Annotated in this window: 50 protein-coding genes and 6 pseudogenes (1 of these 56 running past the window's edge); 44 read left to right on the top strand and 12 right to left on the bottom strand. The window is 57.6% G+C overall.

Translation table 11 applies throughout. The features are described 5' to 3' along the window. The 4 genes from L1889_RS15850 to L1889_RS15835 all read left to right on the top strand — a co-directional run. A protein-coding gene (locus L1889_RS15850) for a tyrosine-type recombinase/integrase (protein ID WP_238666013.1) crosses the window boundary here: on the top strand, window positions 1–1,144 show its 3' portion. The gene continues 185 nt to the left of window position 1, outside the view; 1,144 of the gene's 1,329 nt are visible here — the last part of the coding sequence; the start codon falls outside the window, past its left edge; its stop codon occupies window positions 1,142–1,144. A gap of 5 nt (window positions 1,145–1,149) precedes the next feature. After that, a complete protein-coding gene (locus L1889_RS15845; protein ID WP_238666012.1) occupies window positions 1,150–1,362 on the top strand; it encodes a DNA-binding protein in 213 nt (70 codons plus the stop codon). Window positions 1,363–1,584: 222 nt separating this feature from the next. Continuing rightward, complete coding sequence (locus L1889_RS15840) at window positions 1,585–1,977, top strand: hypothetical protein (RefSeq protein ID WP_238666011.1); 393 nt, start codon at window positions 1,585–1,587, stop codon at window positions 1,975–1,977. 98 nt (window positions 1,978–2,075) lie between these two features. After that, entirely contained in the window at window positions 2,076–5,267 is a 3,192-nt protein-coding gene (locus L1889_RS15835) for a hypothetical protein (RefSeq protein ID WP_238666010.1), read from the top strand. 253 nt (window positions 5,268–5,520) lie between these two features. On the opposite strand, the gene L1889_RS15830 is transcribed toward L1889_RS15835, so the two are convergent. Beyond that, the gene (locus L1889_RS15830) at window positions 5,521–5,856 is read right to left on the bottom strand and encodes a hypothetical protein (protein ID WP_238666009.1); all 336 of its coding nucleotides are present in this window, start codon (window positions 5,854–5,856) and stop codon (window positions 5,521–5,523) included. 213 nt (window positions 5,857–6,069) lie between these two features. Between L1889_RS15830 and L1889_RS15825 the strand changes: the two genes are divergently transcribed. From L1889_RS15825 to L1889_RS15810, 4 genes are all read left to right on the top strand, one after another. Beyond that, on the top strand, window positions 6,070–8,082 hold the full coding sequence (locus tag L1889_RS15825) for a UvrD-helicase domain-containing protein (protein WP_238666008.1): 2,013 nt from the start codon (window positions 6,070–6,072) through the stop codon (window positions 8,080–8,082). Continuing rightward, window positions 8,083–11,205: a helicase-related protein gene (locus L1889_RS15820; RefSeq protein WP_238666007.1), complete on the top strand. Its 3,123-nt coding sequence runs from the start codon at window positions 8,083–8,085 to the stop codon at window positions 11,203–11,205. Window positions 11,206–11,322: 117 nt separating this feature from the next. Beyond that, window positions 11,323–13,035, top strand: coding sequence for an MrfA Zn-binding domain-containing protein (gene drmB / locus L1889_RS15815; protein ID WP_238666006.1), 1,713 nt, complete (start codon window positions 11,323–11,325; stop codon window positions 13,033–13,035). Further along, window positions 13,032–14,657 (top strand): nuclease-related domain-containing DEAD/DEAH box helicase, encoded by a 1,626-nt coding sequence (locus tag L1889_RS15810; RefSeq protein WP_238666005.1) that lies wholly within the window; start codon window positions 13,032–13,034, stop codon window positions 14,655–14,657. The genes drmB and L1889_RS15810 overlap by 4 nt, the downstream gene beginning before the upstream one ends. Here the strand turns inward: L1889_RS15810 and L1889_RS15805 are convergent. Continuing rightward, entirely contained in the window at window positions 14,654–15,685 is a 1,032-nt protein-coding gene (locus L1889_RS15805) for an HNH endonuclease (RefSeq protein WP_238666004.1), read from the bottom strand. The two genes, L1889_RS15810 and L1889_RS15805, sit on opposite strands and share 4 nt — an antisense overlap. Continuing rightward, the gene (locus L1889_RS15800; RefSeq protein ID WP_238666003.1) at window positions 15,685–16,806 is read right to left on the bottom strand and encodes a hypothetical protein; all 1,122 of its coding nucleotides are present in this window, start codon (window positions 16,804–16,806) and stop codon (window positions 15,685–15,687) included. The genes L1889_RS15805 and L1889_RS15800 overlap by 1 nt, the downstream gene beginning before the upstream one ends. Window positions 16,807–16,827: 21 nt before the next feature. Between L1889_RS15800 and L1889_RS15795 the strand changes: the two genes are divergently transcribed. The 9 genes from L1889_RS15795 (at window position 16,828) to L1889_RS18945 (ending at window position 29,701) form a co-directional block, all read left to right on the top strand. After that, window positions 16,828–17,163 (top strand): hypothetical protein, encoded by a 336-nt coding sequence (locus L1889_RS15795; protein WP_238666002.1) that lies wholly within the window; start codon window positions 16,828–16,830, stop codon window positions 17,161–17,163. Then, on the top strand, window positions 17,156–18,661 hold the full coding sequence (locus L1889_RS15790) for a DNA cytosine methyltransferase (protein ID WP_238666001.1): 1,506 nt from the start codon (window positions 17,156–17,158) through the stop codon (window positions 18,659–18,661). Before L1889_RS15795 ends, L1889_RS15790 begins: the two co-directional genes overlap by 8 nt. Continuing rightward, entirely contained in the window at window positions 18,627–20,297 is a 1,671-nt protein-coding gene (locus L1889_RS15785; protein WP_238666000.1) for an McrB family protein, read from the top strand. The genes L1889_RS15790 and L1889_RS15785 overlap by 35 nt, the downstream gene beginning before the upstream one ends. Window positions 20,298–20,978: 681 nt before the next feature. Next, a complete protein-coding gene (locus L1889_RS18580; protein ID WP_257794018.1) occupies window positions 20,979–21,950 on the top strand; it encodes a DUF2357 domain-containing protein in 972 nt (323 codons plus the stop codon). A gap of 8 nt (window positions 21,951–21,958) precedes the next feature. Beyond that, on the top strand, window positions 21,959–22,435 hold the full coding sequence (locus tag L1889_RS15770; RefSeq protein ID WP_238665999.1) for a very short patch repair endonuclease: 477 nt from the start codon (window positions 21,959–21,961) through the stop codon (window positions 22,433–22,435). Between the two features lie 138 nt (window positions 22,436–22,573). Next, window positions 22,574–24,415: an ATP-dependent nuclease gene (locus L1889_RS15765; protein WP_238665998.1), complete on the top strand. Its 1,842-nt coding sequence runs from the start codon at window positions 22,574–22,576 to the stop codon at window positions 24,413–24,415. Beyond that, on the top strand, window positions 24,412–26,175 hold the full coding sequence (locus L1889_RS15760; RefSeq protein WP_238665997.1) for an ATP-dependent helicase: 1,764 nt from the start codon (window positions 24,412–24,414) through the stop codon (window positions 26,173–26,175). Before L1889_RS15765 ends, L1889_RS15760 begins: the two co-directional genes overlap by 4 nt. A 60-nt stretch (window positions 26,176–26,235) precedes the next feature. After that, on the top strand, window positions 26,236–28,203 hold the full coding sequence (locus tag L1889_RS15755; protein WP_238665996.1) for a Piwi domain-containing protein: 1,968 nt from the start codon (window positions 26,236–26,238) through the stop codon (window positions 28,201–28,203). Between the two features lie 232 nt (window positions 28,204–28,435). Continuing rightward, entirely contained in the window at window positions 28,436–29,701 is a 1,266-nt protein-coding gene (locus tag L1889_RS18945) for a PD-(D/E)XK nuclease domain-containing protein (protein WP_238665995.1), read from the top strand. Between the two features lie 38 nt (window positions 29,702–29,739). Here the strand turns inward: L1889_RS18945 and L1889_RS15745 are convergent, their stop codons facing one another. From L1889_RS15745 to L1889_RS15735, 3 genes are read right to left on the bottom strand one after another with little or no spacing between them, the layout of a single operon-like run. Continuing rightward, window positions 29,740–29,913 carry a hypothetical protein gene (locus L1889_RS15745; RefSeq protein WP_238665994.1) on the bottom strand — a complete coding sequence of 58 codons (174 nt, stop codon included), beginning with the start codon at window positions 29,911–29,913 and terminating at the stop codon, window positions 29,740–29,742. Window positions 29,914–29,967: 54 nt separating this feature from the next. Then, window positions 29,968–30,441 (bottom strand): hypothetical protein, encoded by a 474-nt coding sequence (locus L1889_RS15740; RefSeq protein ID WP_238665993.1) that lies wholly within the window; start codon window positions 30,439–30,441, stop codon window positions 29,968–29,970. Beyond that, window positions 30,425–31,348 (bottom strand): hypothetical protein, encoded by a 924-nt coding sequence (locus L1889_RS15735; protein WP_238665992.1) that lies wholly within the window; start codon window positions 31,346–31,348, stop codon window positions 30,425–30,427. Before L1889_RS15735 ends, L1889_RS15740 begins: the two co-directional genes overlap by 17 nt. 139 nt (window positions 31,349–31,487) lie before the next feature. On the opposite strand from L1889_RS15735, the gene L1889_RS15730 reads away from it, so the two are divergent. Then, window positions 31,488–31,706, top strand: a complete 219-nt coding sequence (locus L1889_RS15730; protein ID WP_238665991.1) for a hypothetical protein — start codon at window positions 31,488–31,490, stop codon at window positions 31,704–31,706. A gap of 104 nt (window positions 31,707–31,810) precedes the next feature. Continuing rightward, window positions 31,811–32,338, top strand: coding sequence for a JAB domain-containing protein (locus L1889_RS15725; protein ID WP_238665990.1), 528 nt, complete (start codon window positions 31,811–31,813; stop codon window positions 32,336–32,338). Window positions 32,339–32,405: 67 nt separating this feature from the next. On the opposite strand, the gene L1889_RS15720 is transcribed toward L1889_RS15725, so the two are convergent. Further along, a complete protein-coding gene (locus L1889_RS15720; RefSeq protein WP_238665989.1) occupies window positions 32,406–33,869 on the bottom strand; it encodes an RES family NAD+ phosphorylase in 1,464 nt (487 codons plus the stop codon). Between the two features lie 35 nt (window positions 33,870–33,904). Here L1889_RS15720 and L1889_RS15715 point away from each other — a divergent pair. After that, window positions 33,905–34,147, top strand: a pseudogene (locus L1889_RS15715) (DUF736 domain-containing protein); the annotation flags it as partial. A gap of 70 nt (window positions 34,148–34,217) precedes the next feature. Here the strand turns inward: L1889_RS15715 and L1889_RS15710 are convergent. Then, the gene (locus L1889_RS15710) at window positions 34,218–34,511 is read right to left on the bottom strand and encodes a helix-turn-helix domain-containing protein (protein ID WP_238665988.1); all 294 of its coding nucleotides are present in this window, start codon (window positions 34,509–34,511) and stop codon (window positions 34,218–34,220) included. Window positions 34,512–34,827: 316 nt separating this feature from the next. Between L1889_RS15710 and L1889_RS15705 the strand changes: the two genes are divergently transcribed. Continuing rightward, the gene (locus L1889_RS15705; RefSeq protein WP_257794017.1) at window positions 34,828–35,178 is read left to right on the top strand and encodes a DUF2958 domain-containing protein; all 351 of its coding nucleotides are present in this window, start codon (window positions 34,828–34,830) and stop codon (window positions 35,176–35,178) included. A 52-nt stretch (window positions 35,179–35,230) separates the two neighbouring features. On the opposite strand, the gene L1889_RS15700 is transcribed toward L1889_RS15705, so the two are convergent. Next, entirely contained in the window at window positions 35,231–35,521 is a 291-nt protein-coding gene (locus L1889_RS15700) for a hypothetical protein (protein WP_238665986.1), read from the bottom strand. Here L1889_RS15700 and L1889_RS15695 point away from each other — a divergent pair. The 3 genes and pseudogenes from L1889_RS15695 (at window position 35,520) to L1889_RS15685 (ending at window position 37,544) form a co-directional block, all read left to right on the top strand. Continuing rightward, complete coding sequence (locus L1889_RS15695; RefSeq protein WP_238665985.1) at window positions 35,520–36,308, top strand: DUF2285 domain-containing protein; 789 nt, start codon at window positions 35,520–35,522, stop codon at window positions 36,306–36,308. The genes L1889_RS15700 and L1889_RS15695 overlap by 2 nt on opposite strands. Before the next feature lie 83 nt (window positions 36,309–36,391). Then, on the top strand, window positions 36,392–36,673 hold the full coding sequence (locus tag L1889_RS15690) for a helix-turn-helix transcriptional regulator (RefSeq protein WP_238665984.1): 282 nt from the start codon (window positions 36,392–36,394) through the stop codon (window positions 36,671–36,673). A 26-nt stretch (window positions 36,674–36,699) separates the two neighbouring features. After that, a pseudogene (locus tag L1889_RS15685) lies at window positions 36,700–37,544 on the top strand (replication initiator protein A). A 154-nt stretch (window positions 37,545–37,698) separates the two neighbouring features. Here the strand turns inward: L1889_RS15685 and L1889_RS15680 are convergent. Further along, entirely contained in the window at window positions 37,699–37,854 is a 156-nt protein-coding gene (locus L1889_RS15680; protein WP_238665983.1) for a hypothetical protein, read from the bottom strand. On the opposite strand from L1889_RS15680, the pseudogene parA reads away from it, so the two are divergent. From parA to L1889_RS15650, 6 genes and pseudogenes are all read left to right on the top strand, one after another. After that, window positions 37,853–38,490 (top strand): annotated as a pseudogene (gene parA / locus L1889_RS15675) (ParA family partition ATPase). The gene L1889_RS15680 and the pseudogene parA overlap by 2 nt on opposite strands. Further along, complete coding sequence (locus tag L1889_RS15670; RefSeq protein WP_238665982.1) at window positions 38,487–38,762, top strand: chromosome partitioning protein ParB; 276 nt, start codon at window positions 38,487–38,489, stop codon at window positions 38,760–38,762. The pseudogene parA and the gene L1889_RS15670 overlap by 4 nt, the downstream one beginning before the upstream one ends. Beyond that, the gene (locus L1889_RS15665) at window positions 38,759–39,292 is read left to right on the top strand and encodes a DUF2840 domain-containing protein (RefSeq protein WP_238665981.1); all 534 of its coding nucleotides are present in this window, start codon (window positions 38,759–38,761) and stop codon (window positions 39,290–39,292) included. The genes L1889_RS15670 and L1889_RS15665 overlap by 4 nt, the downstream gene beginning before the upstream one ends. Then, a complete protein-coding gene (locus tag L1889_RS15660) occupies window positions 39,289–39,888 on the top strand; it encodes a S26 family signal peptidase (RefSeq protein ID WP_238665980.1) in 600 nt (199 codons plus the stop codon). The genes L1889_RS15665 and L1889_RS15660 overlap by 4 nt, the downstream gene beginning before the upstream one ends. Continuing rightward, complete coding sequence (locus L1889_RS15655) at window positions 39,885–40,340, top strand: hypothetical protein (protein WP_238665979.1); 456 nt, start codon at window positions 39,885–39,887, stop codon at window positions 40,338–40,340. The genes L1889_RS15660 and L1889_RS15655 overlap by 4 nt, the downstream gene beginning before the upstream one ends. Then, window positions 40,324–42,269: pseudogene (locus L1889_RS15650) on the top strand (DUF3363 domain-containing protein). Before L1889_RS15655 ends, L1889_RS15650 begins: the two are co-directional and overlap by 17 nt. 33 nt (window positions 42,270–42,302) lie before the next feature. On the opposite strand, the gene L1889_RS15645 reads toward L1889_RS15650, so the two are convergent. Next, a complete protein-coding gene (locus L1889_RS15645; RefSeq protein ID WP_238665978.1) occupies window positions 42,303–42,671 on the bottom strand; it encodes a hypothetical protein in 369 nt (122 codons plus the stop codon). Between the two features lie 25 nt (window positions 42,672–42,696). After that, the gene (locus L1889_RS15640) at window positions 42,697–43,344 is read right to left on the bottom strand and encodes a TetR/AcrR family transcriptional regulator C-terminal domain-containing protein (RefSeq protein WP_238665977.1); all 648 of its coding nucleotides are present in this window, start codon (window positions 43,342–43,344) and stop codon (window positions 42,697–42,699) included. Between the two features lie 80 nt (window positions 43,345–43,424). On the opposite strand from L1889_RS15640, the gene L1889_RS15635 reads away from it, so the two are divergent. The 14 genes and pseudogenes from L1889_RS15635 to trbL all read left to right on the top strand — a co-directional run. Next, the gene (locus L1889_RS15635; RefSeq protein ID WP_238665976.1) at window positions 43,425–44,867 is read left to right on the top strand and encodes an efflux transporter outer membrane subunit; all 1,443 of its coding nucleotides are present in this window, start codon (window positions 43,425–43,427) and stop codon (window positions 44,865–44,867) included. After that, window positions 44,867–46,006 (top strand): HlyD family secretion protein, encoded by a 1,140-nt coding sequence (locus L1889_RS15630; protein ID WP_238665975.1) that lies wholly within the window; start codon window positions 44,867–44,869, stop codon window positions 46,004–46,006. The genes L1889_RS15635 and L1889_RS15630 overlap by 1 nt, the downstream gene beginning before the upstream one ends. 2 nt (window positions 46,007–46,008) lie before the next feature. Further along, the gene (locus L1889_RS15625; RefSeq protein ID WP_238665974.1) at window positions 46,009–47,544 is read left to right on the top strand and encodes an MFS transporter; all 1,536 of its coding nucleotides are present in this window, start codon (window positions 46,009–46,011) and stop codon (window positions 47,542–47,544) included. Between the two features lie 46 nt (window positions 47,545–47,590). Further along, complete coding sequence (locus L1889_RS15620; protein WP_238665973.1) at window positions 47,591–47,986, top strand: DUF4148 domain-containing protein; 396 nt, start codon at window positions 47,591–47,593, stop codon at window positions 47,984–47,986. Between the two features lie 112 nt (window positions 47,987–48,098). Next, window positions 48,099–49,042 (top strand): annotated as a pseudogene (locus tag L1889_RS15615) (LysR family transcriptional regulator). Further along, on the top strand, window positions 49,039–49,293 hold the full coding sequence (locus L1889_RS15610) for an entry exclusion lipoprotein TrbK (RefSeq protein WP_238665972.1): 255 nt from the start codon (window positions 49,039–49,041) through the stop codon (window positions 49,291–49,293). The pseudogene L1889_RS15615 and the gene L1889_RS15610 overlap by 4 nt, the downstream one beginning before the upstream one ends. A 233-nt stretch (window positions 49,294–49,526) precedes the next feature. After that, on the top strand, window positions 49,527–51,524 hold the full coding sequence (locus L1889_RS15605; protein WP_238665971.1) for a conjugal transfer protein TraG: 1,998 nt from the start codon (window positions 49,527–49,529) through the stop codon (window positions 51,522–51,524). After that, complete coding sequence (locus L1889_RS15600; protein ID WP_238665970.1) at window positions 51,521–51,985, top strand: CopG family transcriptional regulator; 465 nt, start codon at window positions 51,521–51,523, stop codon at window positions 51,983–51,985. Before L1889_RS15605 ends, L1889_RS15600 begins: the two co-directional genes overlap by 4 nt. Continuing rightward, entirely contained in the window at window positions 51,982–53,028 is a 1,047-nt protein-coding gene (gene trbB / locus L1889_RS15595) for a P-type conjugative transfer ATPase TrbB (protein ID WP_238665969.1), read from the top strand. Before L1889_RS15600 ends, trbB begins: the two co-directional genes overlap by 4 nt. After that, window positions 53,025–53,402 (top strand): TrbC/VirB2 family type IV secretion system protein, encoded by a 378-nt coding sequence (locus tag L1889_RS15590; RefSeq protein ID WP_238665968.1) that lies wholly within the window; start codon window positions 53,025–53,027, stop codon window positions 53,400–53,402. The genes trbB and L1889_RS15590 overlap by 4 nt, the downstream gene beginning before the upstream one ends. Beyond that, complete coding sequence (locus L1889_RS15585; RefSeq protein ID WP_238665967.1) at window positions 53,399–53,671, top strand: VirB3 family type IV secretion system protein; 273 nt, start codon at window positions 53,399–53,401, stop codon at window positions 53,669–53,671. Before L1889_RS15590 ends, L1889_RS15585 begins: the two co-directional genes overlap by 4 nt. A 10-nt stretch (window positions 53,672–53,681) precedes the next feature. Further along, window positions 53,682–56,144 (top strand): conjugal transfer protein TrbE, encoded by a 2,463-nt coding sequence (gene trbE / locus L1889_RS15580; RefSeq protein ID WP_238665966.1) that lies wholly within the window; start codon window positions 53,682–53,684, stop codon window positions 56,142–56,144. After that, window positions 56,141–56,884 carry a P-type conjugative transfer protein TrbJ gene (trbJ, locus tag L1889_RS15575; RefSeq protein ID WP_238665965.1) on the top strand — a complete coding sequence of 248 codons (744 nt, stop codon included), beginning with the start codon at window positions 56,141–56,143 and terminating at the stop codon, window positions 56,882–56,884. Before trbE ends, trbJ begins: the two co-directional genes overlap by 4 nt. 12 nt (window positions 56,885–56,896) lie before the next feature. Further along, window positions 56,897–57,671 (top strand): annotated as a pseudogene (trbL, locus tag L1889_RS15570) (P-type conjugative transfer protein TrbL); the annotation flags it as partial.

The raw sequence follows: 57,671 nt of genomic DNA, 5'->3' as shown, positions 1-57,671 counted from the left end.
CGGTGAGTTGACCGTCGAACAGGCTCGCGACATCGCGCGAGACTGGTTTGCTGATATTCGCAAAGGACATGATCCGAGTGCGGAGAAGGCGGCGGCACGGCAAGCGCTTACCATCCAAGAGCTATGCAAAAAATTCATCGAAGAATACTCAACGCCGCGCAATAAACCGAGCACCGTTGTCACCTATCAGGACCATATCAACCGCTACATCATACCGACCCTGGGTCGCATCAAGGTGCCGGATCTGACACGGGCCGACGTGAGTGACATGATGCAGCGACACTCGCATATCCCCTCTACGATAAATCGGGGGTTCGCCTGCTTACGCAAAATGCTGAACATGGCAGAGGTATGGGGTTATCGTCCGGACGGTTCCAACCCCTGCCGTCATGTTCCGATGTACCCCGAAAAAGGCACAACGCGATTTATCACCGATGATGAGCTGGTGCGCGTCTACGAGTATCTGGATCGAGCTGACGCAGAAGGCCTGGAACATCCCTTGTTGACATTAGGCATCCGCCTGCAGTTTTCATTTGCCGCTCGCATGTCGGAGATTCGGCTGTTGGAATGGGCCTGGGTGGATTTTGAGAATCGCCGCATCGCGTGGCCGGACAGTAAGACGGGGAAGATGTCTAAGCCCATGGGTGAAGATGCTTATCAGCTTCTTTCGTCGGCCCCACGCATTGAAGGGTCGCCCTACGTATGCCCGAGCGTCTTCGACGGCGACCAACCAATGTCAGAGGGAACCTATAAGAACGGCTGGACGCGCATTCTGGAGCGTGCCGAGGTTCCCCATGTCGGCACGCACGGTATTCGACATCGAGCGGCGACAGACATTGCCAATTCCGGGGTTTCGGTCAAGATCGGTATGGCGTTGACGGCGCATAAAACGGCAACCATGTTCATGCGGTATGTTCACGCCGAGGATAACCCGGTGCGGGAAGCTGCCGAGAGAGTAGCGAGTTTGCGCAAGGAACTCGTTGGAGGAGGCCAAGAGCAAAGAGATCTGCAGGATACCCCAAGTGCCGCCGAAAAGACGGGCGGGAGGGCTAGCCTGGGGAAGTATCAACCATATCGGCATCGCCGGGTGCTGGCGCGTGCCATCCCACCTGGAACGAAACGCGCCGATTCGTCGCAGGAGTAGCAGCCATGACAGTTGACGGAATGACGACGGAAGTACGACTCATTGAGCGCTACGGCATCCTCTTATCTCTGGATGATCTAGCAGAGGTTCTCAAACGTAGCCGGGACGGATTGCGCATAGCGTTGCATGGTGATTCTGAGTTTGCGCGAACGTGGTGCCCGGCTAAGAAAAAATCGGTCGGCGTGTTTATTTTCGCGCAAGCGATGTTGCTCGGTTAATTGACGAACGCTGGCAATGCTGAGCTGGTCAAGCTCTCAATGTAATGATGTTGTCGGGTGTCAGCCTGTATTGTAGGAATGAAGACGGCTTGCTCATAGGCAGAATACTTAATTTGGACGAGAGAGCAGGTTCGGCGAAATGCGCCCTGCGCGGAAATCAGTTACAAACACGGCAAAGCAATTGCAAGGAAAGCGTGGCCCCTGACCGGGCCGGGGAGAAACATGCAACTTTGCCGTTTTGAGATTCTCAACATCAAGTGTATAGAGAACGCGTACGTGGAGTGGGAAGAGCTGATCGTTCGTATCGGTGAGAGCAATGTGGGGAGGTTGTCCGTGCTGTTAGCCATTGTAGTCATTCTCAATGGCAGTTCCATCAAGGACGCCTCGCTGCTTCGTCGGCACCAGATCGATGAGGCGAACGCCATTGGGCTGATTGGGCATTTCGATGGCCTGACTGATGACGAGAGAAACCAAGCGGCTGCGCATGGCCATATGGATGGTGGCCGTTGGGTGGAGAAGCTGCATAATCAGGGGCAATTGCTGGCTGAGCTCCTGCAGGCCGTGTATATGCTCTACTTTGCTCTGATAGTCGAACCGCGAACAGCTCTCGTGTGATGCATGCGCCTTGAGGTTTTTTTATGAACAACGATATCACGAGTCCGAGTTACAGAGAGTTTATGCGAGCTAGACGCCCGCATCTGTACTCAGACACCTTGCACGTCGAAATCGGTGAGATGGACAGGCGGCAGTTCGAATTTCACCTCCATTCACTCACAAGCCGTAAGGAGGAGATCGCGTTCGAGAACTTCGCGAGGGTGCTAGCTGAAAAGGAGCTATGCCCTAATCTGATACCGCAAACCGGGCCTACAGGCGGTGGAGATAGCAAGGTTGACACCGAGACGTATCCTGTCGCCCCAGCGATTGCGACGCTCTGGTACGAGGGCAATCCGGCCGCGGCCGACCAGCGTTGGGGCTTCGCGGTGAGTGCCAAGGCCGACTGGAAGCCAAAGGTTCGTTCTGACGTAGTGAAAATCGTAGCGACCGGCCGTCCGTACACGCTCGTCTACTTCATATCGAACCAAGCCATTAGGGACAAGGACCGCGCAGAAATGGAGGATGCGCTCACGACCAAGCATGGAGTGCAGGTGCGTATTCTTGACCGTAGTTGGATTGTCGGGAACGTTATTCGGAACCGGCGGTGGGACATTGTGGCCGAGACTCTCCAGTTTGAGCTCACGCGCAAGATTGTCGCTACTCCGGGCCCGCTCGACGCTGGTAGACTACGTGACCTGGAGGAGCTGGACAAGAAAGTCAACGCGGCATCTGGCTCCGCGTTCACGCTTGAACTGGTCGAAGCGAGCTTACAGTCTGCACTTCTCGCACGAAGCCTCGACAGGCCGCGATATGAAGTTGATGGCCGCTTCGACCGCGCAGAACGTCTCGCGCGAACTATCGGTAGCAGTCAACTACAGCGCATTTGGTACCAAAAGGCGTGGACCGCTCTGTGGTGGTTTGATGATCCGGAAGAAGCTGGGCGAATCTACGAGCAGCTGGCACCCGAAGTGTTGCCCTCGGACTGGATCTGGGACATTGATAACCTCGTCAACCTGTGGCTTGCTCTTCAAGCATGGAACCCTCCGGGCGAAGTCCGCACCAGTGCTCTACGCGTTGCACTTCAGCGCCATGCCAATGACAGGTCAAAAGAGACGAGCTCGCTCTGGGCGCAGATCCAATTGCTGCAGATGGACCTCGTCGCCGCCATGCGAGTTAAACTCGACCTTCAGCCTACCTTGGTCGCCATGCGACAGGTCTTAGGCAAGGTGCGCCGGCATATTGAGTTCCCAATTGAGCCCGTCGTTCGTATCGTGCGAGAGCTGGCGAGCTTTATCGGCGACTCACCGGGGTACGACGAACTGCTGGATGCGGTAATCGAAATAGAGCGCGACAGAAACGGCGACCGCGCCGCTGGAGAGTTGCAACTGCAACGTGGCCTGCAAAAGCTTGAGCGGAAGAGGCCATATGAAGCGATTGACGACCTGGCTCGCGCGCAGATACTTCTTGCGCAAGAGGACAGCCGCGACGAGTTCATCGCTGCCCTGTGCGGTACGGGTTTGGCGTACGAATCGGCAGGTTTACTTTACGCGGCAAGGGCGAACCTAGTATCCGCACTGGACCGCTGCTTGTACTCGTGGTTCAAAGAGCGAGCCATCGACCGCCGCGCCTTGCCACTTCTGAAAAAGCTGGCATGGTTGGAACTACAACTTGGTCGCGTTCCCTACGTGCTCGCATGGGTGAAGTGGTTTGGGCCTATCCAAGTCGCGCTGAGCCTGAATGAGGAAGACTCAAAGGACCTCGGGCAGGAGGTACAAGCCATCGACCGAGTCCTGGGGATTTTGATTCTGCGTACTGCCCATGAAGATTGGGTATCGCTGACGCGGCTTCCGGACCTTTTGTCCACGGAGGGGCTCGAGATGTCACGCGCCGCCGCCCTCTTCATGCTCGGGCATGAGGACAAAGTACGAGCCGAATATGGTGCGGTAGATGAAGACCTGAATCAGTTTGCAAGCGACTGGCTTGCTGCTCCGGCCGCGCAAGACCTTCCGAAGCGGCCGTCATGGCACTTCGGCACTGCGAGCATGACGACGATCATTCTGGGTTGCCAGGTCGAGGTCGTCGCGCGGGGCGGAATCATATCAGCACTACTCGGCGAGAGCATCATCGGATTTCTGGAAGCTTTCTACTCCACGGCAGTGAGAACTCGGAGGCTGCTGTCGCCTAGGGAGCGACTGGTCATAGAGGTGCGGCAGTCCGAGGCTGCAAAGCCGCCCTTTGCTTATCGCCATGTTGAGGACGACTGCGGCGAGACAATGCTCATCGTGACCCATCCCGTTTCCGCAGCCGCAGGTTTGGTTGGCGAAGGCTTCGAAACGCAAATGATTGAGCTGTTTGCGCGCGTGACCTTCGAGCTGCAGCTCGATGTAGAGCGACAGGGTTTAGAGGAGATGTTCGCGAAGTATCGTGCTCAAGACCGTGCTTATCATGTGGCGTGTTCAATCATTCCTGTTACGAACATTCTTGGAGAATCGCCTGCAGGGCGCGCGGAAGATTGGGTGCAGGACGACACACTTGCCGCATTCCCGTTCATCCGCGAAAAGGCGTGGGTACCGGCTGTGGTGGCGACTGCGTCCGTCGCTCAATCCTCTGAGCGCGATTCCACTTTCTCGGCGACTCCACCACCAGAGCATCTCTTCGGTGTGGACGCTGTGCTGCATCGCGACTTGCGTGTCATGTCTCCCATCATTCTGCCGCTCTGGGATAGGGCCAAGTGGAAGGGGACTGGTGTGGCGCTTCCGCAAGTCTCAGGAGAAGTGGTGCCACCGGTGATGGCTCTAGCATTCGAAAACTTCGATGCGGGGCAGAAGATTTTTCGCGGGTGGCGCAAGAAGGTTGGCACCGACAACCGGGACGGATGGCTGAGTGTGACCGTCATCACCGAAATTCGACGCGACAGCCCGCTGGACTACCGAGTGGTGGTTGGCATCAGCGAGTCTTACATGAAGACTGCAACGGCTGGCAATCGCCTAGCCACCATGGTCTATCGGATGCATGACATGACACCCTCGTCCAGTCGGAACTTGGACGTCTTGAAAGACCATTTCCGACGGACGGGTTTCGTATTTCTGTTGCCGGTGGCGTTCAGCCTTACCTCGCCGGGCATCGAAATGACTCGCGAGAACTTCGAGCTTGGCATCAAGCTTTCCCACTTGGAGTTCATTCCGGCGTGGCAGGTAGATGGTACTTCGCCACTCGTTACAGCTATGCGCGGCATAACCGATCCTTTCCTTCCGCCGGGAATGACCGAAGCGCCCTTTTTCCAAGCACTTGCCCGCCTCAGGGCGGGATAGCAGAACACTTTCATTTACCTTACTCCCTCGTTGCGTCAGGAGGAAGACTTAATCGCAATCGGCTACGAACCTGTGGATACTGTTCGATAAACTTCTTCAGGCGCTTATAGGGTTTCTTGCGCCGAATAGAACGAGCGTCGGCAATGGGTCGTTTTCTGCTTGGCTAATCGGACGGAACATGTCAGGTCAAGTCTGCATCAGTGCAGTTGTTGGCTTTGATCGATGTCTCTGTCAGTACTGCCCATGATAGTCTTTAGCCACCATGAGTGGCACAGTATCCGCCTGCCTCATGTTTGGTCTTCCAGGCGGCTGGTTCCAGTTGCGTGGCGGCGACGACAGTGTTGCGGCAGCGATCACCTTTTCGGGTCTTGGCTGAACAGTACACGCTTCCCTGGCTGGAGACCCACTCGATATAGTTGGTCCGGCTCAAGCCCACCAACTCTCCATAGATTTCGTTTTTGTCCTCCAGCAGGCGCAACGCCTGTCCAGGCGTTGCTACGGCAGTTCTGCCTCCGCCCAGTGCCGGCACATACACGGCCAGTTCGCAACCTGCATCGACCAGTGCTCTGAGAAGTTTCAACTTTTCCATGTTTATTTCCTAAAGGAGTGTTCATAGCTAAGCCGGCGGGCCATGCAGAACCAAGCGTGTGTTGTGTGGAGTGACAGCCAGAGTGTACGAGGGAACGCCCATACATTCGAAACGCGGCGCGAGGAGAACGAAAATGAGTGCAGACCGTATTCCATTCTGATACGTTTTGATTCAACTGGTATAGTTGGGATTCGAACGTTGTTTGGAGCGGCAGTGGGTGATATCGAGGTTACAGTGTTGAGGTCGGGCACAGAGATCGCCAGAATCGTGCGTCCGCTACGAACGCACGGCGGCGTGTCGGCAATCACTTATCGCCGGAAGCTGTGGCGGGTGACTGGCTCCAGCATTGATCTTGATGAAGGAGCGCTGAACGCCGATGAAATGTTGTCTGAAATTGCGGAACAACATGTGACGGAGACTTCTGCTGACTTTGGAGTATCTCAAGGTTTTATTCAGGGGGAGCCGGAAAACTCGAGAATTCTTGTTGATGCAGGCCCTGGTACGGGAAAGACGTACATGGCCTGCTCCCGGGTTGCCGCAATGATTCGCGATGGTGTACCTGCTACACGAATCTGGATTATCAGCTTTACCAGAACTGCCGTTATCGAATTACGCAATCGTATTGCCGCTGCGCTCGACGATCCTGCCGAAGCCGGTGCTATCCGTATCGCGACGTTAGACTCTCACGCTTGGGCATTGCAATCAGGGTTCTCAAGCGGGGCCATTCTTTCCGGCGGTTACGAAAAGAATATCGAATCCACACTTATGCAGGTCCGCGAGGACGCTGAAGTTGCAGAATACCTGCGGCGATTGCGCCATCTGATAATCGATGAGGGGCAAGATATCATTGGTGTGCGGGCCGAGCTCACACTGGCTATCCTTGATGCGTTAGAGCCGGAATGCGGCGTTACAGTATTCGCAGACGAGGCGCAAGCGATCTACGGATTTACAGAGGATGATCAACTAGGTTTGGAGCCAGCCGCCTCACTGCTGGACGGATTGCAAGCTCGCGGTTTTCAGAAGCGAAGCTTAAGCTACGTATATAGGACCGAAAGCCCGACTCTGAGAGAGATTTTCACCTCGGTCCGTCGGTGCGTCATTGACAAAATTGACCACACAGAAGCCAGACAGCAGAGAGTCCGTGCGGATATCGAACGCCTTGCTGATGGGGTAGTTGATACCAGCCGTTCTCTCGACGTGGCCGCACTAGACCAAAATACACTTGTACTGATGCGGCGCAGGGTAGATGTCCTTATGGCCTCCAGTTTTGCTACTGCACCACACCGTTTAAGAATGTCCGGACTTCCCGCATGTCTGGCGCCATGGCTTGCCATGCTTTTCTGGGACTGGACGGAACGGCGTATAACCAAATCTATTTTCGACGAACGCTGGTTCGCCCGTTGCACACCGACAAGACCTGGAATGCCTAGCCAGCAGGCGGCTTGGCAACTGCTTTTTGAAGTCGCGGGAGACAGTGCGACTAGTCTTGATCTGCACCGGTTACGCAATGTATTGGGGCGTCCAAACCCGCCGATGCTTTTTTGCTCTCCAGAGTTTGGATACGCGGGGCCAGTGCTAGGGACGATCCACGCAAGTAAGGGGCGGGAGGCATCTGACGTGATCCTCTATTTGCCACCAGATGGTGATAACGAAGATGGTGGTGATGGTGAGGAGGAGATCAGAGTTATGTTTGTCGGAGCAACACGTGCACGTGACAAGCTTATGGTCGGCACATCTTCCGGGCTTAGGGCAGGTTCCGTGAATGGTCGTGTGTGGCGCAGGGCAAAGGGTGGGAAAGTTCAGATTGAAATTGGGAGGGTGTCCGACCTGGAACCGGATGGCCTAGTTGGTCGTACTGTATTTGCAACCTCCGATGAAGCACAGTCGGCACAGTCCGCATGGCTCGATGTCCCGCTTCGCACTGGAATCAGCGCCCGAGCTGATCAGGATATCGACTGGAGGCTAGCTCTCGAAGCTGATGGGCAGCGCTTGGGAGCGCTTAGCCGATATGTCAGTAATGATCTGAAGCTCATAGCCAAGCAATGTGATAAGTGGCCTCCTCCGGGGTTCTTGCCCCATTTAAGATCCATTGGCTTGCGTACGCTGGCCTTTACGCCGGACAGCGTAGTGGCTGAGGAGCTACATGAGCCTTGGCGTTCCAGCGGTTTTTTGTTTGCGCCACTGTTGCTCGGATTATCTGCTGCTAAATTTCCAGGGGGTAAATGAATGGGACAAGATTTGATAGCATTTCCTGCACGAGAACAGATGGTGGAACGGTTGTGCAAGGACTTGATAGGTCCTGCATTAGGGGACGAGGTTCTGAATGCGCGCCCTTCCGATATTTATCTAACAGGAATTCTCTGGCCGAAGAACACAAAGATCGCGCCGGAGGAAGATGAGCGGCTGGCTGTTGCCCCAGGTGAGGGTGAGGAGGGTGACGACGCCGATGATCAGAGTCAGCCGGCATCTGTTCCCATGCGGCGCCCATCCACAGCAGGGCTTTCATTTGCTGCACGATCTGCAGGGGATGGAAGTCCGGAAGTCCGGGTGAGCATCACACTGGGACGTTACCTTCCCACCGAGGTTAATGGGGCAACCTGCTGGCGCCGGATAGAGGTGGTGCCAGCACCGAGGCTGCTGGCTCTCGTGGTCGGCGGGCAGGACTATGATCTCCGTATTCCCGACTTGCCAGGGTTGCGGCTGAACTTGCGATGCAGCCCTTATCAGCACGGGACACTTGCGACAGTCACGCTAGTCAATGGCTGCCAGCCTGAAGGACCCGGTCGCGATGAGATAGAGCGGGTCACGCTGTTTCAAGTGAGTCTTTCCGTTGAGGCTGCAGACAGCACCGTTCTGATTGCAAGGCCAAGCCGCCGTGCAGTTGTTGATGACGAAGATCGCAGTGCCGCTCTTCTTTATAAAGATGCACGTGAGTATGCCGCTGGCCACACATGTTCGGCGGATTGGTCTGTAAACAACAACGGAGATACGGCGCGAGTAGAGAACGTGCGTACAACGTGGATGCCCCAGGCGCTGGTTCCCGCAATCAGCGCTGACGGCCACGCTCTGTTCCGGAATCTTCGGTCAGAGGCCGGCGATGTATTTTCGGCGGCGTGGCTTTCTATGGCAACCCGTGGCGATCTGACCGCGGCACTGACGCGGTTCTGCAATGCTTATGAGCAATGGATTAACGATCTGGCCCGTTCGGCAGACGGACTATCAGGCTCTGAAGCGCTGACCGCCGACCAGCATCTGGATGATACTCGCATTGTGCTTCAGCGTATGCGCGGTGGAGTGAGCCGCCTTGGAAACGATGAGCATGCTGCCAGTGCATTCCGGTTGGCAAATTTGGCCATGGAAACACAGCGAACCTGGGGCAGAAATGGTAGCCTGTGGTGGCGCCCCTTCCAGCTGGGCTTTCTACTTCTTACTCTCGAATCTGCTATTGATGGTAGGCATGAAGATCGGGAGGTGATGGATTTGTTATGGTTTCCAACGGGCGGGGGTAAGACTGAAGCTTATCTGGCACTTATTGCCATGGTGGCCTTTCATCGACGCTTGTCCTATGCGTCGCCGGACGATGGTGCTGGTGTTGCCTGCATTATGCGCTATACGCTTCGCTTGCTGACAACGCAGCAGTTTATCCGCGCGGCAGCTATGATCTGTGCTTGTGAAGCGATCCGGCGAAAGAGCATTCCGTCCCTTGATGCGGATGGCCTTGGCGCAACTCCGTTTTCTATCGGTCTCTGGGTAGGAGAAGGAGCGACTCCGAATACCCGGAAGGGGGCCTTTGAAAGTAAGTCAGACAGTTCCAGGGCGACGCCCCAACAGCTGGTGCAATGTCCTTGCTGCCATAGCTCTTTGCACTATCAGCAACAGCATCCTGCCGACGCCGTGAGCATATTCTGCACCGACCAGAGCTGTCTGCTGGCTGGGCCAGCGTCATTACCGGTGTGGACCGTTGATGAGGATGTTTATGCGGCGCGGCCGACAATGCTTATCGGTACAGTAGACAAGTTTGCTCAGATTGTCCGGAAGCCTCAGACAGCAGATCTGTTCGGGGTCGGTGTATCTGCTCAGCCGCAGCTCATTTTGCAGGATGAGTTACATCTGATCGCCGGCCCACTTGGCACTCTGTGCGGACTTTACGAAACTGCGCTGGATCTGATCCTTTCTGCAAACGGAACACGCCCGAAGATTATCGGCTCCACAGCTACTATCCGTCGTGCCGCCGATCAGGTGCAGGCGTTGTTCGACCGCCGTACGTGTCAGTTTCCGCCTCCTGGGCTTGATGCTTCCGATTCAGGCTTCGCAGTCGTTAACCCGGATGCGCCCGGACGTCGCTACCTAGGCGTTACTACGGCCGGCCGGTCGGCCAAGTTCACCTTACAGGCTGTCGCTGCATCACTCTTGCAGGCGGCAGCGGCGGGACTGGCAGAAGCAGATCGGGATCCGTACTGGACATTGGTAGCGTACTTCAATTCGCTTCGTGAGCTGGGCGGTGCGCTTGTTCTGATGCAGGACGACGTTAACGACACTCTACGCCTGCTGGCTCAGGCACGTCGTGAGGCTCCCAGAGAGCCCGCCGCAGTGGAGGAGCTTACTTCCCGTCGTTCTCAAAAGGACGTCCGGCATATGCTGGACCTGCTGGCTACACCGGCCGGGGCAGATGGTGCGCTGGATGTGGTTCTGGCAACGAATATGCTTAGCGTCGGAGTTGATATCCCGCGCCTGGGTCTGATGCTTGTTAATGGTCAGCCAAAAACAATGGCGGAATACATCCAGGTAACCAGCCGCGTCGGACGTGGGGAGGTTCCCGGGCTTGTCATACCGATCTTGAACAATGCTAAGCCAAGGGACCGGTCTCACTATGAGACGTTTAAGACTTGGCACGCTACTCTGTATCGCGACGTTGAAGCCACAAGTGTTACTCCCTTTGCTTCACGGGCGCGCGACCGCGCCTTGCATGCGGTTCTGGTAGCTGTTATCCGTCACCTGGTGCCCGGCATGCTCAGTGCACCGGTACTCAATGATGAAGCCATCGCCGCTGCAGAAGCTTTGATCGAGCGAATCTCCGAACGTGCTGCGCGAGTTGATAAATTCGAGACGGATGTAAGAGCTGAGTTGCAAGCACGGCTTAATCGATGGATCCGGCGGGCGCCGCAACACTACTGGAGTTTTGCTTCATCAGAGTCACTGCTTCAAGGCGCGGAGCAAGCGGCTGCGCGGCGGGCCGCCGGCCGCTCCATCGGGCAAGCCTGGCCCACACCGAACAGCATGCGTGGCGTAGAGCCCGCGACACCGTACCGGCTCGCCGAAGGTCTCAGGAGGACTGCTGATAATGGCTAAAAATGATCTAGGTGAACTTCGCCGCAGCGCTGCCGCTGCAACGTTCGGGCCAGGAGCTATTATTGACTTCAGGGCAGGCGGCGCTTCTATATCGGCGGTCGCGGCCGGTCTCGAAGAGTGGGACTCGAACTTTCCACCGGGGGCATGCTGCACTCTCAAGCCATCCGCGAGGAACGGCTACAGAAGAAGCTGGGCGTCAAGGGTTTTCGGCTGCCTCCTGTGCGCGATCCATCAACGGACAAAGATGCTGAACGCTCTCTGGTTGCGGTGCGCTTTCCAAGTTGGCTTCAATGCCCGCATTGTGACAGGATAGGCCCCGAAGATTGCTGGGCTGAGGCGCCTGGCCATGCGGGACGTTGGTGTACTTCCTGTACTCAGAAAGCGCCGGGACAGGATAAGGTTTTTGCCATTCCGGTTCGCTTCGTGATGGCATGCGAAGCCGGACACCTCGATGAGTTCCCCTGGCATACATGGGTCGGACATACGGAGGTCTGCAAGAGTCGTCGAGGATTTCTTAAGCTGACTTCAGAGCGACCTGGCCTTGCCGGCCTGATGCTGAGCTGCCCCGACTGCAAGAGCAGGAGATCCATGGACGGAATTTTCTCGGCCGACACATGGCAAAGGTTTCCAGATTGCCGGGGAAAGAGACCATGGCTTGCTGCAAGCAACGAGTCATGCACACGCAAGGCGAGAGCGGTTCAGCGCGGTGCCTCTAATCTTTATTTTCCTGTTGTTGAGTCGGCCCTCAGTATTCCTCCCTGGTCCGATCGCCTGCAAGAAGCGCTTGGCGTTCAGTGGGATCCTATTGTGGAAACGCATCCTGAAGATCGGGCCGGCTTTATCAAGATGCTGGCGCGCGGTACGCTGGCACCGGCACTTAAAGAGCTTGCTCTTACGCCCGAAATGCTGGCTTTGGAAATCGAGCGCCGCCTTAGCGCTCACGATGCAATTGAAACGACTGACCTTCGCCTCGAAGAATATCGGCAGCTCACCGGTGGTGTTGCGGCTCAGGGCCTGGATCGGGAGTTTGAAATACGCCCACAGTCCGTACCCGCTTTTATCGCTTCGCTGTTCTCACGCCTAGTCAAGGTGGTTCGTCTGCGAGAGGTGCGTGCCGTCAGAGGATTCACACGGATTCAGCCCCCTGGCGATCCAGAGTCGCCCGATATAGCGCGTCTTTCAGTCCGTAAAGATCTGGATTGGCTACCTGCTATAGAGGTTCGTGGCGAAGGTATTTTTCTGGAATTTGATCCGGCTGCGGTTTCAGCATGGGAAAGTCATCCCGATGTCCGGCGCAGGGCATCAACGATCAATACACAGTGGCTGTCCGAGTGGCACGAGCGTCATGGAGCAGGTTCCTCACCTTTGCGCGCGATTACGCCGCGCTTTCTTCTCATTCATACCTTTGCACATGCTCTGATGAGGCAATTGACGCTTGAGTGTGGCTATTCTTCTACAGCTCTGCGCGAACGTCTCTATGTGGGTCAAGCCGACGCGGCGATGGCCGGTGTTCTAATTTACACGGCGACAACAGACGATGATGGGACGCTCGGTGGATTACAGAGGCAGGGAGATCCTGAGCGGATGAAGCGCACAATTATTGCTGCGCTTCATGCTCAGACTTGGTGCTCATCTGATCCGCTTTGCATTGAGGACATGATGGCGCCTGAAGACGGACTTTCGCTGGCAGCTTGTCACTCTTGTGTGATGGCGCCGGAGACTTCCTGCGAGGAATTTAACCGGTTCCTGGACCGGGCAACGCTTGTAGGAACCCCGAGTCAGCCTGAGTTAGGATTCTTCCGACCGGTTCTTGACCGAGCTGCCGAATGACTACGGGCCCAAGAATGTGGCCGCAAGTACTGCCGACCCAAGTTCGGGAAGATAGATACCGGAAAGCCGAAGTCAGAGTTTATGATCTGCTCCGTGAACAACTGGACGCTGGCTGGACGGTTTTTTACAGCAGGCCCTGGTTGGGGCTCACGCCTACAGGCGGAGAGAAGGACGGCGAGTGCGATTTTGTGATTGTTCACCCGAAGCACGGCTATCTTGCTATTGAGGTAAAGGGAGGAGGGATTACCTACGATCCGGCGACTGATTCCTGGTGGAGCACGGACCGAGATAAGTACCGCCATTCGATTAAAAATCCTGTCGATCAGGCACGACGTGCAAAATATGAGCTACTCGAACGCGCAAAGCGGCAACGCAATTGGCCAGCCGCTCGCTTTGTCCGGGCGCGACATGCAGTTATATTTCCGGACACTGAAAGCCCTCCGCGAAATCTGGGCGCAGATAAGCCTAGAGAGCTTTTCTGCTGCCGATCAGATCTTTCGAAGCTTGGTGCGTGGGTATTAACTCGCTTAAGCGGAGGACAGGAAGATGAACTGGGATCAGAAGGTGTGCAGGCATTCGAGCGTCTGCTGGCCGCGCCTTTTACTTTACGCGTTCCACTTGGCCATATGCTGACCGATGACGAGCAGCAGATTCAATGCCTTACTCCCCAACAGTTTCACATACTTGATTCAATAGCACATCTTCCCAGAGTTGCTATCGGCGGCGGCGCAGGTACAGGGAAAACTATTGTTGCCATGGAAGACGCGCTGCGTCTGGCAGAAGCAGGGAGTCGCACTCTGCTGACGTGTCTCAGCGATGAGCTGGCGGCTGATTTGCGTGGGCACTTGTGCGACAAGCCTGTCGAGGTGATGAGCTTTCCCCGGCTGTGTACGCAGATGGGGCTGCAGGCTGGCATTGCCAACGCTTCAGCCGCTTTTTCTTCAGATGGCGGTCCCGAACTGTTGCTTGATGCTGTTACGCAAGAGCCTTCTCTTCGATTTGATGCCATCGTGGTTGATGAGGCGCAAGACTTCAAGCCTCATTGGTGGGTTGCTCTGGATTCGGCATTAACAGATGCGACTAGCTCACGACTACACGCGTTTTACGATACAAATCAGCGTGTTTACGGTGAGCTAACCGGACAGCTCGCCAGCTTCGCTATGATTCCAGTACGCTTGAGTAGGAACCTGCGGAATACCCGGGCAATTCACAGTGCTACTACGCATTTCTACACGGGACTTCCTGTTATCGCCGACGGGCCGGATGGGGTTGAGGTCCAATGGGTGGAGTGTTCCACAGAAGAAGTCGCAAAAACTGTGGCAAATCTGGCTCAAGATTTATGCAGGCAAGCAATAAATCCGGGTGAGGTTGTTATTCTGTCGGAGGATTTTCGATTGCTCCAGCAGTTACAGGAGAAGATCAAGGGTCTGCTGGATCGGGGCTTAGCTGTCTCCAGTGTGCGAAACTTCAAAGGCCTCGAGCGAAAGGTGGTAATCCTTGCTGCAACTAAAGAGCTGGCAGACGAAGTCGAATTGGCCTATGTGGCTCTTTCGCGTGCGCGTGTGCTTCTGTCTGTTGTGGGCGAGCCTGTAATACTTAGCTGGTTACAAGGCAGAACTTAAGAGTACCGTTCTGTGGATGCCAAGTAAGCTTCCCATCTTCTTATGAGAGGAGCTTGCGCAGGTTTGCTACTAGTCGGAAGCTGCAGAACGTTCCTCTCAAGCGACTGATATCCTGCATTTCTGACGTGTGCTGGAAACCGCAAGGTCAGGGAGTCGGGATCGATACCCATCAGGTTCAAATCGAACAGTGTATGCAGATCTGCCCTGAGTAACAGTCCGTTCTCGGGGTGATGGTCGTTGGCGTCGCGAAACGGGTCGATATGGGCCGCCTCGACAATATCCATCAGTTCGCAGCCGGATGCCAGACAACGGGCTCCATACCGTCGGATGAGTTTGTCGCGGAACGTTTTCTGCCCCCGTCGGATCCGGATGGACCGGAGCACGCTTTCTCGGGTGTCGGTCATGGTCGCAATGAAAGCAGAGTCTGAAGTGTTGTCCGCTCCCGTCTCTGCTTCTGAATCCGCCTCCGAGGGACTGAGTACATGACGATGCAGAAAATGCTCAATCAGTGCTCGTGTTTGAGGATAACTGGAGAGAAGTGTCTGTTCGATTCTGGCGAGATCTAACTCCTCAATTGAAAGCTGATCGTTAGGACGAAGGGCTGCGGCCTTCAGCTCTCCGACGGCTACGGCTTCTGGCGTTTTAACGAAACTCCGTTCATATCTGGCCTCGTAGCCCGAGACGTTGATGACCTCCTCTCTAGGCGCCTGAAACTCATGCCCTTTTGTGCACCGCCAAGGGATCGGATTGGACTTGCGACGTTTGATACCGGTCTGCCCGCATACGGGGCACCGCCTCCGGATTTTCTCGATGGTGGAAACCGAAATGCTTTCGATTCGGGCGACTCCCAGCAGGCGCTTCGAATCCCTGACAAAAACCAAGTCTCCCGTCGCAAGCTGTTTATGGTTGGGAACACTGCTATCGTAACGGTAGACCCGTTGCGTCTCATCGAGGTAGCCGGTATTCCCACCGTACTGACGGGCTTCAGGCTCCAGGGAGATAAGAGACCAGGTACGGGGCGTCGCCATCAGTCTGTGTCCTCGCCATACGAGCTTGCGAGAATAATCTCGTCCGTATCGAAGTCCAGGAAAGCAGGCCGGACGGAAATGCCGTCCGCCGTTACGCCCGAGGGAAGAGCACTCAGCTGGTCCAGAATCCCACGCAGTTTGGGACCAATGTCGCGCGCAATCCGCATCTTTGCGGTCTCTTCAGTCACTTCATACAGGCGGTAGATGTCATAAAGTTCCGGGCCGTGAACAGCCCGATACACTTCTCCGAGTGAAAGATGGAGCGGATTGGTAAACGTTCCGCTGGTGCTTTTGGCGTCAATGACACGGGTATCGCCAGGTGTTGTGGTCACCCGGAAGTCAAAAGGTGCGACGGCATTGATGCTGGCCGTCCATTCGAATTCACTGATCCGGCTTTGCGAGTGCTCATAGTCCAGATAGGCGTTCAGAAGATTTTCACCTGTCACACCCGTTTGCTCTGCGGCCTGCCGGGAACGGATGAAATCTTCAGGGCTGATACCTCGGCCTGCGGATCGACTGTTGATGGTTGCCGCTCCGGTGGCTCCTCCCAGCGCGGCATCCTCGAGAGCGTCGCTTTCAATCCAGCTATAAAGCGGATGTCCTGGCGGGGGAGATGCGGCCGTCAGTACGTCCGCGACAGACGTTTCCTGGAGTACCCACATAGAACCTGAGGGGTATCTGCGGGCAAGCTCCCGGTGTATACCTGAGTCAGCCGGGATCCCGCTTGCAACGAAGTTGATCTTTACCGCTTCCGGCCTGTCGTTGCCAGAGAACTCAAACAATGCGAAGTCACCCGGTGCGAGGATGTTGTAGCGCTCAGGATCGTCGTCCGGATTGTCAATCTGTTCACCGTTCAGGCGCCAGTTTTTCTGTTGTTTCAGTATCTTTCGAGCCAGCGTGTATGGCTGTACCAGGCCCGGTCCGAACAGATGAACCGCGAGCAGATAGACCGGGGTCCGTTGTGTGGAGGGCTTGCCCAGTTCTGGATACAGCGTATCAGCGATGATCCGGGTATCGAGATTGAACGCTTTCTGGTTACCTGCAGGGCGATTACGGAAATGCCACTTGAAAAATGTCAGATCTGAGGCCGTAAGCCGCTTCAGAGCCAGTTTGCGCGACATGGAATTTCCTTCTTGTTCTGAGTGTCTGGGATCTTCTACTATATCGCCCTGGCGGGCGATTGCGGAGGTGGTGCAGAGGTATGCATAGTGGTGCATAATAGCACCATTACCATCCAATTGATGGACATTCAATCTATGGCCCGTAGCCCTATCGCTCCTGCCCGAAAGACCGTGAGAACCTCCGTGATGCTGCCGGAGGGCGCGCATCTGCGCGTACAGGCTCTTGCTGATGCCAACCATGTTTCTGCTGCCTGGGTCATCCGTATGGCAATACAACGTTTTCTGGATGAGCATCAGGGGCAGCTCGAGCTGCCTCTGCGCTTGTCCTCCCGAGAAGGATCCGATTCAAATGAATAATGATGCCATTGTTCGCAAGCTGGCGCGTCTTCGGACAGGCGCGAAGCCCCGCGTTCTGGATTTGTTCGCCGGTTGCGGTGGCATATCCATTGGTTTTGAAAGCGCTGGCTTTGAAATAGTGGGGGCTGTCGAGTTTGATCCCGCTGCCGCGGAGTCTCATGGTCTGAACTTCCATAACGGTGCTGAGGCACACAGTCAGGCGATCGATATAACGAAGACTTCTCCTGCTGAACTTTGTCTGCAGCTTGGGCTGGACAATGTGGAGGATGCGTTCGACGTGGTTGTCGGAGGGCCTCCTTGTCAGGCTTTTGCCCGTGTAGGCAGATCGAAGTTGCGTGAGATTGAGGAGCATCCTGAAGCCTTTATTCATGACCCTCGGGCGCAGCTCTATAAAAAATATCTCGAGTACGTCAAGGCCTTTCAGCCACTGGCGGTTCTCATGGAAAATGTGCCAGATATTCTGAACCATGGCGGTCAGAATATTGCCGAACAAACCTGCGAAGTGCTGGAAGCGAAAGGCTATAGCGGTGCCTATACTTTGCTTAACTCAGCGTTCTATGGCGTTCCTCAGATGAGAGAGCGTATGTTTCTGATTGCCTACCGGAATGAGTTGGGGGCTAAGGTTTCGTTCCCGTCTCCGACGAACTGGCTTGTGTTACCTCCGGGCTATGAAGGTTCGCGTTCGGTCGCGCTTAATGCGCTTCGTCGTCTGGAAAACGAGGCACACTCTTATATCGTGCCTCCGGCAGCCACCCAGGATCTCCCTCCGGCGGTGACGGCTGAGGATGCGCTCGGAGATTTGCCGGCAATTAATGCTCGTGAACTGCTCGCTGCGGGGAAGATTACCCGGGGTGCACGGCGCTTCGACACGCCTGTCAGTTATGGTCGTAAGAAAACTTCAGCTTATGCTGATCTGATGCGTAACTGGCCCGGGCATGAAGCGCCCAAAGAGGGCTTAACGGATCATGTCATCAGATACTTGCCCCGGGATTATGCGTTGTTCGCGCGTATGAATCCCGGTGATCAGTATCCACAGGCTCATGCGCACGCGGTTCAGATGTTCGAAGAGCAACTGGCTGCGGCTCGGGCCCGGGGTGAAAAGCTTACAGAGGGTTCTGCGAAATACAAAGCACTTTGGGCGTCTATCGTGCCCCCGTATGATGCAAGTAAGTTTCCGAACAAGTGGCGCAAGATGTGGCGCGATCAGCCTGCACGCACGCTTATGGCGCACCTTGGCAAAGACGGCTACAGCCATATCCATTACGACAGTAAGCAGGCGCGGACGATCTCCGTACGTGAAGCGGCCCGTCTGCAATCGTTCCCGGATGGCTTCCGCTTCAGCGGCACGATGAATCCTGCGTTTAAGCAGATCGGTAATGCCGTACCGCCATTGCTGGCTAAGGCTCTTGCCACACAAATGATGCAGACAATTAAATTAGCAGTCACAGCAAAGGAGATGGCAGATGAGCCTCGTCGAGCGGCAGCAGCGGTTTCTTGAGGAAGCGCAGAAACATTTTCGTGCGACGAGAGCGACCCGCACCAACAAGCTGTTTGGTGTCTCCAACAGTGCGAAGGTAGTTGAGGGTGGCGTTCAAATCGGTGTTCCCAACCTGAACAGCGCGAGTGCAGACGCCGAGGCGTTTATCATCGCGACAGTAATGCGGTTTCCTCCGGAAGACGAAGTGTACTTCGCGGTGCTTATCCGTAAGGATAAGGAGAAGTTTCTCGCACGTCTCGATGAGATGAAGAGGCTCGGCGCTGTAGCAAGAGCAGGCGGTGATAGCGACGGGTTGGGCGACGACAGCGATAATGACGCTGACGAAGCCGGTAAGCCGTTTAAGTATAGTCACAGGAATAATCTTGTTCCGGTGTATCTAGCTGCGGACGGTCTGATCTGGATGCGTAACTCAGGCTTCTGGAACAGCCTGGATTTCGACCGATCTCCGTTCGGGCCAGCGGTTAAGCCCGATGAGATCGTTGTTGCCCTTTATCCACCTACTGCATCGGCACGGCGCAGCTTGCTCGCCCGGGAGTTCATTGGTTGGCTCGGTACTCTTGTGGGTCGCGAGAAAACTCATGAGTTACCGGTCTGGACCGATTCGGCGACGCTCAGTCCTGAAATGTGCCGCATGCCCGTAACGATTCCGGTAGAGGAGATCGAGGCCGCAGTCAGAGCTCTTGGTGGTTACTACCCCAATGGTGAGGTGCGGCGGTTTCATGCGGCACTGAACTTTCTGGATCACAAGCATTTTGTGATCCTTTCGGGCTTGTCAGGAACCGGCAAAACGCAGCTGGCGCTGAAGTATGCCAGGGCGGTACATGGTCTGACCTCCCAGGCTACAGCTGACCCCTTGATTTTTGAGTGTCCGGTGCGTCCTGAATGGACCGACCCGTCAGGTCTGACAGGCTATTACGACGTATTGACCAATCGATACGTTGTGCCGACATTTCTGGAGGCAGTGTTGGTGGCGATAGCGCACGGGAGCTCGCCAGTCTTTGTGGTGCTTGACGAAATGAATCTGGCAAGGGTGGAATACTACCTGTCGGATATTCTGTCTGCCATCGAGATCCGTGACGGTGTACTGCGGCTGCACTCCAACAGCGTGCCGCTGGAGGGGACGACCGGCACCAGTGTCCGGGCGGAAATCCCGCTACCTCATAACCTTTTTATCATTGGCACGATTAACGTTGATGAGACGACCAACCCGGTCAGTGATAAGGTGCTGGACCGGGCGTCGGTGCTTGAGATGTCTGCGGTGGACATCCCTGGTTTCCTGAGCTCTCTGGAAGTGCGTTATCCTGAGCTGGCTGCCGCCCGTGCCGTGTCCGAGCCGAAATTGACCGAGGTTCACGGGTTCATGCAGCAGCATGGTCTCGGGTTCGGATACCGTCTGATTGAGGAGTTTGTGCGTTATCACGCCTTTGATGCACAGCATCTGAGAAATGCACCTGATGAGGTGACCGATCAGTTGCTGGTGCAGAAGGTACTGGTGAAACTGCGCGGTGCGGAACGCCAGCGATCTTTGCTCAACAGTCTGGCCAAAGCCTGCGAAGGCTTGCCCCGTGCCCAGGCCTTCATCCGGAAGCTGCTGGGCGATCTGGATGACTTCGGCTCGTTTCAGGCAATGAGGTAAGTGTGTGGCTGCACTTTATATCCGGCGGGAAAACGGCGGACAGGCTTGGCAGGTCTGGCCAGTACAGGAGGTAATCCCGGCCGGTGAAGTGCGCGAGGCGGTTTCCTACCTGTTTGAATTGCAAGATAGTGATGACGCGTTGAATGCGGATCTGCTGATTGACGATGTGTCTGTCGAGGCATTGCGATCGCGTCAGCCCCGGGTGGCGCGATGGCGCTGGACGCCGGGCTTTCATGCCGGCGTCGCAGAGGTGGTATTGCGTATTCCTGGCACGGGTACACGTCGCTTTGATATCACGACGGATCCGGATCTGCGCAAGCTTACGCGCAATGACTTTGATGCAATGGTGCGGGAAGTGCTGGAAGACACCTTTGCACTTTTCTCACTCAGTGCGTTCCGTAAAGGCATCGCACGTCAGCCGGGCAACCGGCCACCGCCGCTGGCCCGGTTGGAGTTCCTGCGCTCGCGTGCCGACGAGATTACACAGACCATTGCAGCGATCAACCGTGCTCCCCGTCACTTCCTGCGAGCCGAGGAAGTTATTGTCCCGCTTCACCGGGCGGCGCGAGCTACGGGGCCAGAGATCATCAAATCGTTCCGGACTGGTCTGGTGCGGACAGAAGTAGCGCGGCCATCCAGGCTACCCCCGGCGCTGGGGGACGGCTGCCGGCGCAAATTACGTTGCGCCAGCGTCGTAGCAGTGTGGATATTCCCGAGCATCGGCAGATCAAAGCCTGCCTCAGAGCTTGGGCGGCCTGGTTGTCGGGGGTCGCCGAGTTGCTTGCAAAGTCAGGTAAAACAGATGATCCGGAAATTCTCACCGCTGCCGGAAACTGGGCGGTACGTGCGCGACGTATAGCCCGCCGGTTCAACGATGCAACCAATACAGGTTTCATGGCTGAGGTCAGTGACGGACCGGCGATGCTGCAGATGTCTTCATTGTTTCGAAATGATCCGGTATACCATCGCTTCTACCGGCTCTGGCAGGATATGAATCTGGGGTTGGCGGCGCTGTTTGGCGACTTCCTGCAGATGCCGCTGGCCAGGACGTATGAACTGTATGAGCTGTGGTGTTTTTTGCGCCTGTTGCGTACGGCCATCCAGGAGTACAGCCCGGCCGGTACAGATCTGGGGAATCTTTTTATCTCCGATGCCTCAGGTGGCGTGACGATTGCGACCGGTGCTGTCATCGTGCCGATCGGTGTAGACAAGGTGCTGTGCTTTCAGCGGCAATATCGGGAGTACTGGATCGAGCCTGAAGGCGAAGGTAGCTTCAGCCGTACGATGGTCCCCGATATCGTTTTTGCTGGAACGGGTCTTGGCAGCTCCGGACGGCGAATGATTGTGCTCGATGCGAAGTATCGCATCAATGACGGTCTGAATGACGCTCTGAATTCAATCCATACGTATCGTGACGCTCTGGTTCAGGAGGCTGAAAGCGGACAGGTAGAGGGCGTTGTAACCGCTGCCTATCTGCTCACACCACACGTACCAACGCTTACATCCGATTTTCGTACTACACCGGTACCGGGGCGCCTGTTCCATCCTAAGTACCGCGAACAATTTCGTTTTGGTGCAGTTACGCTGCGGCCGGGTATGAGCGCGGATGATTTGCGAGCGAGTCTTAAGAGCATCATTGCAGATGCAGGGTAGGAGGACATATGGTCGATGTGCTCACACCGGAACAGCGTCAGTTAAACATGAGCCGTATTCGAGGGCGGGATACCAAGCCCGAAATGCTGATCCGGCGAGGACTACATGCGCGCGGGCTTCGCTATCGTCTGCAAGACCGTAGTCTGCCGGGACGCCCGGACCTCGTTTTTCCGCGTCACCATGCGGTCATCCTGGTGCACGGTTGCTTCTGGCATGGTCATGACTGCCCGATGTTCCGTCTGCCAGCCACACGACGGGAGTTCTGGAGTGCCAAAATTGGAGCTAACCGGAGTCGTGACGCCAAATCTCATGAAGCACTGATCGCATTGGGCTGGCGTGTACTGACTATCTGGGAATGCAGTTTAAAGGGTAAGGGGCGCTGGCCATTCGGATCTGTGCTGGAGGCTTGCGTCGGTTTCATTCAGGGCAACCAAGTGGAGCTGATGATTTCTGGAGCGTGGCCCGCATCTATAGCGAAAACCTGAATCCACCGTATAACGCTCATTTCGTAATGAAACGAGATATGATTGACTGTAAAGGTACAAGCGTCGCCGATCAAATTCTTTTTATACGATCTGCCCATATCAATATGAAGAAAACCAAAGCGTAAGACGGGTGTAATTGTGCAACTGAGCCGTATCGTCATTAAGAATTTCAGAAACTTTAAGCACCTCGATGTCCGGCTGGGACAACATGCGGTAGTCCTTGGCGAGAACAAAGTTGGCAAAACCAATCTGCTATTTGCGTTGAGGCTGATTCTCGATCCCACGCTTCCTGACTCATCGCGCGAGTTGCGCCTTGATGATTTTTGGGATGGGTTAGCGCGACCGCTTAAAGCGGAAGATATTATCGAGGTGTCGGTCGAATTCCGAGATTTTGAAGATAATGAAAATCTGCTGGCAGTATTAGCTGATCATTTGGTACGCCCTGTCCCGATGGTGGCACGGATCACGTATCGCTATCAGCCGGTGCAGGGGCTTGAAGCTGCACCGCGCAGCGAGGCAGATTACGAGTTCATTGTGTTTGGCGGAGACCGCCCCGACAATGCGGTCGGCTATGACCTGAGGCGCTGGATGCCGTTGGACCTGTTCCCGGCTTTGCGCGATGCCGAGTCGGACCTGGCGCGCTGGGGGCGTTCCCCGCTGCGTCCGCTTCTTGACCGTGCTGCGAAGACGATAGATGCAAAAGCACTCGGCGCGATCGCTGATGAAGTGCACACAACCACCTCAAGAATTGCAGCATTACCTGAACTTGCCGGAGTTGTAGGGCAGGTCAACGATCAGCTTACCGCCATGGTGGGAGACAAACACGCCATCGAAACGGCGTTGGGGTTTGCGCCCACGGAGCCGGAACGGTTAATACGCGCACTACAAATGATGATCGACGGTGGCAAGCGGGGTGTGGCAGAAGCCAGCCTCGGCTCAGCTAACGTGCTTTATCTCGCACTAAAGCATCTGGAACATCAATACCTTGTGGACGAGGGGGAGCGGCAACACACGTTTTTGGCGATAGAGGAGCCCGAAGCTCACTTGCATCCCCATCTGCAGCGGCTCATTTATCGAAATTATTTGCAAACGCGTGGTGACGCTCAAGCCGGGCCTGGGCCGCGCAGTATTCTGCTCACCACGCATTCGCCTAATGTGGCAAGTGTGGCACCGCTCGCCAATGTGGTTGTCCTGCGCCAAGTCATGGGCGAAGGGCATACCATCGGGCGTTCGCTCAGAGGCATAAAGCTCGTTGTCAGCGATCGTGAAGATCTGGAACGGTATCTCGACGTCACTCGTGGCGAGCTGTTTTTCTCGAAAGGCGTCATTCTGGTGGAGGGAGATGCGGAGAAGGTTCTCCTACCGACGCTAGCCAAGCTATATGACGAAAGTCTGGATTTTGATGCGATGGGTATCTTCGTGTGCTCCATTGCCGGTACCAACTTCGCTCCTTATGTTCAATTGCTGGGTCCTAAGGGGCTTGATATCCCGTTTGTAGTGCTGACAGATTTTGATCCAAAGAAGGAATCTGCGAGTCAGGAGGATGCGGATCCGGATGATGGAGGCGTCTTAGATAGCTATGGCAAGAATCGTGTTGTCAACCAAATTATGCAACATATACTGGATGAAGATGTTTGGGAGTCAAGTGATTTTGCGCAGGTGCTGGGGCTAGCCCCAAAGCATGGCGTGTTCCTGAATGAATTCACGTTTGAAATCGATGTTTTCCGGACGGGGGCAGAGGATTACTTCCTGACGGCCGTCGAGGAGCTCACTACTAACAAGAAGATGCACGCTCGCTTCACGAGCCTTGCAGCCGACCCGGATTCGCTTGATCCATCACAGTTCCTTAAAGATATCGATTCCATCGGCAAGGGGCGGATGGCGCAACGGCTGGCGTCGGTGCTGATAGCGGAAAATGTCGATGTATGCCCTGAGTACATCGAATCTGCGCTGGATTACCTGAAGGCCAGGCTGGGATGACCGCTGTAGCTTCCCCTCATCTAAAGGCCGCGGAAGATTTGCGCGGGAACAAGGATCAATGGCGCGCGTACGAATCGACGGGCAACTGTGTCATCCTGGCCGGGCCCGGCAGCGGTAAGACCAAGACGATCACCGTCAAGATCGCCCGGCTGCTTGCTGAGGCTGTACATCGACCACGTAGACTGGCATGCATTACCTATAGCAATGCTTGTGTCGGCGAACTGCGATCAAGGCTGATCAAGCTCGGTGTGGATGACGGTGATCGTGCTTTGCTCTCCACTGTGCACTCCTTTTGTCTGACGGAACTGGTGTCGCCTTATGCAGCATTGGCAGGTGTCGAAATACCCGATCCGCTTGTCGTGGCTTCGCCGGCGCAGGCGCGAAAGATTTTTGCCGATGCTTATCGTGAGCAGTTGGGTGGTAATGCTTCGAGTTCGTTTCGGATGGCCTGCGACAAATTACGGCGCACTATCCCGGATAAGGGTAGTGATGAGTGGCGTGCATGGACTGCCCGCGAAACGGCGGTGGTCGAAGCTTACGAAGCATTGCTTCTAAAAAATGGCCTGATCGATTTCGATGGGCTGGTCCTTGCCGGCCTGCAGCTTGTTGAGAAGCATGAGTGGGTCCAGCGTGCCATTCAAGCTAAATATCCGGTGGTCGTGATCGACGAATATCAGGATCTTGGTCTGCCCTTACACCGCATCGTGTTGGCGTTGCTTCGGGCAGGGACCCGGATCGTTGCGGTAGGGGATCCGGATCAGTCCATTTATGGGTTCACCGGCGCTAAGCCGGGCTTGTTGCGAGCGTTGTCCCGTCTCCCACAGATGGAGTCAATCAGGCTCAAGCTAAATTACCGGTGCGCTGATCGCATCATCGCGGCCTCCATGGCGCTCTTGCCCGAACCGGCTGAGTTTCATTCCCATGATGGCCGCGCGGGCGAAATCCACATCCACCGCCTGGAGCGCAACATCCGCGAGCAGGCGGACTATGCGCTCGGGACGCTGGTGCCAGGGCTGCTCGAGGCAAATCCGCTATGGTCGCCGGGAGATATCGCGTTGCTTTATCGCACCCTCAATGAGGGGACGCCGATCGCACAAGCGGCAGATGCTCTTGGTCTGCGCTACTTCCGCCTTGATAACGGTTCACCGATCAAGCGTACTCGCCTGACCGAATGGCTTACAGACGCAGCGCAATGGTGCGCCGGGGGCTGGCAGACTGGGACGGTACCTCTTTCGCAATTGCTCAAGGCTTGGCGACGGTTGCACCGTTCAGTTACGCGTGAGTCCGAATTGCTGAGTGCGCGCAAGTGCTTGATTGCGGCCTTGTTCTCACTGCGGGACGGTGCGTTGCCTTTGCACCAATGGCTTTCAGTGTTGCGTCGCAACGTGCTAGATGATCTGCTCCAGAAAGAGTCAGGTCTCGCCGATGAGAAAGACAACTTGGATGACTTGGCAAAAGCCGCTGCAGCAGGTGGGCCCTTGCAGGCATTCACGGTAGAGATATTCGGTAATCAGGGCAAGAGTCCAGACCAAATCAATCTGATGACGTTACACAGCTCGAAAGGGCTGGAGTTCCAGGCGGTCATTATGGTCGGACTGGAAAACGGCGTGTTTCCCAGCGGCTATGACAAGACCGACGAGCAGTTGGAAGAGGCGGCCCGGCTTTTTTATGTGGGTGTGACGCGCGCTAAGACGCAGATTCATCTTACTTACGACGAGGACGAGTCGCCACTGATCACTTCCATCCGGGAGGCAGGCTGATGCAGGGCTACTTCAGCGACCGGGAGAACGGTCCAAGACTGAGAAAAAATAGGAGAGGATATGGGACGACGATTGCAACTTAACTTCACACCGTTACTTGTGCATGGCGATGTGATCCGACTCCAGACCTTGCCATTTACAGACTCACAGCAATTGCATGACCTACGTAATGAGCACCAAACGCAGTTTGCGATAATCCGTCGGGCAGATCAGATTGTTGCGTTACCACTTGAGCCTGGAGCGACGCCCATTGGTCAGGGAAAACAGGTCTCGGCGCTCGAGCACACCTCGCTGATTCGACCGTTGCTTGAACAGCGGCTGGTGTCATTGCTGAGTGCAAACAGGCGGCCAGTGGCACGCTACAACCCGATCACGACAGTGGGACGCATATTACCGACAGAATTTCTGGATGCTGATGAGCATATTCATTTGCAGTCGCGCGTTTTGATCTCTATTCGATCCTTGAAATTACAGGGATCTTACGTGCTTGGACTGCTATGGGATATTGAAATCCAGAAAACGTGCGCGACCAGCCTGGCGGTGCTGAGCGAGCATGGCGTTTGCTTGGATGGATTGGTGGTGGAGCGAGAAACACCGGTGGAAGATGTGCGCATGCTGCCCCAGCGCAGGCTTGTTGGGCGTGTTGGGGGCATCGCAGACGGCAAGGCTCGGCTGTCTGAGCGGTTTATGAGTGTTGAGGAGCTGCTGCCCCTGGGCGAGTTGTACTTAGAGGCCTCGCCTGAGAATATTCGGCATTTATTGCAGCACTTCACAAGGAACGCCTCCGGAAGGGCGCAGAACAAGATCGACGAGATCGTGTTCGAGAACAGCAGGGGGCGCTCTCGGATGGAGCACATTACCCGGATTTCGGACTGGGTCCGGGGGTTGGGTGCTATCGGGTTGCAAGAAGGGCTGAGCGTCAGTATTGGTAGCCTGATCAACGAGAAAGACAGTCCGGTATTTCCGCGTTTCGCCGAAGGCAGTACACCGACCTACGTGTTCGATGCTGGCACGCTCAAGTCAGAGACGCGCGCGGCGGTAGGACTGACGAAGTTCGGCCCTTATAGCAGACATGTGTTCACGCCAACACGGCCGAACATTTGTGTGATCTGTGATCGGGCGCGACGTGGGCAATTCGAACTATTCCTCAGGAAGTTCCGGGACGGATTGACGGTCGACGGCAAGTCGCTGCCGTTTGGTAGAGGATTTCTTGGAATCTACGGTCTGCAGGACATCACGCTGACATTTGTGGAGGCTGACGGCTTCACCGCAGACGCGTACCACGCGGCTGCTTCCAAGGCCGTGCGTATGAGCGCGGAAGGGACGCCGTGGCACCTCGCTTTGGTGCAGACCGAGCGGGAGTCGCGACAGTTGCCACCGCAACGCAACCCCTATCTGGTTGCTAAAGCGGCGTTTCTCTCCAACCAGATTCCCACGCAGTTCATTGCCTTCGAGACCTTCGCGATGGCACCTGGTAATCTGGCTTACACACTGAGTAATCTCGCACTTGCTGTTTATGCCAAGCTCGGCGGTATTCCCTGGTTGATCAAATCGGATAAGGGAATCGCGCACGAAGTGGTCATTGGCTTGGGTAGCGCAGCGATAGGCGAGTCACGATTCTTAAAGAGGGAAAGGATTGTAGGTATCACCAGTGTCTTTCGCGGTGATGGCGGCTACCTGCTCTCCAACCTGTCAAATGCTGTGCCGATGGAGAAGTACGGTGAGGCGCTGACGGATTCGTTGCAGGCAACTCTCCATCGCGTCCGCAGCGAAATGAACTGGATTAAGGGCGATTCTGTTCGGGTGATCGTGCACGCATTCAAACCTATGCGCAACACAGAGATCGAGTCGGTCAAGACGGCACTCCAGGAATTCGCGGAGTTTGATCTGCAGTTCGCGTTCCTGCATGTCAAGCAAGATCACCCCTACCTACTGTTCGATGCCGACTCTGTCGGAATAAAAGGAAGGGGGAGAAAACACCGATACGGGGGCTCTATGCGGAGATTGGCGACAACGAAACTTTGCTGACTCTGACCGGGCCTCAGCAACTCAAGCGTCCGACGGACGGATTGCCCAAGCCATTGTTGCTGACTCTGCATCGTGATTCGACGTTCAGGGACACCATCTATCTCACGAAGCAGGTCTACTGGTTTTCGAACCATTCCTGGCGCAGCTTCCTGCCGGCTGCTATGCCTGTCACCATATACTACTCCAGCCTCGTTGCGAGCCTCTTAGGCCGGCTGGATCGATTAGGTAGTAGGTGGAGTCCAAGCGTGATGCTTGGCAAGATCGGGACAACGAGGTGGTTTCTGTGACAGACGGCAACCCGCTCTTGCATGAGGCACTGCGGGCTATATCGAGCCAAGCTGATACATTGACCAGCGCAGGCCCGCTTTCGTTGGCTTTCTATCACTGGGTACTCGCCGAGGAGTTTCCCATCGCACAGGCTATGCCGCTGGCTCAGGAGCTGAGCGAGGAAGTCGCAGGCGGCGGCCGGTCAATTCAGGCCGTGGGAGCCTTAGGCTTTCTGCTGGGCATTGATAGGTCTTTAATCGGTGCAAATCAGAACTTCTTTGCGCAGGGAGTGGATTGGCTGATGGGGCGCAGTAGCGATTCGCAGACAGCCTTGACGAGTCTGATGCAACCTGTAGCGCTCACTGGAGTGCTGATTGGTTTGGTTGCGATTGACGATGATGAGCGATGGCAGAAATTTGGAGCTTGGTTCGCTGCTCTCTTCGCAAGGCTGCAACCTCTTCTGCCTGCGGAAGGGGGATGGCGCCAGGAGCTGCTGTGGATGGTTAAGATGCGATCCGAGGTGGGGTTGCATAGCGAGTTGCAGTTGATGCCGGCTAGTGTGGGGGCAGCTATCTATGTGGCACGCGGATTAGCAAGATTTCCGTCGTTGTCCGATAACGAGTTGGCCTTGCAGGTACTTGGCCGCATTAAATCTGTTGTCTATGAAGAGCCTGAACCGGCAGCCATAGATTTGGCTGTCTTTCGTTTCCTGACGCAGGGTGCTTCCCAGATAGATTTGCGCGCGCCGAGCCTGCAAAATGTGGGTGTTCTGCTGCGCCGGCTCCAATCCGGATTACGTAGGTGGACTTGGGACGAGGAGAAAAAGACGCCGAACTCAAGCGCGCAGAAGTGGGCTATTGAGAATGAATACCATTTTCAGAATCTACTGTGGGCAGTGCTTGCTCCGGTGTTCCCGGACTTGCGTGACGAAGAATGGCTAGCCTCAGTGGGACAAAAGAAGCCACGAGCAGATCTGGTGATCCCGTCACTGTATCTGGTGATTGAGGTTAAGTATTGGCGAGTTAAGACGTCGCCACAAGGTTTGATCTCGCAGATCGCCGAGGATGTCAGCCTCTATTTGAAACACGGCAGCCCATACCGTAAAGTACTGCCAGTCATATGGGATCAAGGGCGGCGTGTCGAGCAGCATGACTTGCTCATCGCTGGCCTTTGCGAAATTCGCGATGTAGTGACCCCTATCGTTGTTACTCAGCCTGCCTTCATGGTTTAAACCTCGATCACTCTAAGCCACGAGCGATATCTGGCTGATTAATGTCTTATGATGCCTGGCAAGGGCTCAGTCAGAAAGCGCTCATGGTCGCGCTCCAGGCAGAGGCGCTCGAATACAGCCAGTACGGCTGTTACGTTATCCGTATCCAGCTCTTCCCGGGCGATGCGCCTGGCCATGCGGATCAGGTCGCGAATACTCGTTTCATTATCCATGGTTCCATTTTGTGCGATTTTCTTAGGCGTGGCTATACGTAGATACCGTGTGTGTTAACGTCGTATGAGGTGGCTCCGATATCGCTGGCAGGATTGATCTGGCATCGATTCAATTGTCCTGGACGGATCCAGGCGGTTCCTTGTACCGCTCCGCGGGTGACTTCCATTTTGCCAGCCGTTCAAGCGGGTTTTTGCACCAATGATGCTTTGGGCTTGAGCAAGCCGGTTTTCAATTTCGGTTCGGAATTCATCGGAGACTTCAGAGGCTTTTAACAAGGCAGCTTCGAAGAATTTTGTAATGCGCTCCGCTTCGTTCCAGTCATTGATGATGGACAGGAGTTCAGCCTGGGCATCGTCGTAGGCTTTGGCTTGTCGCTTGGCTTGTTCTTCACGCCGCCACTGTTCTCTTAGGGCTTGCCATTCTTCTTCCCGAATCCGGGCCTGTCGTTCGGCTTCTTCGACTAGTACAACAATAGCAGCAGTTTGTGCTTCAAGTGCGGCTGCGATCTCGTCAAGCTGGCCGGACACTTTGTTGCCGGGCGCATCGCGCCATTGGCATTTCCATTCCGTTCCTTGATAGGGAGAAAACGCTTGTATGCAAAATCGTCCGGAAGGGCGCGGCTTGACGGTGGTCCAGGTGAACTGGTTTCGCAGGTTTTTTTCTAGCGATAACTTCAGAAACCGGCACATAGTCGCCATTAAGGTACTGCATCTCAATATCCTCACACATCTCGAAGATCGATAGACCGATGGCCACGGTGTCGATGTAGACCACTGTGGGGCGGTAGGGTGTCCAGAGATTGCTACCTTGATTTTCGCCTTTGGGCGCTTCGTGTGGGTTGATGGCGACGCGATTTAGTTGTTCGCTTTCGACGGCGATACGGACGTGGTGTCCGCGGCTTTCCAGGACCCGGTAGAACCGGTTTGCAAGTTTTAGTCCTGACTCGAGCGTCTTTTCCGTAACGATGATGTCGGGAAGCAACTTTTTGTTGGGGCGGTAATAGCCTTCTTCGGAGATGCGGCCAACGGGTATAAGTCCGATAGCCCCGCCAATCAGAGGGTGTGTGGCTGGTCGGCTGGTTGATGTAGGATTTTTGGGTGTTGAGTTGGAGCGTGTCGCTGTGGTGCGGGATGGGCGAAGTGGCTTGCGAGGTGATGCTGGCAGCCCGCCGCTAGGCGTCCATTCGACCTCGTCACCCGGGTGTGCTGCGGGGAGGGCCGGTTGCGCAGGGGCTTTGCCGACGGCATGTTTGGCCCAGTACCCGGGTTGAGGTCGCGGTACATTCAGGCGATCACAAACTCGCGCAAGGAAGCTGCCGGAAACACCATATCGGGCGGACACTTTAGTAGCGGGTTCTGCCCAGATATCGTTGTACAGCTGGTCGCGTGTGATGGTGCGTTGGCCTGCGGCCTTGGATTGATCGGTTTCATCCATTCGGATCCTCGTCTGTCTTTCGCTAACGATGCTCTTGTCGTTTGCGGCTCGGGATTTGATTTCGCTGTATTCAGTCTGATCGTGACTGCTTGTTATGTTACTGGATGCTGTAGCAGAAACGGTAACGTTGCCGGTCAGCATGTTTTGGCGTTTCCGGCATTCCGGACCGCGCTTCTACAGGTTCGCTATTCGCTCATCCCTGATGGGACGGGTGTGGCTCGCCTTGCATATCGCTGACGCCTGGCGCGTGCCATGGGCACTTGCCGACCCCAAGGTTTCTGGCTGTTGGGGAGGGGCGGCATTGCTTTTCTCTCAGTGTGTCACGTCGTTCTCGCCGTCAAGGGCGGCGCGCTCTTGAGCGCTTGCGGCCTGCGGCCGTCTCGGACCCTGTGACGACTTGCGCTGCGGCGTGCCCCCTTCGGTTCCAGGCAATTTCGCCTGAGTTCCGAACCGGAGGCTGTCATGACACAGTATTCACTTTCCCTTAATTCTTTTGCTGATAACGCGGGTGTTTTGTTGGTGCGCGATGGCGATGGCCAGACACGACCGGCCAAGCGCCGTGAAATCCTGCGCGTGGCGCGTGAGCTGGTCGATACAGATGAGCTACGTGGTCAGTCATTGAGTAGTCCGATGGCGGTGCGCGATTTTTTACGGCTGAAGCTGAACGCATCCTTGGAACACGAGGTGTGCGGGATGATTCTCGTCGATACCCAGCATCGGGTGATTGAGTATCTGGAGCCGTTTCGTGGCACGATTGATCAGGCATCGGTGTATCCGCGTGAGGTCGTCAAACTAGCCCTTGAGCATAACGCCAAGGCGATCTTCCTGGTGCATAACCATCCTAGCGGTACGGCCGAGGCCAGTGAGGCGGATATCCGTTTGACTAAGCATCTGAAACAGGCGCTGGCGCTGATTGATGTCACGCTGCTCGATCACTTCATTGTTGCCGGATCGACGGTGCTATCGATGGCCGAGAAAGGGCTCGTGTAGTCCAGGTGGCATCGGGAGGCAGAGGCCTTCCTTTTTGTGGCGGAACGTCGGAGAACGATAACCAATTTTAGAGGCCCTCTTCGGGCGGTTCTGTTAATTCAGTGAGGTAGTGCTTGACCTTAAGCGACAAGCATTCAAACTTTACCGAATTAACGTGATGCACCATGATGGATTCTGGATCGATCCGAAGTGTCTCGTTCCGTGGATCAACACTTTGCGAAATAGCCGCTTCCAGTGACTGAAAACCGTCCCAATTATCAATGGATGGTTGGGGGCCACTAAGAGGTGCTTGCGGCAATTCTGCGTGAACTGAGTAATCGTACTCAAATCCATCTTCGGTTTCATATCCTGGCGAGGCATGGACCTGTGACCCCGTGGGGAACTGGATGAGTGCAACCTTCGATGCCTTATGAAAAAGAACAATATTACGTCCGTCGCTAACCTGTGCCGACTCAAAAATGATGCCATCCAGAGCTGGGTAGTTCCCTGCTGCCAAAAAATCCGCTACGACTTGCGTTGCGAGGTAGTCAAAAGCTTGATCGTCTGGCATGACTGCACGAGATATGCGTTTTCCCAGAGATTTTAAGAACGCCACCCGTTCAAGCTTGTCCTTGAAGGTGGAATCGAAGATGCTGCCTTCCGCATAAACGTGTTCAAGCGCAGTAAGATCAAGTAAGCGAAGAGGATGAGTAATGTGAAACTTGGCAACGGCGACCAGACTTCCCACGGGAGGACGAACCTCCGATATCGCCGCTGTTTCGCTGGTCGAGCCATAGAAGACGGAGATTCCCTGGGCATTCATTCGTCCGGCCGTGGCCAGATAATACGGTGGAGGGCCAAGTTGTTTTTCTGCGTGTTCCAAAGCCTTCAGGAGTTGCTTTTCTGATTGGAATACACGGGCTCGATACAAGTAACCGATGTTTGTTTGTGGACCGGCGTCAGCTACCACGGGATGGTCCGAATGGCAGCGAAGGGTGTCGATCTTGCTGAAAATTCTGGACAAATGGTCGGAAGCGTGGCGACTAAAGAAACGGGCTTCATGTTGGATGGAGCGCTCGAACGATCGCCAGGCCTCTTGCCATGCAGTGTCAGACTGAGGCTTTAATTCATAATGGCTTTCAGCGGAAAACTCGGTTTCATAAAACGAATCCGAGGGGTCATGCGAGCCGTGCTTGTCATCAAGGATAGTATGGACATCTGTGGCTATGGCTTCGTCGATAAGCGCCGCGTCTTGAAATGCCTCAACGACGGGCTCCCCTTCTCGATACCACTGATAGCTTGACTCGCGATCATTTTGTAAGCGCTCCTGCCAAGAATCTGGCTGATCCGATGTTCGGATGTAGTGGTTCTCGAATGCGGTCTCAATGCGCTCCGCCAACTGCTCAAGCGGCCAAGTGTTTTCGGTCTGGTGGCAATAATCACAACTCGCCTGCACACCGGTATCTTTAATGTCCTGGGATAGATATGTTTCACCGATGCAATGGTGGCAAATTCGCTTGGTATTGAGTCCATCTAGCTCATCAATATACATACAATTGCTCCTTTCCCTTTTGATGTTTTGGGGAGAGTGTCAAACTCAAGCTTATCCCCAACAACAAGGGCAGCGACAACGCCCCGGATTTCCGCATCCAAGGCCCCAATGGGCTGGAAGTCGGCGCGGCGTGGAAGAGAGTCAGCCAGACCGAGCGGCCCTACCTGTCGGTGAGTCTGGATGACCCTTCGTTGCCGGCGACCATCTATGCGCGACTGATCGAGGAAGAAGACGGCACGCACAACCTGATCTGGTCGCGCAACAAACCAGCGGCCTGACAGCCGCTTCAGCGCCCCGCTCGTTGAGGCGGGGCTTTGTGCTGCTTGCCGCAACATCAAACGCACGTGGCTATAGCGCGTCGCGTTTCTTCAATATGGCCTCCAACTCCTGCCGCACCTGCGCCAGAAGTTGATCGGCTTGGTGCGTGGTGTCGCCGGCATACGCCAGCGTCAAGAGCGTGAGGGGATGAATTTCCATGACCTCGCAAAGCTCGGCCAGCTTGTTCAGAGTGGGACTCTTCAGATTGCGTTCTAGCGAACTCAGATAGGTGCGGCTGGACACATCGGAGAACGCTTCCTGGCTCAAGCCGCGCACCTTTCTGACTGTCTTTAATGCCGCCGCCAATGAGTTTTTCGCTGTCATCCAATGATTTCCTTGAAACCATAGATGACAGTCGATTGCGCTCTATAGGGCTACAATCTATAGTGTTCATTTAATGCAGGGCTAACCGATTTCATGCTTTTACGTAAATCCGTTTGTACGGATTTCGCCAGAACCAGAGAGTCGCATCCATGTCTTTCCTGACTTCCATAAAGTTGCTTTCACACTTCCGTTCTTCTGCGGATTTGCGAGCTTGCTCATCGGTACTGCTGCACGAAGGAACCAAGCCGGTTTGGCGGCTCTACGCTTGGACGTATAAGTGCATCCCTGAATCGTCGGTTTCGTGGGATTTCCGACCATGACCCAGGCGCTCATCACCGCCGAGGAGCGCGCGCAATTGCTTTCCAACGGCCAGGCCCGCGTTGCGGGGCAAGTCACCGACCCGCTGCCCGTAGTGCGGCTGTTCACCCCGGACGCACACGTCACCTGGTTATTGGCATCGCTCGACCCTGCCGACAGCGATACGGCCTACGGCCTCATCGACTTGGGGCTAGGCATGCCCGAGCTGGGCCATGTGAAGTTGTCCGATTTGGCGTCTATCGTCGGGCCACGCCAGCAGCCGGTAATGCGGGATCAGTATTTCCAGGCCACGCGCATGCTGTCAGACTATGCGCGGATAGCGCAGGCCAACGGTTCTATTGTTGATTGACCGAAGTCGTTCGCAGCCCGGCAAGGCTAGGTGCATTGAGACTATTTTTGTCTCACTTCAGACCTGCCCAGTCTGAATCCGCACTTTTGCACCGAAGTGGGGCGGCTCTGCTGTAAACAGTCATGATCTTTGGCGCGGATTGCGGCACGGTATCTAGTGCTGCGTGCCATTTTCCGGTTGCGTAGCCGTCGTATTCGGACGACATCTGCAACGCTTCGGAGCCACTCGGTCTTGATATCACCATTTTACTCAGCCATCCATGACAGATTACCGATGACACCGTAGCTTTTGCATTGCGACGCCCGTAGCGACGTTCCTGCTTATCAACAGGAGGTGACGTCATGGCTGACCCGAGCGCCAAACACTGGTATCCAACCGCCGCGTATCTCTACGTGCTGCATCTTGATGGCCTCGCCCTGGCTTGGGAGTATTTGCGCCGCCATCCCGATTACCGGCGCGACTGGCTGCGCCGTCGCCGCCAGCCGGGCGCCGCCGAGCGCTGGGGTTTGCGCGTGCTGGAGGATCCCGGTCTGGATGCGCGTAACGCACATCCAGCCTGGTTCCCCGATCATGATGTCGTGGTGCAGCTTTATCCTGATGCCGACCCGCCACCGGATGCCCTGGTCTTCGAGTTCTGGTGTATGCCCGGCGACAAGCATTTGGTCCATGATGGCAAGAGGCTGGTGCTGACCACACGCGTGCCTGGCTACTGCGTGCGGCTGGCCTTTGCGCCGGACCTGGATGATGGTATGGCCTATGTCTACGCCATCCGTGCCTGCGCCACAGCTGGTCCTCGTTATCAGGTGCTTGTCGCAGAGTTGGACAAGCTGGTCGCCGGTGCCGTGCTTGCGGTAACAAAGCTGCGGCCATCTCCGGCCTCGTTGTTGGAGCTGCACACCTTGCAGGCGCTCGACGCCACCCTGGCGGGGGCATCTTTGCGCGAGGCGGCCGAAGGACTGTTCGGCATCGATGCGGTAGCCGCAGGCTGGTACACCGACGGTGGCCTACGCTCCAAGGTGCGCCGCTTGGTACGGCGCGGCAAGGCGCTGATGAGCGGCGGTTATCGCCGTCTGGCACAGCTCGAATCTCCTGGGGAGGGTCGTTCTGCACGCACTGCAAAACGACCCTGAGCAAGCGGCCTGTATTTCTTGAGACTACCTCCATCCGGTCGCGCTGTGTGGCCGGGCTTTCCTGACCGATGGAGGTCTATCCTATGCGACCCGCACCTATTCGACCTGCTGCTGCCGTCACCACGGCAGCGCAACCTCAACGCTACCTGACCAACGACGAAGCCGCCGACTATCTGCGTCTGTCGCCACGCACGCTGGAGAAACAGCGCGTGATCGGCGGCGGGCCGAAGTTCCGCAAGTTCGGTCGCCGCGTCATGTACGCCGTGGCTGACCTCGATGCCTGGGCCGATGCGCGCAGCTACGAAGCCACGTCCGATCCGGAATACGCCGAGCGTCACGCGGGTGATTACCGTGACGACCGCTGATTGGTGGCGCGTTGGTAGTCATCGCCATGTCCAGCCCACCAGGGCAAGCCTTGCCGTCTCGGGAACAGCTCGACCTGTTCCGGGCGCTGCCGGGGGATATGGCGCCGCGCGATGCTCAGGACCTGATGGCTTATCCGTTTTTTCGCTGGCGAAGTCGCGGCGCGTAGCGCCCATCGACTTTCACACAGGCAACGTCACCATTCGCGTGGAGGGTACGCAGGAGCATGGCATCGCCACCATTTGGGATGCCGACATACTGATCTGGGCCGCCAGCCAGATCGTCGAGGCCAAGGACGCGGGTATTCAGCCATCGCGCCGGATGCAGGCCACGCCTTACGAGATATTACGCTTCATTGGGCGCGGCAAATCCCTGCGCGATTACCAGCGTTTCAAGGCTGCGTTGGATCGCCTGCAATCGACCAGTGTGGCCACCTCCATCCGCGAGACGACTGGGCGGCGGCTGCATCGCTTTTCCTGGATCAACGAGTGGAAGGAGTTGGCCGATGCTCAGGGTACGCCGCTGGGTATCGAGCTGATTCTGCCGGACTGGTTCTATACGGGCGTGGTGGATGCCGCCCTGGTGCTGACCATCGACCCGGCGTATTTCAAGCTGACCGGTGGTATCGAGCGCTGGCTGTACCGCCTGGTGCGCAAGCACGGCGGCAGGCAGGAGCACGGTTGGCAATTCGACTTTCGCTATCTACACCAAAAATCCGGCAGCCACGCGCGCTTCTCGGATTTTGCGTACGACGTGCGCACCCTGGTGGCCAAGCAATCCTTACCCGGCTACGAGTTGGGTATCGTGTGCAGGCCCAAGGACCACAGGGAGTTGCTGACGTTTCGGCCCGTGCCGCTCACGGCACGGGGATAACCCGGGAAAACCTGTGAATAGTGTCGTGCTATTAGGAGTAAGGGGTATCGTGCTATCGGGAGTACGGCTATCGTGCTATCAGGAGTATGAGATCGCCGCAAAGCCAATAAGGACACGGGTTTACGGGCGCTCTAACTTAGGTAACTTCACTACTCTAACGTTTAGAGGCGCGCCATGCCGGTGGATAAGTGCCCAAAAGCAAAAAGCGCTGCCATGCCAACAGCAAAAAACCTGCAAAAATCGCCCCAAAACCAACCCGGTTCAGCAGGACAAAAACAGGCCGGCTTTCCTGACAGGAGGGCCACGTCATGATCGTCGCCTTACTCAACCAAAAAGGCGGCGTGGGTAAGACTACGCTTGCCACGCACATCGCCGGCGAACTTGCGCTGCGCAGTCAGCACGTGGTGTTGCTGGATGCCGACCCCCAGGGTTCATCACTGGATTGGACACAACGGCGTAGCCAACAAGGGCTGCCCCGGCTGTTCAGTGCGGTGAGCTTGGCAAGGAAACCCTGCATCAGGAAGCTCCAGAACTCGCCAGGCGGGCCGATCACGTCGTTATTGATGGGCCACCCCGAATCGCCGCGTTGGCGCGCTCCGCGCTGCTAGCAGCCGATTGCGTGCTGATACCGGTGCAACCCAGCCCTTACGACCTATGGGCGAGCGCCGAGATGGTGGCGCTGATCCGCGAGGCGCAGGTGTTCCGGCCCCAGCTTGCCGCTGCCTTTGTCATCAATCGCCGTGTCAGCACCACGGTGATCGGACGCGAAGCGCGCCAGGCGCTGGCCGATCAACCGCTACCGGCGCTGCGCGCCGAGGTTCGGCAACGCATCGTCTTCGCCGACAGCGTGGCGACGGGTCGGCTTGCCCGCGAGTTGGCACCGGACAGTGCCGCCACACGCGAAATCACCGCATTGGTGGATGAACTATTGCGGTGGTCGCCATGAGTAGCGACAGCAACACATCGAACGGCAAGCGCACAGGCAAGCGCATCACCATCGGTGCGCGCCCGCCCACGAATCCGCACGCCGAGGCGTGGATTCGCCAGGGCGATGCCGCCGACCTCCAGAAAGGCGACCTTTACACCGCTCGCCTGACCCTCGACGTGACGCCCGCACTACGTGCGCGCATCAAGGTTTCGGCCTTCACGCGAGGCATGACGGTAGCCGAGCTGCTGCGCGGTTTACTGGAACACGCGTTCCCGGAGAAGCCCCAATGACTGCACAACCTTTAGCGACAACGGATGAGCCACCGCCTTCGTTGCGCGCCTTTGCCGTCCATGCTGGCAACGCGCGATTGACCCGCGTATCGCTGGCCACCATCGAGCCGCGATTCAATCTTTACCTGCGCTTTGGTGAACCTACGCGCACGGTTCAACTCGACCGCTGGCGACGCTGCGCGGTGTTCCTGCCGCGCGCGATCTTCTGCCGCATCCGCTGGCAGGCCAACGACTACGGAACGATCCGTTGGCAACTCATGGTGATGCAGGCTTGCACACCGCTGGACGCGGTGCAGCGCATCCCTGGCGTGCAGCCCGGCGCACGTCTGCTGCTGCACGCCGAGGGCGAACAGAAGGTGCGCGCCGTGTTGGAACGGATCGACGGCATGGAGGCGCTGGGCATTGCCGCCATCGACGTGTCGCCCACGTACTGGCACACGCTGGGCAACCGGCTTGCGGCAGGACAGGTGCTGCCCGATTACACCGCCGAGCGGCATGCTGCCTGGCTGGCCGGGAGGGGGCTGTCATGACCGTTCAATTCACCGTTGCCAGCACCACTGGCGGCGTGCTGCGTCTTCGCTCACGCCTGCGCGCTCGCCTTGTGCTGGCGGGCTTGTCCGCCTGCGGCCTCGCGGCGCTGGCCTGGGCGTCCTTTGTGCCGCCGCTACCGCGCCTGATCTACAACCCGTCCGACAGCGTGGCGGTCGGCTGGTATCGCGTCGAACCGCTAGCATATCGGGCCGACTCGCTGCAGCCTCCTTTGTCGGTGGGCAGCATCGTCGTGACCTATCTTCCGGCTAATGCCGCCACATTGGCCGCCCAGCGCGGTTATCTGCCCGCGCATATTCCGCTGCTCAAACGGGTGGGCGCGGTCGCGCCGCAACATGTCTGCATCATCGCCGGTCAGGTGCGCATCGACGGCGTGCCTTCGGCTGCCGTGCTGCCTGCTGATCGGCTGAGCCGACCACTGCCATTCTGGCAGCATTGCCGACCGCTGGCCGAGGGCGAACTGTTCCTGTTGAGTGTGACCCATCCGGCGTCCTTCGACAGCCGCTATTTCGGTCCGGTCAGCGCGTCCGCCGTGATCGGCGTAGCGCATCCGGTAAGGCTGGAGAGTCGTCCATGATGGCCGTCAATTCGTTGCACATTGCTGTGCATCTCATCGTGTCATCGGGTGCGTCGTCCAAGTGGCTGCTGTCATGTTGTCGTGCATGCAGTGCGGGTGCATTCACACCGCACTTTGAGCAGCCATCCAATGTGCAGATGTCTTGCCTCGATCGTGTCCGGTCTTTGGCTGTGGACGCGTTCGCCGACAGGCTGGCTGCCAGCAGCACAGCGCCGCCGAGCCGCCGATGCCAGGAGCGACAGCGAGGGGCAAAGGTGGAGGGCAAGATAAAAGGTCGCGGCACGTTGTTGCGCGAAAAAGCAGTCTGCACGTGGGGGCGGCGCGACACGCGCTGGTTGCGGCACCGTGCCGCGTGGATCGCCAATACCTTGTCGGCATTGAGCCAAGCGCGTGCCTCGCACGCTTGGCTGCGACAGCCTTGGATGGGGGTAGCGCATGAACAGCAACGATGATGACCGTTTTGGCATCCGCCCAGGGGCGCCCAAGCAGCGCGGCGACGCCTTCATCAGCCAGGTGCTGCGCCAGACGAGCAAGGCCGGAGTCAAGGCCGCCAAGGCGGGCCATCGACCCGGTGCCCGGCTGGGGCGCGGCCACACGGCGGCGCACTTTACCGGTGCATCGCTGACCGCTGGTTCCCGGCGCGTGACCATCAAGACCCGGCTGGTCAATCTCGCCAAGGCCGGGCAGCGTTCGACGGCTACGCACCTGCGCTACATCGAGCGCGAAGGTGTGAGGCGTGATGGCGAACCGGGCAACGCCTATGGCCCGGCGACTAATGATGCCGACTTGGCTGCCTTTGAGGAACGTGGCCGCGAGGACCGGCACCAGTTCCGCCTTATCGTCTCGCCCGAAGAGGCCGAACAGCTGGGCGATCTGCGCACCTACACCCGCCACCTGATGGCCCGCATGGAAGCCGATCTGGGCACGCCGCTGGAGTGGGTGGCGGTCGATCACTGGAATACCGACAACCCGCATACGCACGTTGTTCTGCGCGGCAAGGATGACACTGGAAAAGACCTCATCATTTCCCGCGACTACATCAGCCAGGGGATGCGCGAGCGGGCCTCGGAACTGGCGACTGAATGGCTGGGGCCGCGTACCGAACTGGAGAACCAGCGCGGCATGCAGCGTGAAGTGGATCAGGAGCGATGGACGGGGCTGGATCGTACTTTGCAGCGCGAGGCCGTGGATGGCGTGGTGCGCACCGCGCATTTGGAGGCGGAACCCCGACTGCAACGCCAGCGCCTGCTGCTGGTCGGCCGCTTGCAACGCTTGCAGCGCATGGGATTGGCAAGTGAAATGCAGACCGGCGTGTGGGCTGTCCATGCCGATGCGGAATCCACCTTGCGGGCGATGGGCGAACGCGGCGACATCATCCGTACCATGCAACGCGCCATGAGCGGTAAGCCTCGTGAACTGGCCATGTTCCAGCCTGGCGAGGATGGCCGCACCGTTGTCGGCCGCGTGGCCGGCAAGGGACTGGCAGACGAGCTGTACGATAAGGGCTACTTGATCGTCGATGGCACCGATGGCAAGGCGCACTATGTCGCGCTGCCGGCCAAGACGGAACTGGAACAGTACCCGACGGGAGCTGTCGTGGAAATCAAAGGCTCAACTGCGGTGCGTGCGGCGGACAAGACCATCGCCGCGTTGGCTATCGATGGCATCTACCGCACCGATCATCATCTGGCGGTTGCCAAGGCTCAGCCGCACCCAGACCGAGATCCGCACGAAGTGGTCGAAGCCCATGTGCGACGGCTGGAAGCCTTGCACCGAGCCGGCCTGGTGGAACGGCAGATCGAAGGCGTCTGGCAAGTGCCTAACGGCTTGTCCGAGCGTGGCCGCCAGTACGATGCGCAGCGCCTGGGTGGCGTGGCGGTGGAACTGAAGTCACACCTGCCGATTGAGCGCCAGGCCCGCGTGATCGGCGCGACCTGGCTGGATCAGCAGCTGATTGGCGGCGGCAAGGGGCTGGGGGTATCGGCTTTGGCAGTGAGGTCAAAGAAGCGCTACAGAAACGTGTCGACTTCCTGGCCGAACAGGGGCTGGCCGAGCGGCGCGGGCAGCGCGTAATTCTGGCGCGCAACCTGCTGGGAACGCTGCGCAATCGAGAACTGGCGCAGGCCGCGCAGGGCATTGCTACCGAATCTGGTCTATACCATCGCCCTGTAGCCGACGGCCAGCGTGTGACTGGCATCTATCGGCGCAGTATCATGCTTGCGAGCGGGCGCTACGCGATGCTGGACGACGGTATGGGTTTCAGCCTGGTGCCTTGGAAGCCAATGATCGAGCAGCGGCTGGGGCAGCAGATTACCGCGACCATGCGCGGCGGTGGCGTTTCGTGGGACATTAGGAGCGCGCGCGGAGTAACCATCAGTTGATTGAAATTGGACACAAATTAGAATACTTTTGGCTTAGACTTGTGTGAACAATTTATTTACCGCAGCGTCAATTTGCTCCTCCGATACTACGCGTATAGGGAAGCCGAATGCTTTTCCGAGTGGTCCCACAACGGCACTCAAAGAAAGAGCAATGACCTGACTTTGCACCACGACAATGCTGCCTGCACAAACTTGTGCCAGCCGCTCCCGATTGCGTTTAAGCCAAAGAGCAAACTGTTTCTTGTCTACCTCATTGGCGTCACGCTTCTTGTCTGGCATGTCGCGCGTCAGCAAAACAAAGCGTTCTCCCTGGCATAGCAGAGCCTCCAGTTCTGATTCCCAATTGGACGGTAGCGTGGAGGATACCCATACGCGTGGAAACTGGCAGGTTGCAATATGCATAGGAAGGCTCCTTGAATAGCCTGGGTTATTTACAGCTCGTTGCCTGGATACGCAGTCTTGTCCCGTCGATCAGCAACCCCAGGCCAGTTGAAAAGCGGCCACTGAAATCCTCGGAAAAGATCGCGTCGCGTGCAATCCAGTTGTTGGGATACTTCTCTTGAGCCAACTTGAAGAATGCTTGCTTTCTTGAGGCAAGATCTAGTGCGCTTCCTGGCCCCAACGCCTGTTCTTCCATTACGAAACCGAGTATGTAATAGGTGACGCTGAAGCTACTGTCAGCGGCGAATTGTGTATCTGCACCCGCCTGAACAAACGCGGAAATCAAAGCTTCGCTGGTACGCAGGACGTTATCCGTGACGACATATGTTCCAGCGAAGACGCGTGCGCCATCACGGCGCTGCAGGAGCGCCTTACGTAGTTCCGCAGCGACCTGCCGAATACGGTCGTCCCAGGTCTGCTTAGCGGGAAAGTGAAGTGCTACATCCTGGACCAGCGCGTCGGCCATACCGTCGATCAATGCCTGCTTGCCGTCGAAGTGCCAGTACAGCGATGGTGCCTGTATATGCAGCGACTGAGCGAGCTTGCGTAGAGTCAGTCCTTCAAGGCCATCCTGGTCCAGCAGTGCGAGGGCAGCCTGGATGACCTGCTCCCGTTGGATTTTTGGCGCTTTCATAAGCGGTTTCTCCGTGAGGATTGCAATCTAACAGTGTTAGTGTATCATTCCGATCATAGACTAACGATGTTAGGTTTGAAATGAAAAATATTGTTTTACTTAGTTTGGTGGTGGGAAGCTTGGCAGGTTGTGCTGGGATGGGCGGTTTGGACCAAGCGCCCAGGGCGACGATGAGCACGCCAGTTGCCGTGGGTGCAACGGAGAATTCGCTGTTGCAGTGGCCATCGGCCCACTGGTGGGAGATCTATCAAGATCCCAGGCTGAATAGCCTGATCGACCGTGCTTTGGAACAAAGTCCGGACTTGAGACTGGCTCGTGTCCGGTTGGAGCAAGCCGCCGCGATAGCCGAGCATGCTGGGGCACAACGATGGCCGAAGGTTAATGCAGACGTCAGCGCGGTACGTAAGCGGTATTCGCAGGAGTACGACGCGGGTGCGCCGCTCGCCAGCAACTATGGATCAACGTTCACACTAGGGGCTGAAGTTCAGTACACCTTTGACTTCTGGGGCGGCCAACGTGCCGTGCTGCGCGCCGCATTGGGCGAGACAGCCGCACGAAATGCCGAGGTCCAGGCAGCCCGATTGATGCTGACCAGCCGCGTTGTCGGTGCCTGGTTTGAGCTTGCCCATTTGCTCTCCATGCGGGAATTGGCTCGGGAATCGCTGGATGTGCGGCATCAGACGCTGCGTATCGTCGAGCGACGTGTGCTGGCAGGCCTGGATACCGAGGTGGAGCACCAGCAGGCGCAGGGCGATCTGCCTGCCATGGAACGTGACATCCTCAGGCTAAATGAGCAAATCGCCTTGCAGCGCCATGGGCTCTCAGCTTTGGCCGGGCTTCCTATCAACACCCTGTCGGATGTTGAGCCGCGCATGATGTCAGTAGCAGACAGCAATCTCCCCGCGTCGGTACCTGCTGAGTTGATCGGCCATCGCCCGGATGTGGTGGCCGCTCGTTGGCGGGTGGAAGCAGCTTCCCAGAATGTGAAGGCTGCCAAGGCCGATTTCTATCCCAATATCAGTCTGCGCGCGTTCGCGGGATTTGCCCGACAGAGCCTGTCGATTGGTTTGTCCGACTGGTTGAACGCAGGCAGCCGGAACTATGGCATTGGGCCTGCCATGACTTTGCCCATTTTCGATGCTGGGAAGCTACGCGCCCGGTACAAGGGGCGTGCGGCTGAGCTGGATGCTGCCATAGAGACTTACAACCAGACCTTGTTGGTCGCCGTGCGCGATGTGGCGGATCAATTTATTTCCCTGGAAGCACTGGTGCGGCAATCAAGCGCTCAAGAGCAGACCCTGGCTGCGAGGCAGACGGCGTTTGACTTGGCACGACGGCAATACGAAGCCGGCTTGACTGATTACCTGACAGTTTTGAACGCCCAGAACGTCTTGCTGCGGGAGCGCCAACAACAGTTGGATTTGAAGACGCGTGGGCTCCTGCTGAATGCCGAACTAAACCGCGCCCTAGGTGGTGGTTTCGACGCAGCCGATACAACAAATAGCCTTGCATGGAAACTATGATGAGTACATCTGAAAATTCAATTGAACGCAGACCTTTGGCTTTACGGATGGCTCCTTGGCTGGGATGCGCAGCCATTCTCGCATTGGTGTTTCTGACAACGACCCAGTGGCATGAATGGACCAGCAGCCGAACAATTCAGACGACGCAGAACGCCTATGTTAAATCCGACTTCGCCGTATTGAGCGCCAATGCGTCGGGTTACATCAAGACACTGCCGGTTGGTGATTACCAATATGTTCGTGCAGGTGATGTGATTGCACAGATTGATGCCAGGGACTATGAACTGGCCGTATCGGCAGCGCAAGCGGACCTGGCCAAGGCGCAGGCAAACCTGGACAACCTGGATGGAGAAGTCGCCCAGCAGCGCGCCCGCATCAAAGCGGCGCAGGCCGATGTCAGGTCGGCGGAGGTCAGGGTTCGTCAGTACCGGAACAATCCGGCACGCCAGGACGATCTGGTCAAAGACGGCGCACTGTCCCGACAACTGTTCGAAAATGCCCAGGCTGATCTTGAGCACGCAGTGAGCCAGCGCGATGCCGCTGCGGCACAGGCGGAGCTGGCAACTAGGTCGTTGTCGGTTCTGGAAGGGCAGCGGGCAGTGCGGCAGGCCGATGTCAGTGGTGCAACAGCCGCGTTGGACGCCGTCAGGCAGAATCTTAGCTACACGCGAATCGTCGCCCCTTTTGATGGCATGCTGAACAAACGCCATGTGCAAGTGGGCAGTCTGGTAGCGAACGGCACGCAGATCGTTTCCATCGTGCCGACCGAGCAGTCCTATGTTATTGCCAATTACAAGGAAACCCAGCTTGCTCATGTGCAACCCGGGCAACCTGTGGCGTTGACGATAGATGGCCTGGCAGGTAGGCAGTTTCGTGGCCGGGTCGGGGAAATCGCACCCATGAGCGGGGCGGAGTCAGCACTGCTGCCGTCGGATAACGCTTCCGGCAACTTCACCAAAGTGGTACAGCGGATTCCGGTTCGCATCGAGCTGGAGCCCGGACAGGGAGCACTCGCCCGGTTACGTCCTGGTATGTCAGCCGAGACCCGTATTGACACCAAGGGACAAACTGTTGCCGCCTATGTGCCGCAACCGAGAGCGGCGCGGCTTGCCGTCATTGCCGGCCACGAGGTGCGTTGATCATGGTGCTGTCCAGCTTCATCTCTAACACAACGCGTCCACGCCCTGCGTTGACCATCGCTGCCATTTTCCTCGGTGCCGTACTCACGACATTGCAAGGGCGGCTGTTTTCGGCGGCGCTTCCCGATTTGCGCGGACAGTTCGGACTTGACGTACTGGAGGCGGCCTGGCTGGGCACAGCACTCAACGGTGCACAACTTTTCACCATGCCTATCGTCCCCTGGCTTGCCACGGCCATCGGACCGACACGGGTGCTGGTCGTGCCCAGTCTGCTGCTCGGTGTCGTGGCCTTGTTGGTCCCTGCGTTCGCCCACCACTACCCGATGTTGATCGCACTACACGGGGTGGCCGGTTTGTGCCTGGGCATCTATTTGCCGCTGACCATTTCTTTGGCGCTGCGCAGCGTGCAACCGCGATTTTGGCTAGCGGTCATGGCGGCCTACAGCCTGCGCGTCTCCACGGGGATGGACGCCGGATATGGTGCATCGGGTTTTCTCGTTGAAGAAATAGGTTGGCAGTGGGTGTATTGGCCGACAGCGCTGGCCGGTCCCGCGATCGCCATGCTGGCATGGAAAGCCATGCCGTTGACACCGGTTGATCACGCGCAGTTGCGGCAGGCGGACTGGGGTGGAATGGCCATGTTCTGCACCGGGCTGGTGCTGGGATTCATCGGCATCGAATCGGCTGAGCGTTTGGGTTGGCACGATTCCGGTCTAGTCATGTCCACGCTCTTTGGCGGGACCATGCTGTTCGGCGCGGCTGTCATACGCGCCGCACGTCAGAAAGACACGTTTGCAAGCCTGGCCGCTTTTGGCAACCGCAATATCTGCATCTGCCTTGTGATCGCCTGCCTGTTTGGAGTGTTGATGACGCCAACATCCCTGTTGATTCCGACCTTCCTGTCCCTGATGGGAAACCTGAAACCCATGCAGGCAGGGGCTGCAACCTGGGTTGCCTTCGCAGCTTATCTTACTGCTACGCCCCTAGTAATTTATCTCGGAAGGCGGGCTGAACCCAGGCTTCTCATTATCGGCGGCCTAATCATTATTGCGGTCACGGCATGGCTTGGCACACATATCAGTCACGATTGGCGAGTGGACCAGTTCATCACGATGCTCATTCTGCAGTCGCTGGGTGAAAGCATCATGTTGATCGGCCTGATCGCCGCTTTTGTCACCAATCTGAATCCCCTACATGGGGTGGCGCTTGGTGCTTATGTGCCCATTGCGCGAGTGCTAATGCCTATTGCGGCTGGTACGGCCATGTCTACCTGGCTGCGGATTTCTGGCGATATCAGCCGAACGAGTTTGGGCACCTATCTTCCAGCAGGAGACCCGTTGGTGATGGAACGAGCGGTGTCGGGACTGGCGGGAATTGCGCAAATGCTCGGACGTGAGTCGCAGGTCGCGGCACAAATCAGCGGATACCACTTGGTGTTCTGGTGCAGCCTGCTGTGCCTTGCCCTGGCGGTAATGATTCAGTCGTCTCCACCGAACCCGATAACGCCACCGTTTCTGAACGCAGTAAACAAGCAGTAGGTCGTGCTTTATGCACGAGGGAAATTTTTTCAACAAGGAGTTAATTATGAAAGTACGTCTATGGTCAATAGCTATCGCTGCCATTATCGCCTCGTCAGCTAGCTGGGCGGGCCCACTGAGTGTCGTCACCAATGCTACTCAGCAAGCAGAGCGCAGTAAAACGCGTGCGGAGGTGTTGCAGGAACTCGAGCAGGCCAGAAACCAAGGGCTACTGCACTTCGCGGATCATGAATATCCTGTGATCCGAACTAATGGGCATAGAAAAACACGTGCAGAGGTTGTGCACGAACTAGAGCAGGCCAGAAAGCAAGGACTACTGGACTTCGCAGATGATGAGTACCCTGTGACTCGAATTGAGGGGAATAGCAAAACACGTTCAGAGGTGTTGCAGGAACTTGAGCAAGCCAGAAAGCAGGGACTACTGGATATAGTGGATCCATGAAAATCCAATAGTTATTGCGAATTGCTGAGTCCTGTTCTTGAAGTGAGTCTCGGTGAATCGGCTGGTACATAGATGAAATGAGGTTCGTGGGATTTCACTGAGGGAGGTCGTCATGGAAATGCGGCATCTTAGGTGCTTTTTGGCTGTGGCCGAGGAACTGCACTTCGCTCGTGCCGCCGAGCGGCTGCACATTGAGCAGTCGCCATTGTCGCGGGCCATCAAGGAACTGGAGGAAGAGTTGGGTGTGTCGCTGTTTGCACGCACCACTCGAAGCACACGGTTGACTCGCGCGGGCAAACTATTCCTTGAGCATGTACCCCGGGTTTTCGCTGCACTTGAGCAAGCGCGCGACAGCGTCAGGGCAGCGGCTAGTGGTTTTCATGGTCAGCTACGCATTGCCTTATCGACGGCATTATGCCGTCGCGATTGCCCGCGCTGTTGGCGCAGTGTCGCCTGGACGAACCGGAGGTCGATATTCGTCTGTTCGAGGTGCCGCTGTCGCAGCAGATCAGGGGATTGACTGATGATCTGTACGACGTGGGTTTCGCGCAGTCTGACGAAGTGGGTGATGGCATCCTCGCTGAGCCGGTCTGGCACGATCCACTGATGGTCGCTGTGCCTGCACGACATCCTATTCTGAGTTACAAACGCATTCCATTGGATGAGGTGCTGCGTTATCCCTTGGTGATGTGTGATCCGATGGTATGCGAAGGTCACGCACGTCAGGTCGCCCGCGTGTTGCGTGCCGTGGATGCCGAGCCACTGGTGGCTGAACAGGTCACGTCTTTGGACTTGATGATGGCGTTGGTGTCAGCAGGCTTTGCGCTGGGGCTGGCAGGTGCCTCGCAAATTGCCGCCAGCCGTGAGTGCGGTGTTGTGGCGCGGCCACTTTCTGGGCGTTCGCCGATTCTCACGACCTACTTGCTTTGCCTGAATGGTGAACCTTCTCAAACGCTGTCCCGTTTTATCGAGCGGGTTGGTGCTATCGAATTGGCGCGCGAGAGTACACCTCCCGCTGCACTAAAACCTGATATCCCGGAGGAAATTGAGTTATGAACAAGATTGTGCTGCTTTTGTTCGTCACTGTGCTGGCAGCCTGCGACCCACCCGAACCGATCGCCACCGAAAAGGTGGAGTCGCTGGCGTCCAACTCCGAACGATTCAAGGAGCTGCGCCAGCAGTGCAAGCTGGAGCGCGTAAAGTTGGGCGACGAGCTATGCAACCGAGTCGCCGAAGCAACGCGTCAGCGGTTTTATGGCGACGGCAAGGTGCCCTACACGCCACCGGAGAGCCCACCGAAATTCTGATTGTTGGCAGTTAGCCTCACATTTTCTGTTTTCTCGTCCAGCACGCCGCAACGCGCCTTCGCTTGCGGCATTTTTCTTGTTTTCGCCCCTGCGCGAACTCATGCCTTTTTCTCGACCTTTGTCCCGATAAAGGTCTTTGACCGGCACTGACCCGGCACCGATCCTGACCTCTGCGGCACGTTGTTGTGCCGTCTTTCAGCGCAGTGCTGCGCAGGAGAAATCGGAGGCCGGGAATGCAAGGGACGAACGTGCTGTTCGGGCAGATCGCCGTCGTATTCGGCATCGTGATCGCCGGCGTGTGGGGTGCCACACAATGGACAGCCGCCGCCCTGGGCTATCAGCTACGCCTGGGCCCGCCCTGGTTTGATTTCTTCGACACACCGATTTATCACCCCTGGAAGTTGTTCGAGTGGTGGTTTTTCTTCGATGCCTATGCGTCGCAGGTGTTTGACATTGGCGGTGCCGTCGCGGGCGGCAGCGGTCTGGTGGCGGTCGTGGTTGCCATCGGTATGTCGATCTGGCGTTCGCGTCAGTCCAAACTGGTCACAACCTACGGCTCCGCCCGCTGGGCCGAGGTTGCTGAAATCGGCAAGGCCGGCCTGATCGACCCGGCAGGCGTTTTCCTCGGTCTGCATGACGGTCAGTACCTGCGCCATGAAGGGCCGGAACACATCTTGACCTTCGCGCCCACGCGTTCGGGCAAAGGTGTAGGGCTTGTCATTCCCACGTTGCTCTCCTGGCCCGCATCTGCCGTCATCCACGACATCAAGGGCGAGAACTGGGCCATTACCGCCGGTTGGCGCTCGCGCTTCTCGCACTGCCTGTTGTTCAACCCCACCGATCCCCAGTCCGCCGCTTACAACCCGTTGTTGGAAGTACGGCGCGGCACGCATGAAGTGCGCGACGTGCAGAACATCGCCGACATCCTGGTCGATCCCGAAGGCGCACTGGAAAAACGCAACCACTGGGAGAAAACCTCGCACGCGCTGCTGGTCGGTGCCATCCTGCACGTGCTGTACGCGGGCGAGGACAAGACGCTTAGGGGCGTCGCCAACTTTCTGTCCGATCCCGCGTGCCCGTTCGAACTGACGTTACACCGGATGATGACGATGCGGCATCTGGGAGATGTGCCGCATCCTGTTGTCGCATCCGCAGCGCGCGAAGTGCTTAACAAGAGTGACAACGAACGCTCGGGCGTACTGTCCACCGCCATGAGCTTCCTCGGCTTGTACCGCGACCCCACGGTAGCCGCAGTCACCTCGCGCTGCGACTGGCGCATCGCCGATCTGATTTCTTCTGAGCACCCAGTGTCGCTGTACCTGGTGGTGCCGCCCTCGGACATCAGCCGCACCAAGCCGCTGATTCGGTTAATTCTGAATCAGATCGGACGACGGCTTACCGAATCGCTGGACGGCAGCGATGGCGTAGAGCGCCGCCACAAGCTGCTGTTGATGCTCGACGAGTTCCCCGCGCTAGGCCGTCTGGACTTCTTCGAGTCGGCCCTGGCCTTCATGGCGGGCTACGGCCTGCGCGCCTTCCTGATCTCGCAGTCGCTTAACCAGATCGACAAGGCCTACGGCCAGAACCATTCGATCCTGGACAACTGCCATGTGCGCGTGACCTTTGCCACGAACGATGAGCGCACCGCCAAACGGATTTCCGAAACGCTTGGTACCGCCACCGAACTGCGCGCGCAGCGCAACTATGCCGGCCACCGGCTCGCGCCGTGGTTGGGCCATCTGATGGTATCGCGCCAGGAAACGGCGCGCCCGTTGCTGACGCCTGGCGAAGTGATGCAACTGCCCGCCGATGAGTCGGTGGTGATGGTGTCAGGTCATGCGCCGATTAAGGCCAAAAAGCTGCGCTATTACCTGGACGCCAATTTCAAGCAGCGGGTACTGCCGCCGCCGATGCTAGTTGACGGTGGCTATGCCGATGTGCCTCCTGCCCGCCTTGACGACTGGAGCGAATTGGCGATTCCCACCGTGCTTGGCGCAGCGGCGACCGCATCCGCCGATGGCGTGGGCAGCGCCGACGATGGCGGCCCGCGCCAGCAGCCCGAACTTTCTGACGTCGCCACCTACGGTCCCGAGCCGGAATACCCGGTCAGCGACCTGTCACTGCTCGATGACGACGACGTGCCGCCCATTTTCCCCAGCCAGCTCGATCCGACCTTGCAACGCACGGCCCGGCTGGCGTCCCTCGACCCTGATGATGGAATCCAGCTATGAGTCAATACCGCTTGAACCTCTTTATTCAACCCGAACACGCCAAACGACTCGATGAACTGGCTGCGAAGAAAGGCGTGTCCAAGTCGTCCATCGTCGCCGCTGCCTTGGCGTCCTGGTTGTCGCCGGACGCAGGTGACCAGCGCGAAGCAGCCATCGCCAAACGGCTGGATCGGCTGTCGCGCCAGACCGAGCGCCTGGAGCGTGATCAGAACATCCAGATCGAAACCCTGGCGCTGTTCATCCGCTACTACCTGACCGTCAGCACGCCGGTGCCGGAAGCCCACCAAGATGCGGCCCGCGCTCACGGCAAGGCGCGCTTCGAGCAGTTTGTCGAACAACTTGGTCGTCACCTGCTGCGTGGCCGCAGTCTGGTGCGGGACGTGGTGGAAGAGCTACACCCCGACCCGATGCGCATAGATGACGCCGCACTGTCGGCTGAAGCCGGGGAGCGTAGCTCATGAGCGCCGTGCCGCAGTTGCCGCGCTCATCCGTTGCGACGTCACTGGATCGCCGCATTCAGATGCTGCGCACGGCGATGGGGCCGCTGATCGCCGCCGCCTTGGAAGACCCGGACGTGGTGGAAATCATGCTCAATCCCGACCGCACGCTTTGGGTGGATCGCCTGTCATCGGGCCGTGCGCCGCTGGGCGTGGAACTGTCCGAGGCCGATGGCGAGCGCATCATCCGACTGGTGGCCGCCCACGTCGGCGCGGAAGTGCATCGCGGCCAACCACTGCTGAGCGCCGAGCTACCGGAAACGGGCGAACGCTTCGAGGGCATCCTGCCTCCGGCCGCGCCGGGGCCAGCCTTCGCGTTGCGCAAGCGCGCCGTGGGCGTGATTCCGCTGGAGCGCTACGTCACCGACGGGATGATGACCGCCGCGCACGCGGACTTTCTGGTGCGTGCCGTGCACGAGCGGCAGAACATCCTGATTGCCGGCGGCACCAGCACCGGCAAGACGACGCTGGCGAATGCCTTGCTGGCCGAAATCGCCGCTACGGGCGATCGCGTGCTGGTGCTGGAAGACACCATCGAGTTGCAATGCGCCGCCCGCGACCATGTGCCGCTGCGCACCCGCGCCGGGGTCGTGACCATGCAGGAACTGGTGCGCGCCACGATGCGCCTGCGCCCGGATCGCGTGATCGTTGGCGAGGTGCGCGGCGGGGAGGCGCTGGATCTCATCAAGGTCTGGGGCACCGGCCACCCTGGTGGGATTGCCACCATCCACGCCAGTTCCGCGCTGGGCGCGTTGCTGCGCCTGGAGCAACTGATTCTCGAAGTCGCCGTGAACCCGCCTCGGGCGCTGATCGCCGAGGCGGTGAATGTCGTCGTCTACATCGCCGGGCGCGGCCGCAAGCGCCGCATCGACACCATAGCCCGTGTCGTTGGCTTCGACGGTGCGGGCTATCGCCTGGCGGATGCGCTGGACGCGTCGTTTCCCGAGCTGCGGCCTGTTTCAGATCTTCCAACCTCAACTCCCCACCACTCTGGAGAACTGCCATGACGCACGTTGATGCTTTCCGTATTTCCGTCAATCCGATTTTCAACCCTGCACGGGTGTGCCGCCTGGCCCGCCCTGCGAAGCACGGTCTGCTACTGGCCGCTTTGATGTTGCTGTTGGTCGGCACGGCGCACGCCGCCGGTTCCAGCATGCCTTGGGAAGGGCCGCTGCAATCCATCCTCGACTCCATCCAGGGGCCGGTGGCGCGCATCGTCGCGGTCATCATCATTATCGCCACGGGTCTGGCACTGGCCTTCGGCGACACCAGCGGCGGCTTTCGCAAGCTGATCCAGATCGTCTTCGGCCTGTCGATTGCGTTTGCCGCCTCCTCGTTTTTCCTGTCGTTCTTCAGCTTCTCCGGCGGGGCCATCGTATGAATACGCCCGAGGAATTTGCTGCCGGCTTTGAAGTGCCGCTGCATCGCTCGCTGACCGAGCCGATTTTGATGGGTGGCGCGCCGCGTACTGTGGCGATCGCCAACGGCACGCTGGCCGCCGCCGTAGGGCTGGGCCTGCAACTGTGGATTCCCGGACTGGTGCTGTGGATCGTCGGCCATTCGCTGGGGGTCTGGGGCGCGCGGCTCGATCCGCAATTCATGGCCGTGTTCGCCCGGCACATCAAACACAAAGCGCTGCTGGACGTGTGAGGAGAATGCCATGTTGAATCTTGCCGAATACCGCCGGCGGCCCGCACTGCTGGCCGACTGGCTGCCCTGGGTCGGGCTTGTCGCGCCGGGCATCGTGTTGAACAAGGATGGATCGTTCCAACGCACGGCCCGTTTTCGCGGGCCAGACCTGGACAGCGCGACACAAAGCGAACTGATCGCCGCGTCGGCGCGGCTTAACAACGCGCTGCGCCGCCTGGGCTCGGGCTGGGCCTTGTTCGTGGAGGCCGAGCGCCGCGCTGCCGCTGGCTATCCACACTCGGACTTCCCCGAGCCGCTGTCCTGGTTGGTGGACGAGGAACGCCGCGCCACCTTCGAGGAATCGGGTAGCCACTTCGAGAGCGGCTACCACCTGACCTTGATGTATTTGCCGGCCGAGGAAGCCCGCGCCCGTGCGGCGGGCTTGCTCTACGAGAATCGGCCATCGCAAGGTGTGGACTGGAGCGAGCGGCTGGACGCCTTCGTCTCGGAGACGGATCGCGTCTTCGACCTGCTCGATGGAGTCATGCCGGAAATTACCTGGGTTGACGACAGCCAGACGCTAACGTATCTGCATGGCACCATCTCGACGCGCCGCTTCGCGCTGGCGGTGCCGCAAGTGCCGTTTCACCTGGATGCGCTGCTGGCTGACTGCGCGCTGGTCGGCGGCCTGGCACCCATGTTGGGCGACCAGCATTTGCGTGTGGTGTCGGTGCGTGGCTTTCCGACCTCCACCTGGCCAGGATTGTTGGATGATCTCAACCGACTGGGCTTTGCCTATCGCTGGAGCACACGGTTTCTGTGCATGGACAAGGCCGAGGCCGAGAAAGAGCTGAGACGCCTGCGTCGCCAGTGGTTTGCCAAACGCAAGAACGTCATCGCCTTGCTGCGTGAAACCATCTTCCAGCAGGAAAGCCCGTTGGTCGATACCGATGCAAATAACAAGGCGGCCGATGCGGATGCCGCCTTGCAAGAGCTGGGCAGCGATCAGGTGGCTTTTGGTTATGTCACGGCGACGGTGACGGTGCTCGACGACGATGCGGCCCGTGCCGACGAGAAGTTGCGCATGATCGAGCGCGTGATCCAGGGCCGGGGCTTCGTCACTATCCCTGAGACGCTCAATGCCGTCGATGCCTGGTTGTCGTCGATTCCGGGCAATGCCTACGCCAACGTGCGCCAGCCCATTATCTCGACGTTGAACCTGGCCCACCTGATGCCGGTGTCGGCGGTATGGGCCGGCCCCGAGCGCAATGCCCATCTCGATGGGCCTCCCTTGATCGTCACCCGCACCGACGGCGCGACGCCGTTCCGGCTGGTCACGCACATCGGCGATGTGGGCCATACGCTGGTGGTAGGTCCGACCGGCATGGGCAAATCGGTACTGCTGGCGACGCTGGCCTTGCAGTTCCGCCGCTATCGTGGCTCGCGCATCTTCGCCTTCGATATGGGCCGCTCCATGCGCGCCACCATCCTGGGGCTGGGCGGCGAGCATTACGACCTGAGCAATGACGGCGAGATCGCCTTCCAGCCGCTAGCCCGCATCGACCAGGAGAGCTATCGCACCTGGGCCGCTGAATGGGTGGAAGGTCGGTTGCGTCACGAGGGCATGGCTATCGGTCCGGATGAGAAAGCGGCCATCTGGTCGGCGCTCGGCAGCCTTGCCGGTGCGCCGGTGGAGCAGCGCACCATGACGGGCTTGTCTGTACTGCTGCAATCGAACGCACTGCGTCAGGCGCTGGCGCCTTATGTGCTGGGCGGCGCCCACGGCAAGCTGCTCGACGCGGACTCGGATCGCCTGGGCTCAGGTTCTGTGCAGTGCTTTGAGATGGAAGAGCTGATGCACAGCAAGGCGGCGGTGCTGGCCGTGTTGGGTTATCTGTTCGCGCGTTTTGATGAACGCTTTGATGGTGCGCCCACACTGCTGATCCTCGATGAGGCGTGGCTGTTTTTGGATGACCCGGTGTTTGCGGCGCGCATCCGCCAGTGGCTCAAAACCCTGCGCAAGAAAAACGTCTCGGTGATCTTCGCCACACAGAGCCTGGCCGACATCCAGAACTCCAGCATTGCCCCAGCCATCGTGGAGAGCTGCGCGATCCGCATCTTCCTGCCCAACGCCCAGGCCACCGAACCGCAGATCCGTTCGATCTACCAGAACTTTGACTTGAACAGCCGCCAGATCCGCATCGTAGCCGAAGCGGTGCCCAAGCGCGATTACTACTACCAGTCGCGGCTGGGCAATCGCCTGTTCGACCTGGACTTGGGGCCAGTGGCGTTGGCCTTTGCGGGCACGTCCTCGCCGCAAGCGCAACGCGACGTCGACCGTGTCGTGGCTGACACCGGCGTGTCTGGGTTTGCCAGCGCCTGGTTGCGACATAGCGGTCTGGATTGGGCGGCGGACCTGTTGCCTACGTTTCCAAACCCTACGCAAGTCGCTTCCCCTTCTTTTGCCAATCCTCCTCAGGAGCATCTGTCATGAAACTCTCTTCCCGTTTAGCGTCGATTACCTTTGCCTTGCTGGTCAGCCTGCTTCTGGCTTCGCCGCCTGCAGCAGCGTGGAAAACCGTGTTTGATCCGTCGAACTACACTCAGAACACGCTGACCGCTGTGCGCACGTTGGAGCAGATCAACAACCAGATTAATCAGCTTCAGAACGAGGCGCAAATACTGATGAATCAGGCGCGTAACCTGACCAATCTGGACTTCAATATCGTCAACCGCCTGCGCTCCACGTTGGCAACCACCGAACGGCTGATTGCCGAGGCGCAAGGGTTGACCTTTGACGTGACGAGCATGGATCGGGAGTTTGCGCGGCTCTATCCCGATCAGTATGCCGCGACTGTCAGCGGCGATCAGATGGCGCAGGACGCACGAGAGCGTTGGAAGCACACGCTCGACGGCTTGCACACCGCGATGCGCATGCAAGCGCAGGTATCGCAGAACTTGGCGCAGGACGAAAGTGCCTTGACCGATCTGGTTAGCCAAAGCCAGTCCGCGACCGGAGCGCTGCAGGCCATGCAGGCGACCAACCAGCTCCTGGCCTTGCAGGCAAAGCAGTCCATCCAGGCGCAGCAACTTCAGATCACGCAGGACCGTGCGGCGGCGCTGGAGCTGGCGCGGCAAGCGGCGGCGACCGAGCGTGCCCGCGAGGTGCGCCAGCGTTTCATGGGTGGCGGTACGCCGTACACGCCGTATTCCGTGCAGTTCTACGGCAACTGACGGGGACCGGCCATGAACGACGTAACGGTGATCGACCGTTTCCTTGATACGTTCTCGCGCTACATCGACTCGGGCTTCGGATTACTGCAAGGCGAAGTCGCATTTCTCACGGCCACGCTGATCGTCATCGACATGACCATCGCCGGGCTGTACTGGGCTATGGGCCACGCGACCGGCCAGGGCAATGACGTGATCGTCAAGCTGCTGCGCAAGGTGCTCTATGTCGGCGCCTTTGCCTACATCATCGGCAACTTCAATTGGCTGGCGGGCATCGTGTTCCGGTCATTCGCCGGCCTGGGCTTGGTGGCTACCGGTTCAACCTTGAGCATGGGGAACTTCCTGCAGCCGGGAAGGCTGGCCAAGATCGGTATTGATGCGGGAGCACCGATTGTGGAGCAGATCGGTGATCTGGCTGGCTTTCCCGAGGTGTTCGTGAACCTCGATCCCATCGTTGTCCTGTTCCTGGCCTGGTTGGTGGTGACTCTATGCTTCTTCGTGTTGGCGGTGCAGCTTTTCATCACGCTGATCGAGTTCAAGCTGACCACGCTCGCTGGCTTTGTGCTGGTGCCGTTTGCGCTGTGGAATAAGACCTCGTTTCTTGCTGAAAAGGTGCTGGGCAACGTGGTGTCCTCGGGCGTCAAGGTATTAGTGCTGGCGGTAATCGTTGGTATTACCAGGCCTGTTCGCAGAGTTTCAGACCGTGCCGGATGAGCCATCCATCGACCATGCGCTGGTCGTGATGCTGGCTTCTCTGGCGATGCTCGCACTCGGCATTTTTGGGCCGGGT

It is taken from the genome of Paenalcaligenes niemegkensis, assembly GCF_022230885.1.
GTDB lineage: Bacteria > Pseudomonadota > Gammaproteobacteria > Burkholderiales > Burkholderiaceae_B > Paenalcaligenes > Paenalcaligenes niemegkensis.
The sequence above is the reverse complement of the archived record's forward strand: the minus strand, read 5'-3'. Positions and strand labels throughout refer to the sequence as shown.

Coding starts and splice junctions, on each gene's coding strand:
- L1889_RS15745 (WP_238665994.1), bottom strand. CDS start 29,913: ATGGATAATGAAACGAGTATTCGCGACCTGATCCGCATGGCCAGGCGC.
- L1889_RS15725 (WP_238665990.1), top strand. CDS start 31,811: ATGACACAGTATTCACTTTCCCTTAATTCTTTTGCTGATAACGCGGGT.
- L1889_RS15600 (WP_238665970.1), top strand. CDS start 51,521: ATGAGTCAATACCGCTTGAACCTCTTTATTCAACCCGAACACGCCAAA.
- L1889_RS15645 (WP_238665978.1), bottom strand. CDS start 42,671: ATGCATATTGCAACCTGCCAGTTTCCACGCGTATGGGTATCCTCCACG.
- L1889_RS15700 (WP_238665986.1), bottom strand. CDS start 35,521: ATGACGTCACCTCCTGTTGATAAGCAGGAACGTCGCTACGGGCGTCGC.
- L1889_RS15710 (WP_238665988.1), bottom strand. CDS start 34,511: ATGACAGCGAAAAACTCATTGGCGGCGGCATTAAAGACAGTCAGAAAG.
- L1889_RS15800 (WP_238666003.1), bottom strand. CDS start 16,806: ATGTCGCGCAAACTGGCTCTGAAGCGGCTTACGGCCTCAGATCTGACA.
- L1889_RS15820 (WP_238666007.1), top strand. CDS start 8,083: ATGGGACAAGATTTGATAGCATTTCCTGCACGAGAACAGATGGTGGAA.
- L1889_RS15590 (WP_238665968.1), top strand. CDS start 53,025: ATGACGCACGTTGATGCTTTCCGTATTTCCGTCAATCCGATTTTCAAC.
- L1889_RS15630 (WP_238665975.1), top strand. CDS start 44,867: ATGAGTACATCTGAAAATTCAATTGAACGCAGACCTTTGGCTTTACGG.
- trbB (WP_238665969.1), top strand. CDS start 51,982: ATGAGCGCCGTGCCGCAGTTGCCGCGCTCATCCGTTGCGACGTCACTG.
- L1889_RS15585 (WP_238665967.1), top strand. CDS start 53,399: ATGAATACGCCCGAGGAATTTGCTGCCGGCTTTGAAGTGCCGCTGCAT.
- L1889_RS15790 (WP_238666001.1), top strand. CDS start 17,156: ATGAATAATGATGCCATTGTTCGCAAGCTGGCGCGTCTTCGGACAGGC.
- L1889_RS15680 (WP_238665983.1), bottom strand. CDS start 37,854: ATGACGTGGCCCTCCTGTCAGGAAAGCCGGCCTGTTTTTGTCCTGCTG.
- L1889_RS15670 (WP_238665982.1), top strand. CDS start 38,487: ATGAGTAGCGACAGCAACACATCGAACGGCAAGCGCACAGGCAAGCGC.
- L1889_RS15610 (WP_238665972.1), top strand. CDS start 49,039: ATGAACAAGATTGTGCTGCTTTTGTTCGTCACTGTGCTGGCAGCCTGC.
- L1889_RS15785 (WP_238666000.1), top strand. CDS start 18,627: ATGAGCCTCGTCGAGCGGCAGCAGCGGTTTCTTGAGGAAGCGCAGAAA.
- L1889_RS15830 (WP_238666009.1), bottom strand. CDS start 5,856: ATGGAAAAGTTGAAACTTCTCAGAGCACTGGTCGATGCAGGTTGCGAA.
- L1889_RS15770 (WP_238665999.1), top strand. CDS start 21,959: ATGGTCGATGTGCTCACACCGGAACAGCGTCAGTTAAACATGAGCCGT.
- L1889_RS15705 (WP_257794017.1), top strand. CDS start 34,828: ATGACCCAGGCGCTCATCACCGCCGAGGAGCGCGCGCAATTGCTTTCC.
- L1889_RS15695 (WP_238665985.1), top strand. CDS start 35,520: ATGGCTGACCCGAGCGCCAAACACTGGTATCCAACCGCCGCGTATCTC.
- L1889_RS15730 (WP_238665991.1), top strand. CDS start 31,488: ATGTTTTGGCGTTTCCGGCATTCCGGACCGCGCTTCTACAGGTTCGCT.
- L1889_RS15760 (WP_238665997.1), top strand. CDS start 24,412: ATGACCGCTGTAGCTTCCCCTCATCTAAAGGCCGCGGAAGATTTGCGC.
- L1889_RS15735 (WP_238665992.1), bottom strand. CDS start 31,348: ATGGATGAAACCGATCAATCCAAGGCCGCAGGCCAACGCACCATCACA.
- L1889_RS15805 (WP_238666004.1), bottom strand. CDS start 15,685: ATGGCGACGCCCCGTACCTGGTCTCTTATCTCCCTGGAGCCTGAAGCC.
- L1889_RS15845 (WP_238666012.1), top strand. CDS start 1,150: ATGACAGTTGACGGAATGACGACGGAAGTACGACTCATTGAGCGCTAC.
- L1889_RS15635 (WP_238665976.1), top strand. CDS start 43,425: ATGAAAAATATTGTTTTACTTAGTTTGGTGGTGGGAAGCTTGGCAGGT.
- L1889_RS15655 (WP_238665979.1), top strand. CDS start 39,885: ATGATGGCCGTCAATTCGTTGCACATTGCTGTGCATCTCATCGTGTCA.
- L1889_RS15625 (WP_238665974.1), top strand. CDS start 46,009: ATGGTGCTGTCCAGCTTCATCTCTAACACAACGCGTCCACGCCCTGCG.
- trbE (WP_238665966.1), top strand. CDS start 53,682: ATGTTGAATCTTGCCGAATACCGCCGGCGGCCCGCACTGCTGGCCGAC.
- L1889_RS15755 (WP_238665996.1), top strand. CDS start 26,236: ATGGGACGACGATTGCAACTTAACTTCACACCGTTACTTGTGCATGGC.
- L1889_RS15690 (WP_238665984.1), top strand. CDS start 36,392: ATGCGACCCGCACCTATTCGACCTGCTGCTGCCGTCACCACGGCAGCG.
- L1889_RS15620 (WP_238665973.1), top strand. CDS start 47,591: ATGAAAGTACGTCTATGGTCAATAGCTATCGCTGCCATTATCGCCTCG.
- L1889_RS15605 (WP_238665971.1), top strand. CDS start 49,527: ATGCAAGGGACGAACGTGCTGTTCGGGCAGATCGCCGTCGTATTCGGC.
- L1889_RS15660 (WP_238665980.1), top strand. CDS start 39,289: ATGACCGTTCAATTCACCGTTGCCAGCACCACTGGCGGCGTGCTGCGT.
- L1889_RS15840 (WP_238666011.1), top strand. CDS start 1,585: ATGCAACTTTGCCGTTTTGAGATTCTCAACATCAAGTGTATAGAGAAC.
- L1889_RS15640 (WP_238665977.1), bottom strand. CDS start 43,344: ATGAAAGCGCCAAAAATCCAACGGGAGCAGGTCATCCAGGCTGCCCTC.
- L1889_RS15720 (WP_238665989.1), bottom strand. CDS start 33,869: ATGTATATTGATGAGCTAGATGGACTCAATACCAAGCGAATTTGCCAC.
- L1889_RS15810 (WP_238666005.1), top strand. CDS start 13,032: ATGACTACGGGCCCAAGAATGTGGCCGCAAGTACTGCCGACCCAAGTT.
- L1889_RS15665 (WP_238665981.1), top strand. CDS start 38,759: ATGACTGCACAACCTTTAGCGACAACGGATGAGCCACCGCCTTCGTTG.
- trbJ (WP_238665965.1), top strand. CDS start 56,141: ATGAAACTCTCTTCCCGTTTAGCGTCGATTACCTTTGCCTTGCTGGTC.